Source organism: Pseudomonas sp. NPDC087814 (assembly GCF_044742865.1).
Lineage (GTDB): Bacteria > Pseudomonadota > Gammaproteobacteria > Pseudomonadales > Pseudomonadaceae > Aquipseudomonas.
This window is the reverse complement of the sequence record NZ_JBIUVK010000001.1, coordinates 1-55,844: the sequence shown is the minus strand read 5'-3', so window position 1 is coordinate 55,844 and position 55,844 is coordinate 1. Positions and strand designations below refer to the sequence as shown.

Genomic DNA, 55,844 nt, shown 5'->3' with positions numbered 1-55,844 from the left:
CCGGCAAGGTTTCCTGCAACAGGTGCAGGCTGGCATCGGTATCGCGCAGGGGAAACGCACCCGACACCGTGAGGTCGGCAACCGAGGCATGGCAGCGCAATACGCCGGCGCGATAACGCCCCAGCTCATCCAGCAGGTCCGCCAGGCGCATATGCTGGGCCAGCAGCATGCCGTTCTCCCAGGTCAGGGTGCTGACGTCCAGCGGCTCGACGGCGGCTACCCGGTCAACACTGAAGGCGCCCTGCTCGCCCGCCTTGACGATCACCCCCTGGCCGGCATGCACCGCCAGCAACTCCACTGCGCCTTCGGTCACGGCCACTCGGCTTGCCTGCTCACCCACCCGCACGCTGAACCGCGTGCCCAAAGCCCTGGCGGTACCGTGGCGGGTCTGGACGATGAACGGGCGATGGGCCGAATCCTTGGCGGTGGTGATCAGCACTTCGCCCTTGAGCAGCTCGATACGCCGCACCTGCTCGGAGAACGCGATATTCAGCGAGCTGCCGGTGTTGATCAGCATGCGTGTGCCGTCGGGCAAGGTGAGGTTCCTTTGTTCGCCGATGGCCGTGTGCTGGTCGGCGGTCCACTGCTGCCACGGCACCTGCCGATACGCCAGCCAGGCCGCCGGGCCGGCCGCCAGCAACAACCCGAGCGCCTGGCGTCGGCCGAGGGATTTTTTGCGCCCGATGCGCTTCAAGGTATCGCCGGCAATCGCCGCCGGCACGCTGTTGAAGTCCCCCAGAATCGCCTGCGCCCGTTGCCAGGCCTGGGCATGCTGGGCGCTGCGGCCCTGCCACTGGGCGATGGCGCGGCGGTCCTCATCGGTGGCGCTGCCGGATTGCAGCTGCACCATCCAGTCGGCGGCTTCACCGAGGATCAGCGGATCAATCGACTGGCTCATGCCACGCTCAGGCAGGCCAGGAAGGCATCGCGCATGTAGCGTTTGACCGAAATCAGCGACACACCCAGGGCATCGGCGATCTGCTGATAGGTCAGGCCGTCGATCTGCGACATCAGGAAGGCCTGGCGGGTTTTTTCCGGCAGATCCCGCAGCATCGCCTCAATGCGGTACAGCGCTTCGAGGATCAGCCAGCGGGTTTCCGGCGAAGGAACATGCTGTTCGGGCAGGTGGGCGATGGTTTCCAGGTAGGCGCGTTCCACTTCCTGGCGGCGCCAGCTGTCGATCATCAGGCCCTTGGCGATATGCGTGAGCAATGCCCGTGGCTCGGCGCCCAGGTTGCCGGTGGTTTGCCGGGTGAGCAGGCGCATGAACGTGTCATGGGCCAGGTCGGCGGCATCGCTGGCGTTGCCCAGCTTGCGGTCCAGCCAACGGTGCAACCATCCATGGTGTTCGCAGTACAGGTCCTGGATATGCAGATTGAGGGGAGACGACATGCCGATCACCGGGGCGCGCCGGGCGGTGAGACCCAAGCGTAATTAAGAATTGATCGCATTCTAGTCTGCGCGGGGTAATGCTGGCAATTTCATGATTTTGATAACGCCGGTGACCCAATGTGGGAGCGGGCTTGCTCGCGAATGCGGTGGGTCAGTCGACATCTCCAGCGGCTGATACTCCGTATTCGCGAGCAAGCCCGCTCCCACATTTTTGAGCTTCACCCGGCGTGTGATTCCGGGTGTTGGATCAGGCCAGTTCGGCCCGCAGTTGACGCGCCGCTGTCACCATGTGAATCAGTGCCGCTTCCGTCTCCGGCCAGCCACGGGTTTTCAGGCCGCAATCCGGGTTGACCCACAGGCGTTCGGCCGGGATGCGTTTGGCTGCCTTGCGCAGCAGGTTGGCCATTTCCGAGGCATCCGGCACCCGTGGCGAGTGGATGTCATACACACCTGGGCCAATGTCGTTCGGGTAGGCGAAGGCTTCGAATGCCTCCAGCAGCTCCATGTCCGAGCGCGAGGTTTCGATGGTGATCACGTCGGCATCCATCGCCGCGATAGACTCGATCACATCGTTGAATTCGCTGTAGCACATGTGGGTGTGGATCTGGGTTTCGTCGCGCACACCGGAGGCGCACAGGCGGAAGACTTCGGTGGCCCAGTCCAGGTATTCCTTCCACTGCGCCCGGCGCAACGGCAAGCCTTCGCGGAACGCGGCTTCGTCGATCTGCACGATCTTGATCCCCGCGGCTTCCAGGTCCACCACTTCGTCACGAATCGCCAGGGCGAGTTGCCGCGCCTGTTCTTCGCGGCTCACGTCTTCACGGGGGAACGACCACATCAGCATGGTCACCGGGCCGGTCAGCATGCCCTTCATCACCTTGTTGGTGAGGCCCTGGGCGTAGCGGATCCACTCCACGGTCATGGCTTTCGGACGACTCAGGTCACCGAAAATCACCGCCGGTTTCACACAACGGGAACCGTAGCTCTGCACCCAGCCGAAGCGGGTAAATACATAACCGTCCAACTGTTCGGCGAAGTATTCGACCATGTCGTTACGCTCGGCTTCACCATGCACCAGCACGTCCAGGCCAAGGTTTTCCTGCACTTCGACAGCGTGGCGGATCTCGCTGTGCATGGCTTCGACGTATTCGGCTTCGCTCAACTTGCCGGCCTTGTAGGACTGGCGAGCCAGGCGGATCGAAGCGGTTTGCGGGAACGAACCGATGGTGGTGGTCGGGAACAGCGGCAGGTTCAGGCCGGCACGCTGTTTCTCGATACGTTGGGCAAACAGCGAGTCACGCTGGCTGTCCTTGGCGGTGATCGCCGCCACACGGGCTTGCACCGCCGGCTTGTGGATACGCGGCGAAGCGGCACGGGCCGCCTGCACGGCACGGCTGTCGGCCAGGGCAGCGATCACGTTCGGCGCTTCAGGCTGGTTCACGGCCTGGGCCAGCACCGCCACTTCTTCGCACTTCTGTACGGCAAACGCCAGCCAGCTTTTCAGCTCGGCATCCAGCTTGTCTTCACGGCCCAGGTCTACCGGGCTGTGCAGCAACGAGCAGGATGGCGCCACCCACAGGCGATCGCCCAGGCGCTCATGAGCATGCTGCAAGGTGGCCAGGGCTTTTTCCAGGTCGCAGCGCCATACGTTACGGCCGTTGACCACGCCCAGGGACAGCACCTTATAAGCCGGCAGGCGATCGAGGATGGTCGGGTACTGATCCGGTGCACGCACCAGGTCGATGTGCAGGCCGTCCACCGGCAGGTTGGCTGCCAGGCCGAGGTTCTCTTCCAGGCCGCCAAAATAGGTGGCCACCAGCTTCTTCAGCGGGTCGCGCTGGATCAGGTTATAGGCACGCTCGAAGGCGTTTTTCCAATCCTGCGGCAGGTCCAGCACCAGGATCGGCTCGTCGATCTGCACCCACTCCACGCCCAGGTCCGCCAGGCGCTGGAAGATCTGGCCGTAAAGCGGCAGCAGGCGGTCCAGCAGGTCGAGTTTGTCGAAATCACCACCCTTGGCCTTGCCCAGCCACAGGTAGGTCAGCGGGCCGATGACCACCGGCTTGACGGTGTGGCCGAGGTCGCGGGCTTCCTTGACCTCTTCGAACAGTTGCTCCCAACCCAGCTGGAATTGCTGGTCGGCGCTGAATTCAGGGACCAGGTAGTGATAGTTGGTGTCGAACCACTTGGTCATTTCCTGGGCGTGGGCACCGCCGCAGCAGTTGTCACTGACGCCACGGGCCATGCCGAACAGGGTGTGCAGGGTGGCTTTGCCGTCGGCCGGGCGGAAACGCTCGGGGATCACACCGAACATCAGCGAGTGAGTCAGTACCTGGTCGTACCAGGCGAAGTCACCGGCGGGCAACAGTTCGATGCCGGCTTTCTTTTGCAGGTCCCAGTGCGTCTTGCGCAGTTCACGACCTACGGCGCGCAGGCCGGCTTCGTCGAGTTCGCCCTTCCAAAACGCTTCCTGCGCTTTTTTCAGTTCACGATCGCGACCAATGCGCGGGAATCCAAGGGAATGGGCAACAGCCATGACGTAAAGCTCCAATGTGTTTGTATGGGAGCCATTGTCGGGATCGAGTGATAGTGAGACAAACTCATTTTATTTTAGATGATCACAAGTTCCACTCATGATGAAATGCACCGCCCAGGCCTGAGTGATCGCGCGGCGCTCACGCTCCATGCGCGCGGGAGTGGGTGGGCCTTGGTTTTGCTTATCACTGAAATAGCTGGCGGCGTCTGTTTCGGTGCCCGGCCGCTCAGCATACTTTTGCTTCCCAAGCCCCAAGGAAGCCCCCACATGGAACAGCAGCAGCCACTGACCACCCTCCTCGTTCACTTCGTAGCCCTTGGGCTCACACTCCTCGGCATCGGCAGCCTGGCGCTGCTGATGGCCTGGGCCGGGCGTCTGATTTTCTAGTTCAATCGGCGGGAATATCGGCGCTCAAGGTGCGGATCAACGCTTGCGCCTGAGAGTCCCGCTGCGCCGTATACAGCACCACTTCACGACTGGGCAGCGGCGGCAGGTCGAAACGCTGCTCCACGTCGACGCAGCCACTGGGCGCCATTCGCCCAACCATCGCGCCGATGCCAATTCCCGCCACCACTGCAGCGCCGATCGCCAGGATCCCGCTGCCCACGAACGCCTCTTCCCAGGCACGGTTCTGCTCGGCCAGCGCCGCCATCACCATGCTGCGCATGCCGCAGGGTTCCGGCTGGATCGCCAGGGGCAACGCCCCGCCCTGGCGCAATTCGAAGTAGTGGGAAGCCATCCAGCCAAAGCGTTCGATGCCCACCACTTCGCCGTCCTGGCGACGGTTGTCGTGCCGCAGGATCATCGCCACATCCAGCTTGCCCTGCTCGTAGTTCATCAACATATCCCGCGAGGTGCCGAGGCTGAACGCCACGATCACGTCCGGGTCGGTGGTCGCCAAACGTCGCAGCCACAGGCTGAGATCGGCGCCGACAATGTGGTGGCTGACGCCCACGCGCAAGGTGCGTTTCTGCGGGCCAAAACAGTTCATCGCTTCCTGGTAGTTGTCCAGCAAGCGGCGGGCACTGGCCAAAAACATCTGGCCATGGGCCGACAGCGTGACCCGTCGCGGCGTGCGCTCCAGCAGCTTGCGGCCAAGGCTTTCTTCGAGGCGTTTTATCTTCAGGCTGATAGCCGCCTGGGTGCCGCCGATGGCATCGGCAGCGCGGGTAAAGCTCTTGAGTTCGGCGACCAGGACGAACGCCTGGATGGCGTCGATATCGGGCATTTTCATGGATGGGCTGGCGATAGAGAGTCAAGACGTGACGTTAGCATGCCGCGCCTGCTGACCAAACCACTGCATGATGAGCACGCAGCCTGGGTGTGACGCCGCCGATGACTGCAAGCACAATGCATACACCCCGCCGGTCACCAGCGGCTGACCAAACGGCACCACCAACACACCCCGTTCGATCGACTCGGCCGCCAGCGTCAGATCCGTCATCGCCACCCCAAGCCCGCGCGCGGCGGCATCCAGCGCCAATTCGTCAAGGTTGAACGGGATATGCCGGTAGTCGTCCAGCGACCGCGCGCCATTGGCCGCCAGCCAGGTCATCCAGTCCTGCTTGTCGGCTGAACGATGCAGCAGCGCAAAGTGTTCGAGCTGTTCCACGGAAGCCAGTGGCCCCAAACCCGGCGCGCAGACCGGCACCAATGATTCGTGGAACAAGGTCAGCCGCGCAGGATCGTTGTCGGGCTTGGGCAGGTAAAGGATGTAGGCATCGCTGTCACTCGCCGGCTCGACCACCTCGGTGGCGACGGTCTCGATTGCCAGGGAAATATCGGGATGGTTGCGATAGAAATCGCTGAGCTTGGGCAGCAGCCAGCGCACCGCCAGCGACACATGCAGGCGGATGCGAAACGGACGTTTACGAGGCGAGAGCCGATCCTCCAGCCCCTTCAGTTGCGCCAGGATGCTCCGGGCACTGGCCAGCACCTGCTCACCTTCGGAGGTCAGGCGCAGGCTGCGGCTGGTCCGGGTGAACATCGGCACGCCGAAATGGCTTTCCAGTTGCTGGATTTTGCGGCTCACCGCGCTTTGGGTCAGGCACAGCTTCTGCGCAGCCACGGTGAAGCTCGCGCAGTCGCTGACTTCAACCAACGCCTGAAGGCCCTGCAGCGAAGGCACGTGACGGATGTTATCCATGCGTTTTCCGAATGGCTGGATGATTTTATAACGTTGGTTGTATCACCGCAGGCCCTATAGATTCCAGCTGCAGCCCGAACTTATTTATGCCAGCAACGCATACAGCCGAGGATCTTCATGGAAAACACATGTGGCTGGATTGCCCAGACTGAAAGCCTCCCCGCCCGGGACCGACTCACCGGCCTACAAAAAGCCGACTGGCTGGTGATCGGCGCCGGCATCACCGGTTTGTGTGCGGCGCACAACCTGGCCGAGATGCACCCCGAGGCGCGCATCGTGATCGTCGACCGCCAGCGCGCCGCCCAAGGTGCCTCAGCGCGTAATTCCGGTTTTGTGGTGGCCCATGAGCATCCCGCTGCAAGTGAACTGATGGGCAACGCAGGCTTCGCTGACTTTGAGGTGGACACCGCGATCTCCCGCGCAGCCAGCGATGAAGTGCGCGAGCGCATCGCCCGCCATGCCATCGACTGCGACTTTCGGGACAGCGGCTACTACTTCGCCGTGCACGATCGCGACAAGCTTGCGCATGTGGATGCCAAGTTGGCGACCTTGCGTGCCGCGGGTGCTTCAGCGCAGTTCCTGCAAGGTGCCGCACTCGCGCAGACACTCGGCACCGAGCATTACCAGGCCGCCATCTGGTGCGGCCACGGCAACGCCTTGCTGCAACCGGCGAAGTATGTGAAGGGTTTGCTCGAAGCGCTGCCGGACAACGTGACGCTTTATGAGAACACCGACATCACCGGCCTTGAGCGCATGGCCAATGGCGGCATTCGCGCCAACGGCCTGGACGCCTGCATTGAAGCCGGCCAGGTGCTGGTGTGCCTCAACGCCTTTATTCCACGGGTGGGCCTTGAGGCCAGTGCGACGTTCCCGATGGAACTCAGCGCCAGCCTCACCCGCCCTCTCAGCGATGAGGAATACCGCCGGATCGGCGCAGTGGAACCGTGGGGCGTGCTGTCCACGCGGCCACTGGGTGCCACGGTGCGCCTGACACCGGACCATCGGGTGATGATCCGCAACACAGCGGAGTACCGCACCCGGGACTTGTCCAACGGCGACCTGTTGCACCGGCGCCAACACCATGTAAAGGGCTTGCAGCGACGCTTCCCGTGGCTGACCGAACAAGACATCCACTACACCTGGACCGGCCACTTGAGCGCCTCCCGCAGCGGTCAACCGTATTTCGCGCGGGTCGAAAGCAACCTGTATGCCGTCGCGGGCTGCAACGGTTCAGGCGTGGCCCGCGGCACGCTGTGGGGTCGACTGCTGGCCGAGTGGGCGTCGGGCCAGACTTCCTCGCTCCTGCACTCTGTGATGCACAGGGCACAGCCCGGCTGGCTGCCACCCCGGCCGTTGTTCGACATCGGTGCCATGCTGCGTATGGGCGTGGAAACGGTTCGAGCACGGACAGAAATCTAGAACAAGAAACCTCGATAAAGGTGATTCACATGCACATCAACAGTCTGTCCCTGGCGGTCATCCTCAGCGCGCTCCCGGCGGCTGTGTACGCCGCCGAAGAAGTGAACATTTCCAACTGGAACGGCTACATCGCCGATGACACCTTGACCAGTTTTACCAAAGCGACCGGGATCAAGGCGACCTACGACATTCACGACAGCAATGAAGTGCTGGAATCCAAGCTGATGACCGGCAATACCGGTTATGACGTGGTGAGCCCGTCCAACCACTTCCTCTCGCGGCTGATCAAGGCCGGGGCGATCCAGAAGCTCGACCGAAGCCAACTGCCCAACTGGAAAAACCTCGACCCGTTGCTGATGAAAAAGCTGGAGACCAACGACCCGGGCAACCAGTACGGCTTCCCGTATATGTGGGGCACGGCGGGGATTGGCTACAACGTCGAGAAGATCAAGGCGATCTTCGGCACCACCGACGTCACCCATTCCTGGAGCCTGTTCTTTGATGAAAACAACATCAAGAAACTCAGCGCCTGCGGCGTGGCGATTATCGACAACCCCACGCAGATCCTGCCGATCACCCTCAACTACCTGGGCCTGCCGCACCACAGCCACGAACCGGCCGACTACAAAAAGGCCGAGCAGGCGCTGTTGAAAATCCGCCCCTACATCCAGTACTTCCATGCCTCCAAGTACATCAGCGACCTGGCGAACGGCAATATCTGCGCAGTGATCGGCTTTAACGGCGACGTGGTACAGGCTGCCGCCAGCGCCAGGGAAGCGAAAAACGGTATCAGCATCGCCTACTCGATCCCGGACGAAGGCTCGACATTGTGGCTGGACATGGTGGTGATGCCCAAGGGTGCACCGCACGAGAAAAACGGCTATGCCTATATGAATTACCTGCTGGAGCCCAAGGTGATTGCCAACATTAGCAACAGCATCCACTACGCCAACCCCAACAGCGCGGCGGATGAGCTGGTGACCCCTGAGGTGAAGCAAGACCTGGCGATCTACCCGCCGAAAAGCGTGATGGACAAGCTGTTTATCGTGGAGGACCTGCCGCCAGCGATTGCGCGGCTGGCCACTCGGTTGTGGACCAAGTTGAAGACCAATACGTGATACCGAAAACCGGACTTGCTCAAGGCTCATGGGAGAGCGGTATAGTCACTCCATTGAGCTTGGGATTGAATCAACATGGAAGGACTTCACCAGGGTAGCTGCCTGTGCGGCGCGGTCAGCTACCGAGTATCGACACCGCTGAAAGCTGTGACGCATTGCCACTGCAAAAAATGCCAAAAGAGTCATGGCTCCGCCTTCGCGACATACGCGAGTGCTCCGAAATCGTCGGTGCACATCGAGTCTTCGCTGCAAACGCTCAAGGCTTATGAATCTTCCGAGGGTGTGTTTCGTGAGTTTTGCTCACGCTGCGGCTCGTCGATGTTCTGGTCCGATATCAATGGTGTTTACCCAGACTGGGTCTCGATAGCAATCGCTACACTCGATACGCCGCTCTTGCCTGGCAAGCAGGAGCACTCCTGCGTTGACTCCAAGGCCGCTTGGCTGGATCTGGAGAATCGCAGTGGCTGAATCAGAGGACGGTTTGTCGATACGCACCCTCTCGGCGTTGCCCGAAGAGATCCTGGTATTGGAAGCAGAAGCCGTCGCCGAAGGATTCAGGTTTCTCACGCGACTCGTTGCAGAGTGGTCCAGCGGCGCCAACCGTTTTGACCAGCCAGGCGAATGTCTTTTGGGTGTATTCAGCAACGGGCAGTTGATCGCCGTTGGCGGTTTGTCCCATGACCCTTACGCAGGTCCGGAGGTTGGCAGGCTGCGCCGGGTGTACGTCGCACAGGCATCAAGGGGACGCCAGGTGGGCAAAGCGTTGGTGGGCCAGCTTTTGGCACGCGCTGCGCAATCCTTCCATGTCGTGCGCCTGTCTACCGACACCCACGAGGGCGCAAGCTTTTATCTGCGCTGCGGGTTTGAGCCGGTACAGGACGAACATGCAACTCACGCTAAATCATTAATTGATCAGGAGGCTTCATGCAGGTGATCAACGACAACCGGCCTGAATACGTTCGGGGGGAGATGACGGTTTGATGTCAGTGTGGGTGCGTTTTTGTCATGTGGGAGCTGTCGAGCTTTAGCGAGGCTGCGATAGCGGTGTGTCAGGCAGCTTATTTTATCGGCTGTGCCGCCGCCTTCGCAGCCTCGCTGAGGCTCGACAGCTCCCACAGGGGATAGGGGTTGTTTGGTGGGCTTGTGTTTCAAAGTCAGGCCACCAACCCCGCTTTGGCGGCATTGGCGAGTATGTCTTGGGCGGGTACATTGACCCATGTGGCGGCGTCCACCTCGCCCTGTTTTGCCAGCCAGGCCTCCACCATCTGGTAGCCCAGCGTGTATCCCAGCCATCTTGGCCGCGCGCCGGTACCAAAGAACCATTCACTGTGATCGTAATACGTGGCGTCTAGAAGCTGGCGGTCTACCGGGGCACTCAGCAGTTCCTGGGGGGCAAGCGCCCGCTCCCACAACTCCGGCTCACTGCCCAGCACCTGCCGCACAAACTGCCCGGCCAGGCCCTCACTGACCATCGCCTCCCCCAGCGTCCAGCCATAACCGGGGCCCGCCATGCGCAGGCAATGGTGCACCTCATGCACCACGTGTCGACGCAATGCACCGCTTTGCAGGCTGGTGAGGAAATTCGGGTTATCGGGATCAAGGGTCATGCTGAACATCGTGCTGCGATAAGCACGGCCCACCAGGCCGAGTTCCGGAAGGGTCTCCCCCGGCAACCGCTGGATCAGAATGTCCAGCCGCGGCGGCGGCAGCAGTTGCGCGATTGCCTCGTAGGCAACCTCAAACTCTCGGATCAACTCCGGGCGAAACTGCGCCAGGCTCCCCGAAGCTTCCAGCCAATGCAGCGTCCATGCGTCCATTCTCACCTCTCGTCGCCCAAGCCGTGGTCCGTTATCAAAGCGGCTCATCATACCTACGGCCTGTCATATTCACAGGCCAGCTTATAACCGGGCCAGCAAATTCCGCTGACTAACCTTTCGATCTGTCCCAAGTGCGGGCACAATGCGTGTCCTTTTTTGGCAGGCACCGCCGCAGGCTCTGAAAATGATCAAAACGCCGTACTACCTCATCGACAAACAGAAGCTTCTGGTCAACATGCAGAAGATCGCCTACGTGCGCGAACAGTCCGGCGCCAAGGCTCTTCTGGCCCTCAAATGCTTCGCCACCTGGTCGGTGTTCGACCTGATGCAGGAATACATGGACGGCACCACCTCGTCGTCGCTGTACGAGCTCAAGCTGGGTCGCCAGAAGTTCGAAGGTGAAGCCCACGCCTACAGCGTGGCCTGGGCCGACGATGAAATCGAAGAGATGCTCGACAACTGCGACAAGATCATCTTCAACTCCATCAGCCAACTGCAGCGCTTTGCCGAGCGCAGCGAAGGCAAGACCCGTGGCCTGCGCGTCAACCCGCAAGTGAGCAGCTCCGACTACCTGCTGGCCGACCCGGCGCGCCCGTTCAGCCGTCTGGGCGAGTGGGACCCGGTGAAGATCGAAGGTGTGATCGAGCAAATCTCCGGCTTCATGTTCCACAACAACTGCGAGAACGGTGATTTCAACCTGTTCGACCAGATGCTCAACACCATCGAAGAACGCTTCGGCGCGCTGCTGCACAAGGTCAACTGGGTCAGCCTCGGCGGCGGCATCCACTTCACCGGTGAAGGCTATGCCATCGACGCCTTCTGCCAGCGCCTCAAGGCGTTCTCGCAGAAGTACGACGTGCAGGTGTACCTGGAACCCGGCGAAGCGGCGATCACCAACAGCGCCTCCCTGGAAGTGACCGTGCTCGACACCCTCTACAACGGCAAGAACCTCGCCGTGGTAGACAGCTCCATCGAAGCCCACCTGCTGGACCTGCTGATCTATCGCCTCAACGCCAAGCTGGCGCCGAGCAATGGCGAACACACCTACATGGTGTGCGGCAAGTCGTGCCTGGCCGGGGACATCTTCGGTGAGTACCAATTTGATCAGCCGCTGGCCATCGGCGATCGACTGTCGTTCATCGACACGGCAGGCTACACCATGGTCAAGAAAAACTGGTTCAACGGCCTGAAAATGCCGTCCATCGTAGTGAAACAACTCGACGGTACAGTCGAAGTGGTTCGTGAATTTGGTTACGACGACTACCTGTCCAGCCTTTCGTAAAGCGGACAGATAAAGGAGAGATAAAGCAATTGAAAAAGAACGTTCTTATCATTGGTGCAGGAGGTGTCGCCAAGGTGGTGGCCCACAAGTGCGCGCAGCACAACGACGAACTCGGTCGTATTGCTATCGCGTCGCGCAACATCTCCAAATGCCAGGCCATCATCGACAGCGTCAAGGCCAAGGGTAGCCTCAAGGTACCCGCCGACATCCAGGCCTTCGCGCTGAACGCTTTGGACGTGGAAGCGACCAAGGCACTGATCCGCGAGACTGAATCGCAGATCGTCATCAACGTCGGTTCCGCGTTCCTCAACATGTCGGTATTGCGTGCCTGCATCGACACCGGCGTGGCGTACCTCGACACCGCCATCCACGAAGAGCCGGGCAAGGTCTGCGAGACCCCGCCGTGGTACGGCAACTACGAATGGAACCACCTGGAAGAGTGCAAACAGAAGAACATCACGGCCATCCTTGGCGTGGGCTTCGACCCGGGTGTGGTCAACGCTTATGCAGCGCTGGCGCAACAAAAGCATTTCGACCGCATTGATTCGATCGACATTCTCGACGTCAATGCCGGCTCCCATGGCAAATATTTCGCCACCAATTTCGACCCGGAAATCAACTTCCGCGAATTCACCGGACAGGTGTGGAGCTGGCAGAACAGCCAGTGGACCAGCAACACCATGTTCGAAGTCAAACGCACCGACGACCTGCCTGTGGTCGGTTCGCAGAACCTGTACCTGACCGGCCACGATGAAGTGCACTCGCTGTCGAAAAACCTCGACGTGCCCAATGTGCGTTTCTGGATGAGCTTCGGCGAACACTACATCAACGTGTTCACCGTGCTGAAAAACCTCGGCCTGCTCTCCGAAAAACCGGTCACCACCGCCGAAGGCCTGGAAGTCGTGCCGCTGAAACTGGTCAAGGCCGTGCTGCCCGACCCGTCGTCGCTGGCGCCTGGCTACACCGGCAAGACCTGCATCGGCGACCTGGTCAAGGGCACCAAGGATGGCCAGCCACGCGAGCTGTTCATCTACAACGTGGCCTGCCACGAAGAAGCCTTCGCCGAGACCGACAGCCAGGGCATTTCCTACACCGCCGGCGTACCGCCGGTAGCCGCAGCGCTGCTGGTTGCCCGTGGCGAGTGGGACGTGAAGCACATGGCCAACGTCGAGGAACTGCCGGCTGAGCCGTTCCTGAAGGCGCTGGACGTGATGGGCTTGCCGACTCGGATCAAAGACGAGAACGGTGACCGTGCCTGGGATGCGATTGCCTGATAGGCGATAGTTGACCGAACAAAAAAATGCGCCCTCAGGGGCGCATTTTTTGTTGGGGCTCACACCAATCTCAAAGAATGATGAAGATCAAAATGTGGGAGCGGGCTTGCTCGCGAATGCGGTGTGCCAGTCACTGCATCTGGCGACTGATACACCGCATTCGCGAGCAAGCCCGCTCCCACATTTTGGATTTGCTGTGTTCTTGAGAGCGGGTTACTCCAGGTTACGCGCCGAATTGCTCAACGCCCTTGAGCACTGCAACAACGCCGGCGCCAACTGCTTCTCTGCATCCGCCCGGCTCCAGCGACTGGTCGGCGCCACCACATGCACCGCTGCCACCGGCCGACCATTCGCCCCCAGCACCGGCGCGCCGATGGTCATGTCGCCCAGGAACAGTTCCTGGCCATTCACCGCATAGCCCTGCTCGCGCACCTGCTGCAACGACTCCATGATCCTGTCGACCTCAGTCAACGTCTGGCTGGTGTGCGCCACCCGCTGGCTATGCTCGATCAATGCCAGCGCCTCATCCTGCGGCAACGCACTCAGATACGCGCGCCCCGACGCCGTGCAATACATCGGCACCCGCGAGCCAATCGGCATATGTACCGGCACGAAGCCCGAGCTGACAAACCGCGCGATATACGTCATGTCGTAACCCGCAGGCTCGGTCAGGCACGAGGTTTCTCCCGTCAGGCGGGTCAATTCCGAGAGGAACGGGTTGGCCACTTCAATCAGCGAATGCGCATCCAGATAACTGAAGCCCAACTCCAGCACCCGTGGTGTGAGTTGGTAATGACGGGTGCGCGAGTGTTTCCGAAGGTAACCCAGGCTCTCGAGGGTAAACACCATGCGCTGGGCCGAGCTTTTGGTCATGCCGGCGGCCTCGGCCACCTCTGCAAGGCTCATGCTGCGGCGCTGGGCGCTGAATGCCTTGAGCACCGACAGGCCCTTTTCCAGGGATTGGTTGTGCAAGCTGTTGCGTTCTTCGGACATGGCGAACTCGCGGTCAGGTCGATCAAGCGTGGCGATATTTCTACACGAAATCGCGAAATTCGACCACTAAAAATCGCATACCGATACGAATGGTTCATTTTGTTAAATTTCCATAGCGTAAAACGATTTTGTTTAATCGAAATGGCACAGAGCTTGCGGTTTGCTCGGTAACCGCTCGCGGTACTGACGATCCGTTTTCCTTCTGGAGTAACCCGATGAACAGTCTTTCGCCCTTGTTTCGCCGCCTCGCCTTCGGTCTTTGCGCCACCTTTTGCGTGGCCACCGTGCACGCCGCCGGTGCAGCCTCGTACAAAGTCGGTGCAACGGCCAGCGGTTCGCCGTTCACTTTCCTCGACATCAAGAGCAACAGCATCCAGGGCGTGATGGTCGACGTCGCCAATGCCGTAGGCAAGGCCGGTGGTTTCACCAGCGAAATCGAGCAGACCAACTTTGCCGCGCTGATCCCGTCCCTCACCTCGGGCAAGCTCGACTTCATCGCCGCCGGCATGCTCAAGACCCCGGAGCGTGCCCAGGTGGTGGACTTCAGCGCGCCGGTGTACGCCTACGGTGAAGGCCTGATCGTGAGTGCCGACGACAACGCGACCTATACCGACCTCAGTTCCTTGAAGGACCAGGTAGTGGGTGTACAAGCCGGCACGATCTTCTACGACATGCTCAACAAGCTGGGGATCTTCAAGGAAATCCGCACCTACGACTCCATCGGCGAAATGGTCCGCGACCTGAGCCTGGGCCGCATCAAGGCCGCCGTGGGTGACCAGCCGGTGGTGGCGTACCAGATCCGCCAGAAGCTGTTCAAGGGCGTGAAGCTCGCCGCCGACTACAAGCCGGTCAACGTCGGCGAGGTGTGCCTGGTGGTGCGCAAAGGCGACAGCGAAACCCTCGAACGCCTGAACCAGGCCATCGCCAGCATCAAGGCCGACGGCACCCTGGACGCGATCCTGAAGAAGTGGGGGCTTGATGCCCAGGTGCAGCCATGAACCCGGCTGAATTCCTGCAAAATGCCCGGGACTTCCTGCCGATCCTGCTGCAAGGCGCCTGGGTGACGATCCAGATCACCGTGCTGTCGTTCCTGCTCAGCAGCGCGATCGGCCTGGTGCTGGCGCTGCTCAAACTGTCGCCGATCAAGGCGCTGTCGTGGGCGGCGAGCACCGTGATCAATGTGATTCGCGGCCTGCCGATCATCGTGCAGCTGTTCTACATCTACTTCGTGTTGCCGGACATGGGCGTGCACCTCAGTGCATTCCAGGCGGGTGTGATCGGCATGGGCATCGCCTACTCGGCGTACCAGGCGGAGAACTTCCGTACCGGCATCATCGCCGTCGAACAGGGCCAGCGTGAAGCCGCCGAAGCCCTAGGCATGCGCTCGGTGCTGATGATGCGCCGGGTGATCCTGCCCCAGGCGTTTCGCATCGCCTTGCCGCCCTACGGCAACACCCTGGTGATGATGCTCAAGGACTCATCGCTGGTGTCGACCATCACCGTGGCCGAGATGACGCGCCAGGGCCAACTGATCGCCTCGTCCACCTTCCAGAACATGACCGTCTACACCCTGGTCGCCCTGCTCTACCTGCTGATGAGCCTGCCGCTGGTGTATGGCCTGCGCCGCATGGAACAGCACCTGGGCCGGAGGAAAAAAGCATGATCGAGATTCGCCAACTGCAAAAACACTACGGCACCCATCGCGTGCTGCACGGCGTCGACCTGGACGTGGCCAAGGGCGAAGTGGTGTGCCTGATCGGCCCGTCCGGCTCGGGCAAATCCACCCTGCTGCGCTGCATCAACGCCCTGGAAGCCTACGACGGCGGCACCATCAACGTGTTCGGCGAAACCGTGCAACGTGGCAGCAAGACCGTACACGCCCTGCGCAGCCGCATGGGCATGGTGTTCCAGCGCTTCAACCTGTTCCCCCATCGCACCGTGCTGGAAAACGTGATGGAAGGCCCGGTGTACGTCAAGGGAGAACCGCTGCAACAGGCCCGGGAAGAAGCCTTGGCGCTGCTGGATAAAGTCGGCCTGTCGGCCAAGGCCGATGCCTACCCGGAACAACTCTCCGGCGGCCAGCAACAGCGGGTGGCCATCGCCCGCGCACTGGCGATGAAACCCGACGCCATGCTGTTCGACGAACCCACTTCGGCCCTCGACCCGGAACTGGTGGGCGATGTGCTGGAGGTGATGCGCACCCTCGCCGACGAAGGCATGACCATGATCGTGGTGACCCACGAAATGGGCTTTGCCCGGGAAGTGGCCGACCGCGTGTGCTTCCTGCACGGCGGCTACATCGTGGAGAGCGGGCCGGCCGAGCAGGTGCTGGGCAACCCGCAACAACCGCGCACCCAGGACTTCCTGCGCCGCGTGCTGCACCCGACGGCCAACACCCGGAGCCTGCCATGAAGTCACTCTGGGCCGCGACGGCGCCCGCTGCACCGCAAACACCCGCGTTGGCTGAGTCATTGAAGGTGGACGTGGCCATCGTCGGCGCCGGGTATACCGGTTTGTCCACGGCGCTGCACCTGGCGGAGCGCGGCGTCAGCGTGTGCGTGCTGGAGGCCAACGAACCTGGCTGGGGCGCGTCGGGGCGCAATGGTGGGCAGGTCAACCCGACACTCAAATACGACCCGGATCAACTGGTGCAGATGTACGGTGCCGAGCGCGCCGAGCCACTGATCAACACCGTGTCCAACTCTGCCGACCTGGTGTTCAACCTGATCGAGCGCCATGGCATCGACTGTGCGCCCACACGCAAGGGCTGGATGCAGGTTTCCTATTCCGAAAAAGGCGTGGCGGGCCTGCACGCCCGGGCCGAACAGTGGGCACGTCGCGGGGTGCCGGTGCAGCGCCTGGATGCCGGCGCGGTGTCCGCCCGCATGGGCAGCCAGGCGTTTGCCGGTGGCTGGCTGGACGGTCGCGCGGGCGCCATCCAACCCTTGGCCTATGCTCGGGGCCTGGTGCGTGCAGCCCAGGCGGCGGGCGTGCGCATTCATGGGCAGAGCGCAGTGACCGCGATGCAACAGGCGGGCGCGGGCTGGAAGTTGCAGACCGCGAGCGGCGCGCAGGTGTCGGCCGGCCAGGTGGTACTGGCCACCAACGGCTACAGCGGCGACTTGTGGCCAGGCATGGCCCAGAGTGTGCTGGCGGCCAACAGTTTTATCGTCGCCACCCGGCCCTTGAGCGGGCCTGGGGCCGAGAGCATTTTGCCGGGGCAGGAAACCGTCTCAACCGCACAGCGCCTGTTGCTTTACTTTCGCAAGGATGCCCATGGCCGCCTGCTGATGGGCGGGCGCGGGTTGTTCGAAGATCCCACCGGGCCCGCGGATTTTGCGCACCTGGAGCGCTCGCTGGCACTGTTGTTTCCCCAGCTGGGCAAGCTGGACTTCGAGTACCGCTGGGCGGGCCGGATCGCGATCACCCGGGACTTTATGCCCCACGTCCACGAGCCCGCACCCGGCCTGACCCTGGCATTGGGCTGTAACGGACGCGGGATCGCCTTGTGCACCAGCCTCGGCCAGCAATTGGCCGGACGCCTGTGTGACAGCCGCTCCGACTTCGCTTACCCGGTAACGCCTTTGCAGCGGTTGCCACTGCATGGCTTGCAACGCTTCTACATCGGCGCGGGCGTGGCGTGGTACAGCCTGCTGGATCGCCTCTCCCTGTAGGAGCGAGCTTGCTCGCGAAAAAACCGAAGGCGCCGCGTGTCCTCAGGAGACCGGCGCCTTCGTCAAAGCTCGCAGACCTTTCCCTCATCACTGAAGAAATAGATATTTTCATGCTTGTAGCCCCAGCGACCGCCTCGCTCGCGAGCATGCGGCTCGAAGGTAAAGCACGTCACCTCCTCCAGGCGCCGATGATTGCCCGCCTCGATGTAGAGCCTTTGGTCACGCTGCTCGCAGATGCTGTGGCCGACGTTGCCGGCGAAATCGAGGTTCTCGAAACCCTCGGATGCGATCAGGTCATTGGCGAACGCGTGGAGATCGTTGAACGTGGTTTCAGGCCGGGCGAATGTGCGCATCATCGCGTGTAGCAGGTGCTCGACTTCATAACCCCTGCTGAACTCGGCCCCCACCGGCACCGCCCGGCACACGCCCTCCTCCACATAGAAAGAGCGGGCACAGTCGCCCCACACATTGCCTGCTCTCGGGCTCAAATCCACCGTGATCAGATTGTGTAAACCAACGGCTTCATCACTGGGCCGATAGTCGCGTCCCGACACCGAAAGCGCACTGCGCGAACCCAGCAATACGAAGGCCGGGCAGTCGTAATACCAGGTCTGCGGATAGCCGGAATCCGCGAGCATCTGCGTCGCCATTTCGGCGATGGAGGCTTCGGTGGACTGTGGCGTGATCCGCGTAACGAGCTGCTGCAGCACCGACTTGGCGGCGGCCTGGACCACGCGATTAGGCAACATGGATTGTCTCTGACTGATGAGGGATTGCGTCGATGGTAGCAGCACTCTCCTCGACAGGGAGACGCACTCGGATTTTAAGCTCGTTCCCACGCTCCGCGTGGGAATGCCTACGGTGACGCTCCGCGTCACAAAGGCAGACGCAGAGCGTCCAGGGCTGCGCTCCCACGCAGAGCGTGGGAGCGATCAATAGCCGGAGCACCGACTTGGCGGTGGCCTGGACCACACGATTGTGCAACATGGACCGTCTCTGACTGAGGGAGACATGCTCGGATTTTTCCGACAACTGTTTCAGGTTGTCGGTCGGACCCGGGCTGACTAACCTCCCGCAGTCGCTGCCAATTCAGCGACCGGATTTGACCGTCCGACCAATCGACGACTGCAACGCCCACACCTATTCCAGGCGTTTTTTTTATGCCTGAGGTATCGTGTCGCGGCGGCTGTGCGCGGGATACCTTCGGGTATGCCGGGTTCGTTGATAACCGGTCGGTCAACCCGCGTACAGCTGCCATCCTCCTCGTTTGACCGCGAACGGTGGTGGCTCCACTTATCGACGGAGCTTCACCATGATTAAAGACAGCCCCAATCCCCCACCGCACACCGACCGGCTTCAAGAAGCCGCTTACCGCGCCATTCACCACTATCTGAAACCTGACGCCCAACCCCAACCGCCTGAACCCACCGAGCTACCGTTCGATGGATTATTTACCGTGCGTACGGACCTGGACACGGAAACCTTGCTGGCCAATGCCTCGCAAGACCTGGCGTCGATCAATGTCATCGCCGCTCACCTGGCCTTCGAAGTCGATGGTACCCAGCGCAACGTGGCGCTGGGCATTTGCCGGATGCTGGAAGGTGTGCAGATGCTGGTCGACAAAGCGCTGGATCGATGCGCGCAAACCAGCCCGCGCTGAGCTCGTTCCCACGCTCCGCGTGGGAATGCAGACCGTGACGCTCCGCGTCACAAAGGCAGACGCAGAGCGTCCAGGGCAGCGCTCCCACGCAGAGCGTGGGAGCGATCAAGTCTCTTCAAAAAACCGACCATCCGATCCGCTCGCTCAACAACTCCAACGCCTTCATCCCCGCCAGCGAATTGCCTGCCGCATTCAACTCCGGCGACCACACGCACACCGTAAACTGCCCCGGCACCACCGCGAGAATCCCGCCGCCTACCCCGCTCTTGCCCGGCAACCCGACGCGATACGCAAAATTCCCCGCCTCGTCATACAGCCCGCTGGTGGCCATGATCGAGTTCACTTGCTTGGTCTGGCGCGCCGTCAGAATCTGCTCGCCGCTGTGGGTGCACACCCCCTCATTCGCCAGGAAGCAAAATGCCTTGGCCAGGTCCAGGCAGCTCATCTGCAACGCGCAGTAGTTGAAGTAGCTGTGCAGCACTGCATCCACGTCATTGTGGAAGTTGCCGAAGGACTTCATCAGGTACGCCATGGCCGCATTGCGCGCACCGTGCTGGGCTTCGGATTCGGCCACCACGCTGTTGACCAGGATCTGCGGGTTGCCCGACAGCCGCCGCACAAAATCACGCATGGACAAAATCGGCACGGCAAAGCGCGATTGGTTGATGTCGCAGATCACCAGCGCACCGGCGTTGATAAACGGGTTGCGTGGCCGCCCACGCTCGAACTCCAGCTGCACCATGGAGTTGAACGGCTGCCCCGACGGCTCATGACCCAGGCGTTCCCAGATGCTTTCGCCGCCATGGTCGATGGCCTGCACCAGGCTGAACACCTTGGAGATGCTCTGTACGGAGAACAACGTGTGAGCATCGCCCGCGCAATAGGACGAGCCGTCATTGCCATACACGGCAATGCCCAGTTGCTGGGCCGGCACGTCGGCGAGCGCGGGGATGTAGTCGGCGACCTTGCCGAGGCCGATCAGTGGACGGACTTCGTCGAGGATCGACTCCAACAGGGCCTGCATGTTGTGTTCTGGCATGGTTTGGAAAATAGTGATTGGCGGGCGCGGAGGATACCTGAAACCCAGGGGTTAGAAACGCGCAGGCGCGCACAACGAGGTCTTCGTTTATTCAGACTTTAACTGTTGGTCGATCCATGAAGAGTCGGGCATTCGGTCGCAGCGTTTCTTATGGTCTCTACTGGCAGTGGCGTCAACGTGTCCACACCACATATTCGTGTGCACGATGCGCCGTAATGCCTCGGCATTGCTCAAACGACAGCGGATGGTTACTCGCGATCAGCGTCACCTTTGGCCGGTTAGCCGGGTCAGTCAGGTTCAGCATGGCGGGGAGCCCACATGTTGCAGGCAGACCCGGGATGTCATTGGCAATCGTCACCGAAAACGGTGGTTCGCTTGATTGCTGCGGGTCATCCCAGAGTTCGTAAACCCGCTCAAAATCCAACTGCTCGATCCTGACCCAAATACCGATGTGAAAAACCTCCTCGCGACCCAGCACCGGCAATGGCAGCAACGCACGAATGAAAAATTGCTTACCGCCGATGATGGCCAGGTCATTGTTCTCCTGGACCCCACTCTCTCTGTCGTCTTGCGATAGCGCCATAACGGCATCAGGACGTCGAAACGCCAGCTCCATCTCGTCAATCCGGTGTTCTTCTTCGCACTGGTTGCACAGCAATTAGCGTCTCCTTCAAACGTTCTGGCCGCACAGTCGACTCGCTGCGCCGGGCCATTCTAGCGCGATACCAACGCTGCGCAACGCCGCTTTGCGGGCGCCATGCGTCAATCAGCCGGCTCTGCTGCCACCCGCTCCCGCCCCTTGAACGCCAGCGAAAAACAAAAAAAGATCACCAGCGCAAACCCCGCCGGAAACAACCAGATGCTGCGCCAGTCATGGCTGCCACCCGCCGCCACATAGTGGTCGGTCACCTGCCCTGCCACCCAGAACCCAATCAACATGCCCACACCGTACGTGGCCAGGGTAATCAGCCCCTGCGCCGAACTCCTGAAGCGCTCCGGCGCTTTCGCGTCGGTGTAGATCTGCCCCGAGACAAAGAAGAAGTCATAGCAGATGCCATGCAGCGCAATCCCGGTAAACAGCATGAAGGCCAGCTCGCCATTATTGCCGTAGGCGAACAGTGCATAGCGCAGCGCCCACGCCAGCATGCCCACCAACAGCGCGACCTTGATGCCAAAACGCTGGATGAACAGCGGCAATAGCAGCATGAACAGCACCTCGGACACTTGCCCAATGGCCATTTTTGCCGTGGGGTTGGTCACGCCGATTTCTGCGAGAAACGGGTTGGCGTTCTGGTAGTAGAACGCCAGGGGAATGCAGATCAGGATCGAGGCGATGAAGAACACCAGGTAGCTGCGATCCTTGAGCAACCCCAGCGCATCCAGCCCGAGCAGTTGCTTGATATCACCCTTGCCCGCCTCGGCTTTCAAGGGCGCGGTACGCGGCAAGGTGAAGCTGTAGAAACCCAGCACCACTGACGCGATGGCAGACATCAGGAAGGTGTTGCGCAACGCGCCTGTGGTGATCGACTGCTGCGAATCCCAGGCGAACACAAAGCTGATCACCAGCCCCGCAACAATCCAGCCCAGGGTGCCCCACACACGGATGCGCGAAAACTCCTGGGCCGGGTCGCTCATTTGCCGGAAGGCCACCGAGTTCACCAGTGCCAGGGTCGGCATGTAGATGACCATGTATGCCAGCACGTAGGGATAAAAGCCGACGAAGTCCGGCGCGCGGTACAGCTGGTACAGCAGCACCGCGCCGATCAGGTGCAGCACCGCCAGGATGCGCTCGGCGTTGAAGTAGCGGTCGGCGATCAGGCCGATGATAAACGGGGCGATGATCGCCCCCCACGACTGGGTGGAAAACGCCATGCCGATCTGCCCGCCGCTGGCCCCCAGGTTGCTGGCGAGGAAGGTGCCGAGGGTGACGAACCAGCCGCCCCAGATGAAGAATTGCAGGAACATCATGACGCTCAGTCGCGCTTTCATTGTGGTCACCGTTTTATTGTTATTTTGAGTCAGAAGCGCTGTTCAGGCGTCGGGCAGGCCCAGCAGCCGTCGGTTGGATTGCTCGTCGGATGTCACGCCGGCGAAGTCATCGAATGCCTTGCTGGTCTTGCGGATCATGTGCTGGCGGATGTACTCCGCCCCTTCTGCCGCGCCTTGTTGCGCGTCCTTCAGGCAACACTCCCACTCCAGCACGGCCCAGCCGTGGAAGTCGTACTGGGTGAGCTTGCTGAAGATCGATTTGAAGTCGATCTGGCCATCGCCCAATGAGCGAAAACGGCCAGGGCGGTCGACCCATCCTTGGTAGCCGCCATACACGCCGGAGCGCGCGTCGGGGCGAAACTCGGCGTCCTTGACGTGGAACATGCGGATGCGCGCGTGGTAGCGGTCGATGAAGCCCAGGTAATCCATTTGCTGCAGCAGCAGGTGGCTGGGGTCGTAGAGAATGTTGGCCCGGGGATGGTGGTCGACGGCTTCGAGGAAGCGCTCGAAAGAGGCGCCGTCGTGAAGGTCTTCGCCGGGGTGGATTTCGTAGCACAGGTCGACGCCGGCCGCCTCGAAGCAATCGAGAATCGGCAGCCAGCGCTTGGCCAACTCGGCAAAGCCTTGCTCCACCAGGCCGCTGGGGCGTTGTGGCCAGGGGTAGATGTACGGCCAGAGCAGCGCGCCGGAGAAGGTCGCGTGGGCCGTCAAGCCAAGGCGCTGGCTGGCGCGGGCGGCGAGTTTCAATTGGTCGATGGCCCACTCGGTCCGTGCCTGGGGCTGGCCGCGCAGATGGGCCGGGGCGAAGTCGTCGAACAGCGTGTCGAATGCCGGGTGCACGGCCACAAGTTGGCCCTGCAGGTGGGTCGATAGCTCGCTGATTTCGACGCCGGCATGGGCGCAGGTCGCCTTGAGTTCATCGCAGTAGGCCTGGCTTTCTGCAGCGCGGGCCAGGTCAATGTAGCGGGTGCCGAGTGTGGGCAACTGGATCGCCTTGTAGCCCTGGGACGCCGCCCATTGGGCGATGTTGGCCAGGGTGTCGAAAGGCGCTTCGTCCGAGATGAACTGGGCGAGAAAAATGCCTGGGCCGCGCATGTCTGTAGTCTCCTTCATGGGTGGTTCGCCAAGGTGGTCCACTTCGCCTCGCCGCGATGGTTGGCGATCACGGCTTCGATAAAGGCCATGCCGCGCACGCCGACTTCGATGCCGGGTACGCCAACGGCCTCGGTGCCTTGGCGAATGGCCTTGGCGAAGTCGCGGTAGAGGTTGGCCATGGCTTCCAGGTAACCCTCGGGATGCCCGGCGGGCAGGCGCATGCGCTGCAATGCCGCGTCGCACAGCCAGGGCTGGCCGACGCCGGAACGCAGGATGCGCAGCGGTTGGTCGAGGGAACGATGGATCAGGCTGGCGGGTTCTTCCTGGCGCCATTCCAGGCCGCCCTTGTCGCCATAGAGGCGGATCTTCAGCGGGTTCTCTTCACCGGCACACACTTGGCTGGCGATCAGCACGCCGCTGGCGCCGGAGGCCATCTTGAACAGCATGGCGGCATCGTCATCCAGTTGCCGGCCGGGTACATGGATGCCCAGGCTCGCGCAAAGCTGTTCGATCGGTTGGTCGGCGATGAACTCGGCCAGGGAAAAAGCGTGGGTGCCGATGTCGCCGATGCAGCCGCCCAGTCCCGACAGCTCGGGCCGGCTGCGCCAGTCCGCCTGTTTGTTGCCCTGCCCGGCCACGTCCTGGCTGAGCCAGCCTTGTGGGTACTCGACGATCACTTTGCGCAACGCGCCGATCACGCCATTGCGCACCATGTCGCGGGCCTGCCACACCATCGGGTAACCCAGGTAGGTGTGTGCCAGCCCATAAAGCCCGGAACTGTTTTTGACAACGTCTGCCAGCGCCTGCACTTCAGCAAGATTGAGCGCGGCCGGCTTCTCGCTGAACACGTGGAAGCCCGCCTGCAGCGCCTGGGTCGCAATCGGTGCATGCAGATGATTGGGGGTGACGATCACCAGCAGCTGCATGCGCTGCTCGGCCGGGAGCGCCTGTTCGCCGGCGAGCATCTGCTGCCATTCGCTGTAACAGCGGGACGCGGGCAGGCCCAGCGCATTGCCGGTGCTCCGGTTGTTCTCGGGCTCACGGCTGAAGGCACCGCACACCAGTTCATAACACCCATCCAGCCCCGCCGCCTGGCGGTGAGCCTGGCCGATGAAGGCGCCTTCGCCGCCGCCAACAAAGCCCATTCTTATTTTTTGCACAGCAACCGTCATCGCAAGTCTTCTCTTTATGGGCAATTACCGATCACGATGTAACCGGTTACATCGTGCCGGAAATTTAGGCCTGGTTGCTCGCGGTGTCAAACCCCGACTGCGGTAAACTTGCAGGCTGCTGTTCTGATAACGAGGTGGTCTTGTCCAATATTCGTGAAGTCGCCCGCCTGGCCGGGGTCTCGGTGGCCACCGTGTCCAGGACCCTGGCCAGCCCTGAACGCGTGTTGCCCGAGACCCGCGACAAGGTCAACGCCGCCGTGGAACAGACCGGCTACCGGCCGAACCGCATGGCGGTGCAATTCCGTTCGCGGCGCACCGGCAACCTGGTGATCCTGGTGCCGGCGATTGCCAACACGTTTTTCGCCCGGGTCATCAGCGGTGCGCAGCAAGCGGCGCAGGCATCGGGTTATCGGTTGCTGTTGTGCGACACCCGGGGCCAGGCAGAAATCGAAAAACAGTTCGCCGAACTGGTCCACGCCCATCAGGCCGACGGTGTGATTCAGTTGCGGGCCTCGGACCCATTCAGCGACTGCAGCGACTCACCGCCACTGGTGAACGCCTGCGAGGTGATCCAGGACGGTCGCCACCCCACCATCAGCCTCGACAACCGTGGCGCCGCCCGGGCCATGACCCAGCACTTGATCGACCTCGGCCACCGCCGCATCGGCTTGATCAAAGGCCCGAAAAGCAGCCCACTGACCCGTGACCGCGTGGCCGGTTATGAAGATGCCTTGCTCGCGGCGGGCATCCCCCGCGACCCGGCGCTTATCTGCCACGGCGACTTCACCCTGCACGCCGGTTTCGAGGGCGCAGGCAACATGCTCGCCCTGCCCGAGCGGCCCACTGCGCTGTTCTGCGAGAACGACGAAATGGCCATCGGCGCCTTGAAGCGCATCAAGCAACAGGGCCTGCGCGTGCCCCAGGATATTTCCCTGGTGGGCTTTGATGACATCCCCTTCGCGGCCTACTGCGACCCGCCGCTGACCACCATTGCCCAGCCTGCCGAAATCTTCGGCCGCAAGGCCGTCGAGATGCTCATCGCACTGATCGAGAAAACGCCGCTGTCGGAGCGTCAGGTTATAGTGCCGTTCGAACTCACAATACGCGGCAGCACGGCAGCGCCCCACACTCAATAGTGCGCCACATCCGACACCTGGGTATCCAGCACGTCCCGCGCCAATGCCCAGGCCTGATCCGTGGATTCCACCACCAGCAACGGGTAGCCCCACGCCTTGCCGAACATCACGGCAAACGGCTTGAGCGCCAGGCGCTTGGCTGCGCTGGGCTCCACCTGGATCATGCCTTTGACGAAAGTACGCAGGGCCACCTTGTGCTTCTTCATCCAGATCGAGGCCTGTTTGCGTTCTTCGTGTGAATGCTCGTGAGTGCTTTCCTCCACGGCTTTCTCGTGCAGCAGGACGAAGGGTTCCTCGCGCTGCAACAAGGCCTCGAATGCGCCAAAGGTATCTTGCGGGGGAGTGTCGCTGGGGGCGTCAAACACGATTTTCACCACGGGGAATGTTGAACTGTCGAGTTGCATGGGAAGCTCCTTTAACGAGAATGTTTCTCATGATAGCCATGCCATCACTGGACGCCATTGCACAGAATGGCCAGAATGTTTCGCATTCCAGCCAAGACGCCGCGCCGCCATGTACAACCACCGCCTCGAAACCCGTGACCCCTTGCGCCCGGCCCTCGCCGATGCAATTCCCCGTGCGGTGGTTGCAGTGAGCGCTTCAAGCACCTCTGCGAGTTGGGAGCACGCACCGCACCAGCACCGCAAGGGCCAGTTGATGTACACATTGCGCGGGGTGATTCATTGCGTCATCGAAGAAGGTATCTGGATCGTGCCCCCCCAGTGCGCGTTGTGGATTCCGGGCGGCCTTTCCCATGCCGCGCGCGGGTCGGGGGCAGCGGATATCTACTGTCTGTTGGTCGACCCCGACGCCGCCGGTGCCCTGCCCCGGCAATGCTGCACCCTGGCGGTATCGCCGTTGTTACACGAATTGATCAGCAAGGCCGTCAGCTTCCCGCCGCTGTACGACACCGAGGGCGCCCAGGGCCGGTTGGTGGCCACGCTGCTGGACGAACTGGCACTGGCACCGGTGGAGGCCCTGCACCTGCCCATGCCCCGGGACACTCGGCTGCGGCGCCTGGCCGACAGTTTGCTGGCCAACCCCAGCGACAAGGCCACCCTGGGCGAATGGGCCGTACGCATCGGCATGAGCGAACGCAGCATGACGCGCTTGTTGCTGGAGGAGATCGGCCTGAGTTTCGGCCGCTGGCGCAGGCAACTGCATGTGATCCTGTCACTGCAGCGCCTGGCGAAAGGCGAAAGTGTGCAGACGGTGGCACTGGACCTCGGCTATGAAAACGCCAGCGGCTTTATCACCATGTTCCGCAAGGCCATCGGCCAACCGCCGGCGCGCTACCTGGCCGACCGCGCGAGCATCCCCCAGCACACGACGCCCGCTATCGCCTTGCTGGATTATTATAAATAGTCACGTATAAGCATTTTTAGAGCTAAGGGACTAGAAGGCTTAAATCATTCCAGCCAAAAAAAATCAACCCGCCTAAAATACTTATCGCACACTAAAAAATTTGCACTAGCATATGAGTACTCCGGTCCACAAACCCGCTCTCAACACCCGCCTGAAATCCGCCTTACCCCCCGCAAATAAAGTGCCGAATGTTAAAATTTGTCACGTTTTGGCGTATTCAATTCGATTAACATCTAAACGCCTGCAGCGATTGAATTGACGGCCTCGCATGCCGGAAAAGGGAGCAACGTGATGCATTTTTCCAACGTCCTCGCTATTGCACGGACCCCATCGAAATCCGAGGACTTCAGCGAGCTTATAGTTCGTACTGTACCGAAAAATCTAAAAGTCGATACACGCTCCTACGGCCAACTAATCGGTCCCTATGCAAGCCATGGACATTACCGTGCCATCATCATAGAGATCGACACCCCCTCTGCCAGCACCCAAACGCTGGACATCATTAAAAAAACCAGATCGGAAAATCCTGGCAGCACCATTTTCCTGGTTGTCACCTTCGCCACTACACTAAGCAAAACCAAATATTATCTCGCAGGCGCCGATTACTGCATAAAGGTCGTCGAGAGCTCGCCCGAGAAAAAACTTGCCCTGTTTGCCGCGTTCCTCAGCGAGACATACTGGCTAAGTAATACTGATTTGCTACTCGATCAGGATCGCATGTGCATCTACGGGGGTGGCAAAAAGCTCGAAGTGTCCTTTGTCGAAATGAAAGTACTGGAAGCGCTCATTCATAATCGATTGCTCAGCCATGATGAAATCGCCGTGGTAATGGGGCTGAATCCCCGATTTTATGATTCAAGGGCCCTCGAAAAATCGATTAGCCGGTTACGTGGCAAAATAAAATCACATTACGGAAGCAATATAATTCAGAGCATTCGCGGTTACGGCTACAAACTAAGCAGAGGGCTGGCTTCGGTTAATCATATCCACCCCGTCAGGGAGCGGTCGAACCGTGAATAGCGGAACCTTATTACGTGAGGCGTCAGCCTGCTTCACCTTTTCGCGGCAAGCGATACTTGAACGAAGTTGCACGCTGTGGGGCAGTGAGATCCGCGTCCACGCCGAGCCTGCGCTCGACAGCCCGCGTGATGACGCCTGCCCGTTTTATTCCGAACAACTTAAAGACGCCTACAGCGAAGCCCTGCAACATGCCAGGCCGAGTTCATTTGCCCGCACAAGTAAACGTTTGCGCGCGGATAAAAGCCCGGGCCTCCACAAGTTTTTCCGAGTTGAGCAATCGCTGTTGATGAATGAGGACCTGCTCAAGGAAATTATCGATACTTCACACACGCTGGAAAAAAACAGACAACAACTCATTGTCAGCGTTGAAAACACACTGGACACCCTTCCGGGCCCGCTGGAACGCCGGAGCATGATCCGTCAACTGTATAGCCTGAAAGACCGGAGCAACCTGAAGCTTGCCTATAACAATTACACATTAAATACAAAAGACACCGACCTGCTGATCGACTTGAGTCTTTATGACTATATAAAAATGCCTTTTCCAGACTCGGCCCTCAGGCTCAGTCTGAACACCCGCTCGGGCCTGTTCGACCGGCTTTACGACCAGATGCTGGGGCTGATGAGCACCACCCGGGTCTCCTTCATCGCCGACAACGTCGAGCACGCCGACAGCGCACTTCTCGCCAGACGCTTGCCTTTTGACTATTTTCAGGGCCCCTACTTCTCCCCTGCTGATAGTTTATGAACCCCCGTACTTTCCTGGAATCGGTGAATGCCATGAGTTCTCTCAAGAAACACACATTTACATCGACGTACCCGTCAATCGCACTGCACGATTTCACGCCAAATGTGGCATTTTTACATTACGACGTCGACAGCGGGCCGCTGATCGAAACCGTGGAAAAAACATCGGACGCTTCGACCAGTTCCTACGCCGTTACCAAAGAGCAGAATTTCAATCTGTGGCTCAGTAACTATGTCGCCGCCAAAAGACTTTACGAAGCCAGTAATCGACTGACCCGACAACTTTACGACGCATCAAAAAAACCTAACATCACGGCTCTAAAATCAGACGTCACACACCCGAACCTGAATAACACCACCACGGAAACAGTTAACTCATCCTCTGCATTACGCGGCCCCGATGTCTGGCTACTTACCCAGCAAGATCGTGCGCTGGTGAAAGGTGGGCTACGCATTTCCTTGACCACTATTGAGTCGGCATTGATCAAGAAAATGTTGAACCATGAAGAACGTGTGGTCAGCAAGGAAGAACTTATCCGCAACATCGGACGTGAGCCCGACCTCTATCGCGGGCTTGAAATGTGTCTTAGCCGATTGCAGGACAAGTTCAAGCGCGTGAATGATGGCGAACGCCTGTTCCGCGCGGTGCGTAACCGTGGCTACTGCCTGACACAAAAAATAAAGAGCCCGCTGAGCAGTCGCGCAAACGTCACAGAACAATAATTATTTCATAAAAATTACAATTCACCCTGCCTATTAGAACGCCTTTCTATCTGCCATTTTATAACAACATGACCGCGTTATAAGTCGTCAGCCATTGCTCCCTGCCATTTATTACTATCAATACGCACGCCTACGCGTGCGCCTGCCATTTGATAGTCATTAAAACCACGCCTCGCTTTAACCTGCCAGCACGTGAGTGGATACCACAGGGAGCAGAAGTATGCTTAACAACAGAAGAATGCATCGTAACCTTACACCCAAGGGCCTGACCTTTTGGGGACAGTGGGCAATTGCCCTGAGTGTGGTCGTTGTACTTTTGTTTTCACTGGTACTTTTCAAGACCGGGCAATTGGAATCCCACTACCGGATATTGGCAGCCATTACAATACTGGCCTCTATACCGGCCTACATGTTATGTGACGTCTATAGCAAAAAAGATGACTTTTTTGTTGGGCTGGGACGATTATTCACCGGCTGGTTATTGACCCTGGGCATATTGTTCGCGGTCGGCATAGCCTGTAATGCCAGTTCGCTGTTTCCCTTCGAGATCCTGCTACTCTGGGCTGCTGTCAGCTATCCAATACTAGCCCTTTGCTACATTCCCATTCACAGTCTATCCAGGTACTACCACCGGCAACTACATGAGCGCCAGAAATCGCTGATTATTGGTACGGGAAAACTTGCAACCGACTTGGCCAATACTCTCGCCAGGCAAAAACGCTCCCCTCTGGTCGGTCTCGTAGGTCCCCGCACCACCTCCCCCCAGGCCGGCACCCAGCCTCAGATCCTCGGTGACTTGCCCGATCTTCCCGCGCTGATCCGCCAGCACGGTATCCGCCGCCTGTACATCACTCACTCTCTCCAGGAAGCGACCCACATCGAGGCGCTGTACCTCAACCTGCTGGAGATCAGCGTGGACGTGATCTGGGTGCCTGACCTCAACAACATGCTGCTGCTCAACCACAGCGTGGCCGAGGTGGATGGATTGCCCGCGATCTTCCTCAATGAAAGCCCGCTGACCAGCCGGCCGACCGCAGCACTGAGCAAGTCGCTGCTGGACAAGAGCCTGGCCCTGTTGGCGATCATCCTGCTCAGCCCGTTGCTGCTGCTGTTCGCCCTGCTGATCAAACTTACCTCTCCCGGCCCGGTAATTTTCAAGCAGGATCGTCACGGCTGGAACGGCGAGGTGATCAAGGTCTGGAAGTTCCGCTCGATGCGCGTGCATGACGACCACGAAGTGCGCCAGGCGAGCCGCAACGACTCACGCATTACCCCCGTAGGGCGCTTTATCCGCCGCACCTCCATCGACGAGCTGCCCCAGCTGTTCAACGTGCTGCAAGGGCATATGGCACTGGTCGGCCCACGCCCGCATGCCGTCGCCCACAATGACTACTACTCGGGCAAGATTCGCGCGTACATGGCGCGGCATCGCATCAAGCCCGGCATCACCGGCCTGGCGCAGGTCAATGGCTGCCGGGGTGAAACCGAGACCCTGGAGAAGATGCAGCAACGCGTCGATATCGACCTGCGCTATATCAACAACTGGTCGCTGTGGCTGGACATCAAGATCCTGTTCAAGACGCCGTTTACCCTGCTGTCCAAAGACATCTACTGACCCCGCCCTTCCCCGTGCCGCTGCATCGGCGGCGCGGGGCACCAGGCGCGCTTTGCGCCCTCCCCGCCACCACTCCCCGCAAGGCGCAACGATAGCGCCCACAGCAACGCCCGGCCCGGGCCATTCGCATAGTCATCAAAGAGGAAAGTCAGGCAAGTGTTGCGCGCCGGCATTGCACCTGGCGCTGTAGCGTTCGGCTTGGCGACTGCCCGGCGCATTCAACGCCGGGCAGTCGACAACCTGGTCGGCAGATGCCGCACCGTCACTCAGTGATCTTCTCGAAGTTGTTGTAGAACAACTCGCTGTCACGCCCGTCGGTCATGGTCTGCAGCGAATAGCCGCGGTTCAGGCGTGCGCCGCCGTCACGGGTCAGTGGCGCCCATACGACGTTGGCCCGACGCATCGTCGAGGTGCTCATCAATTCGTCGAAGGGGACGGAAATATAGATACCCTTGTCGAAGCTGCCTTCGCCATATTCTTCCTTCGAGGCGGTGGTCAGCGTCACCCAGCCACCAAACTTCACGCCGTTCTTGAACTGGCGCGAGATGTCGACGGTGGTGCCCCAGTCCCGCGCCAGGTAACGCCCCACACTGACGGCGGCCAGGGTGTCATAGGGCAGCTCGGTATAGCTGGTGACATGGCCGGTGATGGTCTGGTAATCCCGCAGGCCGAAGCCCTGGTTGAAATCACGCTGGCGCACGAAGTTCAGGTCTGCGCCCACTGACCAGTGCTTGCCCGCCGGCCGGAACAACACCTCGCCGCCCACCCCGGCGTACATGGACTCCAGGTAGCCGCCGTAGACCATGCCATACAGGTCGCGGTCCAGGCGCTGCGCATGGTTGACCTGGAAGTTCGGCATCGTCACATCGGACGTGGTCATGTATTGGCGCAGGTCGGTGCGTACTCGCGGCAACCCGCTGGGTGCGTCGTAGGTGAACTTGTCGTAGTTGTTCAGCAGGTTGGCGCTGAGCAAGCCGCTCCACCAGGTATTGCGGGTAAAACGGTACTCCGCGTCGGCGTCGGCAGTGAACTGATAAAGCAAGCCGTCGGGGCCACCGATGTTCTGTTTGTAACCCAGGCCAAGGCCATAGTTGAACGGCTCGGATTGTCTGCTGTAGAGCGTGGTTTCCCGATGGGCAATCGCCGGATTGACCTCGGTATTACGGTGCAGGTCCGTCAACGGTTGCTGGTTGTTCACCACGGCCCGGAAGGTGTCACGGGGCACGCTGGTTTCTTCGATGGGCATGTCATAGCGCTTGTTCACCAGGGTGAACCAGTCGATATCCTGATTGGCGCTGTTGTCGAGAATCCGGCTGGCGCGTCCCACGGCCTTGGCTGAATAGAAGTAGCGTTGCTGCTCGCCATACACCATCAATTCCGAGCCGCGCCGGGCAATGCGCTCCACCTTGTAGCCGGCATTCTGCTGCAGTCTGTCGGCGACGTTGGCCCAGTTGACCTGGTCGGCCGGGGTGGTGGGCATGCGCGCCGGCAACGGTTCGGCGGGCGGGTCATAGGTCTTGACCGGTGCCTTGCGGCTGACAAAGTTGGTGTGCAGGGTGATGCCGAACATCGCGGTATTCCCGCGTTCCCAGGCCGCACTCAGGTCGACGCTGTCAGCCAGCTTATAGACCACGCCAATGTTTACCGGCGAGTCCTGCTTGATCGGGTTGTCCAACGGCTCGTGCTTGTAGTCATTGCCCTCGTATTCGAGTTTCAGGCTCAGGGGTTCCCAGGGCGTTTGATAGGCGATCCCGCCGAACAACGAAGGGCGGCCCCTGAAATAGGCGTTGGAGTTCACGTCCCCTGCCCTGGCGACGACCGCAGTGCTCTTGGGCCGGTCGTTGAACTTGCTGCCGAACACCGACAGCGGGTTGCCGAAGTCGCCTCGGTTTCCCAGGTAGCCCCAGGCGATGCCGAGGCTGAAATCCAGGTTGCCGTGGCGCTTGTTGGCGACAAAATATTCGCTGGAAAACAGCCCGGTACCGCCGATGTCCCGGGCACCGAAAGCCACCTGCGGTGCCCACCGGCTTTCCTCCCAGAGCCGCGCCTTGAAGTCGATGGCCTTGTCCTTGAAGCTCTGGCTTCCGCTCAACGCCTCGGCGCCGTACCTGCGGTTACTGATGGCGGTATAACGAAACGAACCCTCCAGCCAATCAAACGGTTGCAGGGAAAAACTGTAGCGCGAGTAGGGATCGGTGCGGTTGGCGTTGGCGCTCAACTCTCCCGCCGGGGCCATGCGTGCGGTGGGGGTCTGTAGCAGGCCCACGCCGCCGAAATCATTTTGGGTGTAACGGGGGTCACCGTGAGCCAACCCGCAAGGCAACAGCAGTACAGCCGCAAAACGTAAATTCAAGGGTTCACCTCAGCCAACGGTTGAGTGGCGAAAAACTCGGCCAGTTGTTGGTTGAGATCAGGGGTCGGCGTCTCAAGGTCGTCGCTGCGGATCGGCACCAGGATCCTGCTGCCGGGGGCCGCCACCACGCCGTCCTCGCGATTCCACGCCGCCACGCCCACGCGCCGTACCTGGCCGTCGGGCTGGATCAGCCACAGATCATCGCGCTCGGCGTCATCGAGGACCGTGCAGTCGCCAACATAATCCCGCACCTCGCGCATGGCCCGGTACGGCACATCACAGGACTGCGCGACCGCGCCGAGCACGTGCACGGTGGACGGCCTCACGGGGTAGACCAGCCGGTCCCCGTCATCCAGCAATGCGTTGCGCGCGAACCCCGTCTCCACGGCGATCGGGTCCAGCACTTGCACCTGGCGGCCGGTGACCGGCAACTGTTCGACCTGTCGATACAAACGCGCACTCAAGTCCGCCCGGGAGCCACGGTCATCCAGCAAGGCCCCTCGTTGCAGCAGTTTCAGATCGAACAAAACCCCTGCCTTCAAGCGTTCCTGCGTGCTCACCAACGACTGGTGCAGCCATGCGGCGCCCAACCAGTAGCTTTCTGCATTGGGTTGGGCCACACGAATAACGTCCAGCAAACGCGCCCCCGGCTTGACCTCGAAGGCGCCGGGGCTGCCCACATCGCCACTGACTGTAACGGCTGCCTGGCCAGTGCCGGGGCCGATCAGCAACAGGCCCAGCCATAAAAGCTTCGAACACTTCATCGGGCTGCCTCCCGGTCGGGACGCAACTGCAAGATTTTCAGGGCCAACCGGGGCGTCAAATGCTGCTCGCTGCGCCAGATGAAACCATCCTGCGGGTCGACCCAATAATGGTTGGTGGCGCGGAAATTCAAGGTGGGAGCGTCCACCTGCTCGTCGATGCGCAGCAAGGCGTAATCCTTGTCCAGAATGCGGAGGGTCTCGATACCGTGGCTGCTGAAACGGCTGTTGACCGCGATACCGATTCGGTTGCCGTCGTAGAGGTCGATCCAGCGTGTGCCGGTGTAGCCGTCGGGCAGATGCTGGAGGCCGCGCCTGAACGGCGATTCGCCACTGAAACGCGTGCCATCCAGGGAAACACCCAGCCCGACAGTGCGTACCACCAGGCCGTCACGCATCATCACCACTTGCTTGCCGGAAGCGACCCAGAACTGCAGGTCGCCCCGGCGCCGGGCCATGGCCATCACGCCCTCGCTGACGGCGGTGGTGACCAGGATCTGCGGGTATGGCACCACGTCGACCTGGGCGCGGGTCACGTTGATCGGGGCCGGGCCCGTCACAGAAGTTTCGAGGGTGTACCACGACGCCCTCATCAACGGGTTACACCCGCACAACAAGAGCGCCATCGACAGGCAGGCGCTGGTAGGCAACATTTTCACCACGGGATAACGCCTTATCTGCTGTTGACTTCGCTGAGGTCATTGGCCGATCGGGCACCAATTCCAATGGCACTGGCGGTCGGCAGCAACTGGCTGATCAGGCGGTTCCAGCGCGTCACGCCGGCCGGCCCGACGTACACGATGTCCTGGGGTTGCAAGTCGAACCGGGTAGCCAGCACCAGCGCGGACGGTGACTGGGCATCGAGCTGGAACACCTTGGCCGGTTCGGCTTCCAGGTTGTCCACGCCGCGAATCACATAGACCGCATTGCCATTGGAAGTGGTCTGGTTCAAGCCGCCTACGGTACCCAGGGCATCGGTCAGGTTGATCGACTTGCCCTTGAAGCTCAGGGCCCGGGGCTGATTGACTTCGCCCATCAGGTAGACACGTTTCTGGTCGTTATAGGGCAGGTACAACCGGTCGCCGCCCTTGAGGTAGATGCCCTGCAGTTGCGAGCCCTGGCGATTGAGGCTGTCCAGGTCAAGCGTGTACTCACGGCCGTCGCGCGTCAGGGTCAGGCTCGAGAGGTCGGCATTCGTGGGGTCGACACCGGCAGCGCCAATGGCCTCGACGGCGCTCAATGGCGTGGTGGTGATCGGCTGTTGCCCGGCCTTGATCACCGCCCCGGTCACCACCACTGTCTGGCTGGCAAACCGCAGGACGCTGACGTCGACCTGTGGGCTTTCAATAAATTGCGACAAGCGCCCGGCGATAAAGGCCCGCAGCTCTTCGATGGTCTTGCCGGCCACCGGGACGTTGCCGATATACGGATAAAACAACGTGCCATCGGGGCGAACCAGGCGCCCGTTGGCGTCGATCTGCTGTTGCGGCCCGGACGGTGCCGTCAACTCGGGATGGTCCCAAACCGTGATGAACAACAGGTCATTGGCACCGACGCGATAGCCACCGGGCACATAAGACAACAGTTCTGCCGGCACCGATTCACGAACATGCGTGGCGGCATCCATGGCAATCAATTTGGGGGTGATGGGAATCAACTCTACCCGAGTACTTTCGGAAGAACCCTCACTGGACATTTGACTGGTGTCCATATGTTGACCAGGCGAAAACATGCAGCCGTGCAAGCTGAAACTTGCCAGCAAAAGAACAGGTAACCTACGAATCATAATGGCACTACGCTAGTCGAGGGCGAGTCTAAAAAAGATCACCCAGAAGTTCCGGGTGATCTTGAACAACACACATTGCGGGTTATTAGTTGGTACCGGTGGTACCGCCTGTACCGGTGGTGCCGCCGGTGCCGGAAGTACCGCCATTGGAACTGCCGCCCGAGTTGGAAGCCGCCGCCGCAGCGCCGACTACCGCGGTACCGACCCCGACGGTTTCACCGAGCGTCACGCCGCCCACGAGCGGGGTGCTCAACGACAGGGGCTCGCTCGCGCCGGCCGCATCGCTCAAGGCCTCGCTCGCGACTTCACCTGCCGCCAATGCCGCAGTACTGCTAAAGGCCAGCACGCCGGCCAACAGTATTTTCCTCATATCAGACTCCTTCTCGATATTTACCCCTTATCAAATAATGCAATAAGGGCGTAGTGATGGAACGGAGATAAACAGGCTATGCAAACTGCGCAAAGATCCTGTTGGATCACGCACTTAACCTCCTCGAAATCATCTCACTTGTGGATAGCTCAAACCACCAATGTTAATAATCGTCAGGATTAAACAACGGGGCGTACCGATAACCCGCGACCAATACCGTAATACTCGAAACCATTGGCTTTCATACGCTGCGGATCAAATATATTGCGGCCGTCAAAGATCACCGGCGTGCTCAGTTTTTCTTTTATCAAGTCCAGGTCCGGGGCCTTGAACTCCCGCCATTCGGTCACGATCACCAGCGCATCGGCACCTTGCAACGCCGCTTCCTTGGTGCCCATCAGCAACAGGTCTTCGTTCATCCCGTAAATGCGCTGGGTCTCGGCCATCGCTTCGGGGTCGAATGCCTGGACCCTGGCACCCACGCTGCGCAGTTGTTCGATCAACACGCGGCTCGAGGCTTCGCGCATGTCATCCGTATTGGGCTTGAAGGCCAGGCCCCAGATGGCGAAGGTCTTGCCCTCCAGCTGGCCGCCGAAGTGGTGGTGAATATGCCCGAACAGGTGCTGCTTCTGGCGCTTGTTGACTTCCTCGACGGCAGACAACAGCGTTGCCTGATAGCCGATCGACGACGCGGTGCGCTCCAGCGCCTGCACATCTTTCGGGAAGCACGAGCCGCCATAACCGCAGCCTGGGTAGATAAAGTCGTAGCCGATCCGTGGATCGGAGCCAATGCCTTTACGAACCGCCTCAATGTCGGCGCCCAAGCGTTCGGCGAAATTGGCCATTTCATTCATGAAGGAAATCTTGGTGGCCAGCAGGCAGTTGGCCGCGTACTTGGTCAGCTCGGCACTCCTGATGTCCATCGTGATGATCTTTTCGTGGTTGCGGTTGAAGGGTTCATACAGCTCCCGCATGCGGTCCACGGCGTAACTGCTGTCGCTGCCGATGATGATCCGGTCGGGCCGGGTGCAGTCGGCGACCGCCGAACCTTCCTTGAGGAACTCGGGGTTCGAGATCACGTGGAACTCCACCTCAAGCCCCCTCGACGTCAACACCTCGGACACCTTTGCCCGGACCTTGTCCGCCGTCCCCACCGGCACCGTGGACTTGTTAACGATAATCTTCGGCTCGGTCATGTTGAGCGCAATGGTCGCGGCAACGGAGAGCACGTACTTGATGTCGGCGCTGCCATCGTCATCAGGCGGGGTGCCCACGGCGATGAACTGCACCTCTCCATGCCGCACGCCTTGCGCGGCGTCGGTGGTGAAGTGCAAGCGTCCGGCATCATGGTTCTTCTGGACGAGCGCACTCAGCCCGGGCTCAAAGATCGGAATAATGCCGGCCTTGAGGTTCTCGACTTTAGTCGCGTCCACGTCGACACAACACACCTCATGCCCCGCGTCGGCCAGCACCGCTGCCTGCACCAGACCCACATAGCCGATTCCAAATACAGTTACATTCATTTCAATCTTCCTTTAAACAAGCTCGAGGCGGCCATAGCGGTCTTCAAAGCGGATGATGTCGTCCTCGCCCAGGTACGAACCCGATTGGACTTCAATCAGCTCCAGCGGGATTCGCCCCGGATTTTCGAGGGAGTGCACAACGCCAATGGGGATGTAGGTGGACTGGTTCTCGGTCAGCAGCACTTGCTTGTCGGCGATTTGCACATTCGCGGTGCCGGACACCACGATCCAGTGCTCGGCCCGGTGGTGGTGCAGTTGCACCGACAGCTTGTGCCCCGGCTTCACCGTGATCCGCTTCACCTGGTACCGATAGCCCTGGTCCACCGAGTCATATTTGCCCCACGGCCGATAGACTTCGCGGTGGCTGGTGCTCTCGATCCGGTGCTTTTCAGTCAGCTGCGCGACTATTTTCTTGACGTCTTGCGCGTGATCCTTGGTGGTCACCAGGATCGCGTCGGCGGTCTCGACGACCACCACATCATTGATCCCTGCAACCGTGACCAGGCGGTGGCTGGCATGCACATAGCTGTTGGTGACGTCCTGCAGCAGCACGTCGCCCAGGGTGCAGTTCTGGTTCTGATCCTTGAGGCCCGCTTCCCACACTGAGTCCCAGGCACCCAGGTCGCTCCACGGCGAATCGAGGATGACCACCGACGCGATGTGGGTCTTTTCCATCACCGCGTAATCGATCGACACGTTGGGCGCGTTCACAAAATCCACCTGGCTGAGCCGGGTGAAATCCTGGTCATGGGCCGCGTTGGAGAGGGACAGTTCCGCGGCCACCATGATCTCCGGGCTCAGGCGCTCCAGCTCGGCCTTCATCACCGAGGCGCGGAACATGAACATGCCGCTGTTCCAGAAGTAGTTGCCTTGTTCCAGGTAGCCTTGCGCGGTCGCCAGGTCGGGCTTTTCCACGAAGGCATCGACATGCGCGGCGCCGTCCACCGCAGCCGCTTGAGTGCGGATATAGCCGTAGCCGGTCTCCGGCTTGGTGGGCACAACCCCGAAGGTGACGATCTTGCCTTTGTTGACTTCCACCTTGGCCAGCGTCAAGGCCGCATTAAAGGCTTGGGTATCGCCGATCACATGGTCCGCCGCCAGCACCAGCAGGATCGGATCGTCCCCATCCGCCAGCGCCGACAGGGTTGCTGCCGCAATCGCCGGGGCGGTGTTGCGGGCGGTCGGCTCAAGGAGGATTTTCTGCGGGATCACGTCCAGTGATCGACTTTGCTCGGCCACGATGAAACGGTGTTCTTCGTTGCACACAATGATCGGCGGGCTGACGGTCTCGCCCTCTATCGACAGGTTCTTGATGCGATCCAAGGTGGCTTGAAACAAACTCAAGTCACCGTGCAGCGCAATAAACTGCTTTGGTTTAAGCGCTCTTGAAAGCGGCCACAGGCGCGTGCCTGAACCGCCAGACAATATAACTGGGATCATAACGATTACTCGATGATTAAAGGCAATAAGAGCGGATTGACAAACAGCCGAAACTTAAGAAGTGAATGACTTCACATAACTGATCAAGCGGTCCCTTTCGGTAAAGTCCAGTGAACTTTCGGCACTGCTGTAGTTAAGCGCCGAATCAATCGCCGAAAAGAACGCATCTTTATCATGGGCGATAAACACAGAGGGAAGGTCTGAAAAGTTTTCGGCGGTGTCGTACTGGTGATTATTGATGTGTTCACCGCGTCGACTGTCGCGCGGGACAATAACAATCGGTTTACCCAGTTCAAGGGAGCGAATGATATTGCCCATGCCCGCATGGGAAACAATCACCTTTGACGCATTGAAGTTCTTGGAAAACAGCGGCTCGGCGATGGTCTTGTAAGCCGTAATGCGCCCCAGGTCATTTTCGTTAGTGCCCACCTGGGCAACAATCGGGACCTGCGGGTTTGCATGACTCCACTCATGCAAGTAGCCGAGCATTCTTTCAAAGGGTGCTTGAGTGCCAACGCTGCAAAATATCATTTATACAATCCTCCCTTTATATTGGGCCCGGCTGTTTTGCGACAGCGTGGGCCACTGGGTCAGCAACTCATCGACAAAATACACAGCGATCCTGCCGGACAACGAGAGCTTCTTGGGATTGGCAATGCTGTCGATCCACAGGGTCTTTTTGCCCATCAGTTTTCCCGCGACCAGCCCCAGCAACCCCGGTGCCGCCCCGGTGGAGATCACGTACCTGGCCTTGCTGCGGTAAACGATCGCAAAGATCTGGCAAAAGCCCTTGATGATCTTCAACGGTTCACTGCGATTAAAGTCCGGGACTTGCGCGAAGGCATGGGTTGGATACTGCGAGCCAATGCTGATATCAACGGTGGCGATGGTAACTTTTTGACCGTCGAAGGCAGGCAGCAACTTGCTCATTTGTACCCAGTGCCCACCTCCAGAACAAATCAATAAAACATCACTTGATTGACTCATGACGGTTCCCTTCCTGTCAGGTGTAATAGACATCATTAAATAGTGGCGGCAGTTCTTAACAGTTGGGCCTGGCCTTTCCAGCGGGTTATTCGCTTGGCTTTGAGCAAGGCCGATTTCTCTTTATAGGTTTCTTGATTGGCGATGAGCTGCGCGACGCCGGCCTTGATGGACAGCGGGTCCAGGGTGTCGACAAACACCGCCGCCTCGGAAAACAACGAGCGCAGTACCGTGGTATTCGAAAGCGCCATCGGCCTGCCGGCGCTGACCGCTTCGTTGGCCACGCTCAGTTGGACGTTGTCGCGGGTGGTCAGGCCGAGCACCACATTCGCGTGGCACAGCAGCTGTTCAAAGGTCGCCTTGCTGAGGAAGCCGGTCAGCTTGATGTTCTCGGGGAATGACGCCACGAGCTCCTCGGAGAGCTTGCCCTGATGCTTGCCGGTGATCAGGAAGTCGACACCGGGCATTTCGCGGGCGGCGTTGATCACGATCTCGATCGGTTCATCGATATCAAACGAGCACGGAAACAGTACATAGGGTGTCTCGCGCTCACTGGCGGGCGCCGCGTGAAAGTCACACGGCAAGTCTTCCAGGATAAAGATATTGGTGTCCTTGACGCCCAGGCCGGCCAACTCTTCTTTGACTTTAAAATTATGAACGACGACGGCATCGATTCTATTCAACAGCGCTACCGTGCCCGGAAAGCCTATCCATTGCTTGCGCAACAGGCTGTTGTGGGCATCGGCGATAATCTTCAGCCGGCGGTTGAATATAAACTTGTAGGCCAGTGCTATATGCAATACCGGGCTCGGCGGCAACTGCACCCACAGCACGTCAGGCGAACCGGCCAACAGGGTCTTCAGGGTTTTAAACGACTTGATCAAGTAATCCAGCGGCCGCGCGGATTTCTTCTTGAACTGGTTGGGCAGATGCAGAATGTCATACGCCCAGTATTGCTTCATGGTATCGGCGCGTCGTTGATAGCCAATCCATGCAATCATTAATGATTTCACGTCAGAGTCCTGCATAAATAAAGGTGGGGCCAGTGAGATTGCTTACACTGCAAACCAGATCGGAAAGTCGGCGTCGTATCGAATAGTGTTGTTTCTGAAGCGGATATGTTTGGCCGGATTGCCTCCCACGATCGAATACGCTGCAACGTTGCGCGTGACCACACTGCCCGGATAAACAACCGCGCCTGTTCCGATGGTGACGCCTGGCATCACCATCACATTGGGAAAGATCCAGGCATTGTCTTCAATCAACACCGGCTTCCCCACCAGGCAACTCATGGGGTCATCGATATCGTGGCCCAGCGTATAAACCCGGGTGTTATGGGAAATATTGACGTTGTCGCCGATGCGGATGCCCGCCCGATTATCCAGGTAGCAGTCGTAATTGACCGTGCAGTTTTTCCCGACCGAGAAGTTGCCGAAGGAGAAAAACACCACGTTGCGGTGGATCGTGGTCCGGGCGCCCACCCGGCATCCGGTTGCCCGGAGCAACGCGCGTCGCAGATTGAAAAACAACGCCAGGCTGAGCAGCGTATTGAACAGCGCAACAGCGGCCTTCTTGATGTTCAGTTTCAGGTTCTTCATCTACTCGCCCTGCCCTGGAGTATCCGTTACGCGCTGTGAACTCATCACAAAATTCCTGAAGCGGATATTGGTACTCACCGGCGTGGCGAAAGACGGGTTATTGCCACCGAAGAACGTCGAAAACAGCAAGCCGTCGATGGTGATCTCCGGCGTGTCTCTAAACGTCAGCCCGGTTTCCGAGTGCACCAGCTGGTTGTCGTACCAAATGGAAATCACACCGTCGGCCTGCCCCGGCGTATTCAACTTCACCAGTTGCTCCAACCTGTGCCATTGCCCCACCGTAAAGATCCAGGAACCCAACCCGACTGCCGTGCCCCAGGTTTTACTGGTGGGCAAATACGCGTAAATGGCGCCGACGCCCTTTTCTTTCCAGATGTAGCGCGTGGAAAAGCCGTCATGGCCGTTCGGTATCTTGCCGCCCGTATTGCCGGTGCCACCGTAGAGGCCCGGGAGCTTGCCGCCTTTTACAAAGTCGAAATTCCTGTCGAACTTCAACTCATAGGTCAGTACCAGGCATTCCCTGCCCGGTTGCGGCAGTGGGGATTTGAATTCAATGCCGCCGTAGGGCAACCCAAGGCGCACCATCGAACCCGGGTCATAGGAGCCGGCCGGAAAATGCACGGCAATGTCCTTGATCTTTTGGCTGTAGGCCTTGTTCGTCAGATTGGCCCTGCCCTTTATGCTGCTTTGCGCCTGGGGCCCGTCGGCCATCTGCGAAATGTCCGGCAGTGACGGGTAGATGTTCTTGATGCCTGGCTCGCAACGGTCGTTCAACTCAGATGCGCCGCTGGCAGCCACCTGCAGGGCGAACGCCACAATGAGTAGCGTCGAGGCTGTCTTTTTCACGTCGGTTGCCCCTCCACTTTATTTTTCATCGACCCATTTCAAAAAGTCGTCGACCGCTTTTTGCGCAAGGGAAGAACGCTGGGCGATCTCCTGCTTGAGGTGCTCGGCCATTTGCGCCTTGGATTGCCGGAATTCGCTGATGGTGGCCTTGATCACCTCAGGGTCTGGGGTGCTGACCAGCCGGGTGCCCTGCGGCAGCATTTCATGGACTTTTTTCAGCTTGTTTTCGATTTCAACCGCGATGGTGGGAAAGCCCAGGGAAGCCGGCAGCAGTACACCGTGTGCACGGGCGCTGATGATCACGTCGGACTCGACGATCAGTTTCGCCATGAAGGTTTCGGGCGTATCGCCCGCCGCGTCCCAGCACAACCATTCGAACCTGTGGTACTTGTCGATCAGGTGCTGGTCACGTTCCTTGTACAGCGAGACCAGGCGTACCTGCTCGCCACGCTTGGCGAGCTCATCCGCGGCCTGGACCATCGCCTTGATGAACTGTTGCCCGTTCGCGTCATGGGGCCAGTCGCGCAGGATGAAGGACAGGTACTTGCCCTTCTTGAGGCTGCCGACCTCCAGGTCTTTGCTGGAGATCCACAGGTCGGAAAGCAGGCTGGGGTCGGTGTACACCTCGACGTCGGACTTTCCGAAGGCCTTGCAATGCTGCTGGCTGGTACCGTCCCGCACGGAAATGTAGTCACAGCGATTGATCACGCTGACGGCGCGGGTCAGCAGCTTGCCGCCGCCATCGAAGGGGCCCAGGCCAATACAGAACGCTGCCAGGCGCCGGTGGAAATAGATCCTGTCGACACCACCGCGCAACCCGACATACAAACGCAGAAGCGTGGACTTCAGGTCGGTCTGCGCCTTGATGCTCTTGCACAGCTTCGCCACGATGCCTTTGTTGGCAGCCGCCTCTTTGGCCGGTGGGATAAACGAGAAGAACTGGCCCCCACCGCCCAACACCACCAGGTCAGCCTTGACCGGCTCCTTGATGTGCAGCCACTTGATACGCGGGTTGAAGTTCCTGGCGATCTGCGGATGATCGACACCCACCGCTATATCCGATTCCTTAAAGCGTTTTTTCAGAATATTGATCACGCATAGCATTAATACGTCATCACCCAAATTACCAGGACCGTATGCCCCCCGGATATATACTTTGCTGATATTCATGCTGGGCTTCCATTTTCCACGGGGTCATTAAACACGGCATTCAAGGCAAACGTTGTTGCGAGAATGTAGATAAATATCAGCGCCATGATCATCAATCGATACAGCACACTTTCGACATAGGCGCTTGATATGAAACTGATGAAAGGCAATGTCCACAAGATCAGGATCCTGGGAGATACGAGCAACTCCAGAGGCAATATCTTCTTGTAGACGAAATACGGCAGTCCCAGCAGGAAGTGAATAAACTGCGAGCCGATAAATGCCTTGGCAATCCCGATTGCACCTTCTTCCCGAAGCCACAGTGCTCCGGCAATGAATAACACTCCCCATAGAATGTTACTCATCACACTGAACCAGGCCAGGTTCATCACGATCATCTTTCTTGAAATACCGGACTTGAATGCACTGAGCAGCGAACCCAGGATTACCAGGACTAATGTCACTTCAAAATCCCGCCCCAGGAAACTGCTGCCATACAGTTTGGCCAGCAACTCGGGGAACATGATCACCGGCTGTATGATCACCAACACCACCAGCCAGCCCGACAGAAAGTTCAAGGCGTCCAACTTGCGGCTTTTACCGCCCAGCGCGGCGGCCAGCATCGGCACCAGCACAGAGCCCAACACCACGGAAACATGGGAAAAGATCGCGTTCCATTGCATCGCGGCGGCGTACATGCCCAATGCGGCAAGGCCGTTAGTTGTTTCCGCCAGCAACTTGTTGGCGAACCAGTTCATCGGGGCGACCATCAACCCCGTCAGCAATACCGGCAGGCCAACCGACAGCACTGCGTGCTTTTCAGTCATTGCACCTTTGAAACTCAGCGTGGTATTTCGGGCCTTCAATGTCTTCCAGCAGGCCAGTGCGCTGAAGAACACGATCAGCAATTGAGAACCGGCCAAGCCCAGCAGCGCACCATTGAGTCGGAACTGCAGGGTCAGAAAGTACGTCGCCGGAATCGCGACAATCGCAATGATTCCGTTGATGGTCGCGATTGTCCGGTATTGGCCCCAACCGGTCAGGCAGCCCTGGGTCCATCCCGACAGGATAATCAACGTGATGGTGCTCAATACGATCAGCGATGCAGCGCTGAGGCTGTCTGCCCCCAGGATAACGCTGGAGAAAAAGTGCGGGAAAAACAGCGCTGTCCCGATGATCATCCCGCTGAACACAACCGAGAACAGCAGCGTCAGCGCGATGCCCCTGCCGGTCTTCTCGGGACAGATCTCCTTGAACTGCCCGATATGCTTGGCCGTCGCCGTGGTGGTGGCTTGGGCGGCGACGTTGGCAAGCATCACAATCGCGCTCTGGATCAAGCCATACTCGCCAAACGATTGCGCACCCAATACCCGGGCAACCAGGATGCCGGTGATGACCACCGACACTTTGGTGGCCACGGCAGAAACGAAACTCCATGCCGTACTGGACACGAACTTTTTCAACAGTGTGCTGTTCATCCGGCATTCACCTGCAAGGGTGTGGTTATCAGCGGCTGGCCAGGCTTGAGGATCTTTTTGCGTTGCCTGGCGGTGTGTTCGGAACAGACCCGCAGCACAATCGCGCCATACGCGATACCGATGGCGTACGGCTGATAAGGCGTGGCCGAGACAACGAACATCACCCCCAGAAAGATAGCGATCGAAACCGCCACCCGGCTGTTCATGTGCTGGGTAATCGAGGTAATGAACACGTACAACAAGTACACGCCGATCAGCCCGTACTTAACGAAGTAGGTTAGGTAGGCACTGTCGATATTCGAGTTCTTGTCATCGAGGCCACGGTACTCGAACCAGGGAATCTCGAACGGCGTGCCCGCGCCCAGTCCCACAAAGTAATGCAGCGGGTTCATGCCGCGGATCAACTCCAGCGCCGGGCTGAAGCGCGTGGCCAATTGGGCGGCCATGCCTTCGGACGACAAACCATCATTGATTCGATCAGCCCCGATCATATTGCTGATGCCAATGAACGCCATCAGCACCACCGCCCCGGCCAGGGCAACGCCTATCATGCGGGCCGGCCGGGTGTATTGGTGGATGATGATCGCCGCAAACACCGAGACAAAGATGAAGCGAGAGTTGGCAATGAACAAACAGATGAATGAAGTGGCCAGGCAAATGCTTGCGAGCTTTTTCCTGTGTTCGAACAGCCGTGGGTCTATGAAGTAATAAATCAGATAGGCCACGGCGGCGTACGTACCGCCGTCCAGGTAGCGGTAGGCGTTTTCTTCATAGTAGACGTCTTGAAACTTGTACAAGCCCAAGCGTAACCAGGCAATGTCCAGCACATTGAAGGCGGTCATCGCGATCAATAGCAGGAGCACTGTCTGCAACTTCAGCGTTTTTGCGGCAAGGGTCGCGATGTTCGAGAGCACGATAAATGACAGGATCATTATAAAAGGCCGAACATCTTTCAACAGGTACTTGTTCGAGGACTCCAGCAGGCCGCAGGCGAGTAACACCACATACAGCCCGCACCCAAAAAGCAGGCCGCCCGGCACCGTCAATTGTTTCTTCTGTGTAGCCACCTGCCGGATCAGCAGTGCGCCCAGCCCGCCCACGATATAAAAGTCAAAGAAGTAGATACCCTTGAGCGAGATTATTTCGCTGTAGGAGTTACCCGTGGGAATAACAGCCAGCATTATCCCGAACACTACGATTGAGTATTTTGGATTTTTCGCCGCGAGCAAACCCGTTGACAGCGCGATAAGGGATAACAGGTAAAACATGGCTGGGTATTCTTTATGCTGATTTGAATTTGGCACGCTACCGCCCCAGGATTTTTCGTTCACTTCCTGAAAACGTGACCTCTATCCTGCAATTACAGTGGTGAATCAGCTCCGATCAGCCTGGTATTCGTACTGGTAATACCCGTAGTTGCCGTAGCCATATTTGGCCGACGCTTTCTTTTCAACGCCGTTGAAGATCGCGCCCCTGAGCACGATGCCGTTCTGGGCAAATCGGCGCATGGTGTGCTCGATCTCTTTTGCCGGGTTCAAGCCATAGCGGGTGACGATCAGGTTGGTCCCCGATTGCCGTCCCACGATGGCTGCGTCGGTCACGGCCAAGAGCGGTGGCGTATCCAGAATCACCAGGTCATACCGTTCGCTGACCTGCGCCAACAGCTCGGTCAGGTTGCGGTGCATCAGCAGCTCGGAAGGATTCGGCGGTATTTGCCCGCGGCTGATGATGTCGAGGTTTTCAATGCCGGTTTTGTGGAGGGCGGATTCAAGGGTGCATTGATTGGAGAGGATGTCGGAAAGCCCATCCTTGGCCGGCACACCCAGCACTTTGTGCAGGTAGCCCCGTCGCATATCCACGTCAATCAACAACACGCGCTGCCCGGTTTGCGCGATGACCGCCGCCAGGTTCACCGAGACAAAGGTTTTACCCACCTCGGGGCTGGGGCCGGAAATCATGATCCGGTTATTCGGCGCCTCGAGCATCGCGAAGTGCAAACTGGTGCGCAAACTGCGCAAGGCCTCCACTGCCAGGTCCGTGGGGTGACTGATGGCCAGCAATGAAGAACCGGCATCGGCACGCCCACGCCCGCGGGTGATTTTGTCTTCTTCGACCTTTTGCAGCGTGCTGTACGGAATCGACGCGTACACCGGCAAGCCCAGTTGCTCGATGGCTTCGGGGCTTTCCAGGCCACGGTTCAGCGCCTTGCGCAGCAGCACCAGCGTCACCGCCAGGAAGCCGCCCAGCAGCGTCGCGATTAGCACGATGAGGATCTTTTTCGGCTTGATCGGCTTGAAGAAATTGACGTCTGCGGTGTCGATCAGGCGCACGTTGCCCACGGTGCCCGCGCGCATCACATCGAGTTCCTGGGACTTGTTGAGCAACTGGGTGTAAATGGCCGTGCCGACCTCGACATCCCGGGTGAGGCTCAGCAGTTCCTGCTGGGTGGAAGGCAGGCTCTCGACCCGGCTCGCCAGGCTCTGCTGCTTGCTGGTCAGCTCGCCGATCTGGGTCAGCAATGCGCGATACGCGGGATGCTGGCGGGTGAACTTGCGGTCCATCTCGGCCTGTTGCAGCTTCAGCTCGGAGATGCTGGTATCGAGGCCCACGATCTGGTCGAGAATCGCCTTGGTTTCCAGGGTGATGTCCACCGACTTGCTGCGGGTCTGGTATTCATTCAAGGCCTTCCCGGCTTTTTCCAGGTCCTTCTTGACCTCCGGCAGTTGCTCCTTGAGAAACGCCAGGCTTTGCGCCGCCTCAGCCGAGGTGCGCTCCACGTTCTGCCGCACGTAGATCGCCGCGATCTGATTGAGGATTTTGATCGCCTGGTCCGGCTCGGTGCTTTCCAGCGCCAGGCCGATCATGCCCGACTCCTTCCCTCGCTCGACCACATCCAGGTTCTCCTGATAGTCGAGGATGCTGGTCAGTCGCGCATTGCGGATCACCCGGAAACGCGTGCCGGGCTTGGCGCGCAGTTCTTCAATCTGGAATGCCACGCCATTTTGCTCGAACGGCTGCCCGGCCTCGCCGGCCGCCAGCACCTGGTCATCTTCATCCACCAGGGTGTAGTGCGCGTTTTCACCCACGGTCAGGGTCAGCTTCTTGCCCAATTGCCCGTCGGGCAGGTCCAGCTTGAAGATCTTCAGCGACTCGCCGCCCCAGGCGAAGCTGTCCAGGCCCAGCAGCGGCTCGGCGATTGCACCGGGGTTGGCCTTCTGGAAGCGGCGCGCCAGGAACTCACCCACCACCGGGAAGTACATCGGCTGTACGACGATATCGAGTTTCAGGTTGTCGACGGTTTTGCCAATCACGTAGCGGGACTGGATCAGCTCGATCTCGGTGGCCGACGGCGACTCCTTGCCCAGCATCCCGCCGATGTCCGAGAAGCCCAGCAAGTCGTTCTTTTTCGCTTCGACCTGCAGCAGGGCATTCGCCTGGTAGACCGGGGTTGCCAGCACCGCATAGGCGGCGCCAGTGACCATAAAGGCACCGGTCACCGCAGCGATCAGCCATTTATGGTCGATCAGTGTTCCAAACAGACCGAGGAGATCAATCTCCCCGTTATCGTCTTCCTGTACGGTGACTGCTGGCGTTTGCTGCATAAGTCGGATTCTTAGCCTTTATTTCGATTCAAAAAGTAGTGGCGATCAGCGTGCAAGACGCTGCGCCCATGCGTTTACAGCTTCTTCGATCAACGCATAAGCGTGCACAAACGCGGCCTTGCCTTGACGGTACGGGTCGCTGATCTCTCGCTCGTTTTGCCATTTGCCCAGCAGCAAGACCTTGCCTCGTGCCTCGGGCGCCATGCTGAGCACGGCATTGATGTGCTGTCGTTCCATGACCAGGATCAGGTCGGCTTCACTGATCGCCTGTGGCGCCAACTGGGTGGCCTGGTGCTTGTCGGCCGGATGACCGTGGGCTTCGAGTACCGCACGGGCGGTGGTTTCAATCGGCTTGCCGACCAACGCGGCAATACCTGCAGAACTGATCTTGATATCGGAGCACGGGAGTGCGCCACGCAAAAGACTTTCCGCGGTGGGACTACGGCAAATATTGCCAATACAGACAATCAACACTCTTTTAAACAAGGCACTATCCCCGGGCCATCCATTACCCCATGAAGCAACCTCTTCAACTTCATTACTTCACGGCAGTATTTATTAACACGTAACCCTTACTTCCCCCAAAATTATCTCCGGACGAAAAATAACAACCACCGCCTTCAAACCGACAATTTATAACATTCATTACTTCGTCACTCCCATCGGTTTTAAATTACAGCCTTGTCACGTATCGCCCTATATAGGAAGAGGAACGCCCATGAGCGCAAATGCCAACAAAGCCTGGTACCTGGTCCAGTGCAAATCCCGGCAGGACGAGCGCGCCGAGGAGCACCTCCAGCGCCAGGGCTATACCTGCTTCCGGTCTACCTATAAACGCGAACGGCTGTTGAAGGGCCAGCGCAGGACCACCCGTGAATCGTTGTTTCCCGGCTATCTGTTTATTCAAATGAGCCAGCAGGACAGCTGGAGCTCACTGCGCTCGACCCGCGGTGTGTCGCGGGTCGTGGCATTCGGCGCGCACCCGTTGCCCATCAGCGACACGCTGGTGGACGAACTCCAGGAGCGCGACCACCAGGCCGTGGTGAGCGCCCTGTTGCAGCCCGGCGAAAGCGTGCGCATCAATGAAGGGCCGTTTGCCGAACTTGAAGCGGTCTTCCTGGCCATGGACGGTGAGGAACGTGTGGTGTTGCTGATGAACTTCCTGCAACGGGAACAACGCATCAACTTGCCATTGGCAGAAATCAGCCGAGTGCAAAGAAGTGACTGATAGCGGCGCTGAACAGACAAGAAATAACATTCAACTTAATAACAGACTAAAAATAACATCCGCTTACTTTTTCACCTCTTGAGAATAAAGTAATACGTGAATTAACAGCGAGGGACGGCCATGAAAAGTTCAAAGCTATTGGTAGAGCGTATCGGCCTGTTTCCTTCTTCGGGAAACATTCACGTCAAGGTTAATAGTTCAACCACCGTTGTAGAACGCATGCAGGTGTTATACGCCGGCCATTCCCTGGACAGTGACGAATCCTGTACCGGGCTTTCAATGGTGTTTGCCGACTGGCGCTTCAAGTTGCAGGTGAGCAATCCCCTGTCCATCTGCCTGTGCGTGGAGAGCCGCGGCGACAGCCACCTGATGCAAATGAAGACGGCCGAACTATTGGCGAATATTTCCTGCACCGAGGAGCGGCCATGAGCATTTATGAGGATCTGAAACGGGCCTACGCCTTGAAAAGGCTGACGAACACGTTTGAAGGTTTCGTGGGCCTGGCACCGCACGAACAACTGCCGGCGGAGCAATATGCGCGCAACACCCGGATCATGTCTCACTGGCTGGATCAGTTGCGCGGCATCTCACCGCAGGACATAACCGACACGCTGTTCAAGCAGATGAAGCGTTCGCAGCGCCGTGGCGATGCCCGGCGCTTCAATTGCCAGACGGTGCTGCTGGAGCTGCTGGTGGAAAGTAACCTGGCCCTGGACCTGGCCACTTACTCGGCGTTCAACTGCATGGAAGAGGCCCGCCAGGAAGGCTCCTGATGGGCCTGGTCGGCACCTGATACGGCCACTGCCACATGGTTGAGCAGCTTCTCGGCGTTGTACTTGGGTGCCATCGCACTTAACAACAGGATCACCATTCCCCCCCCGATCAACGATGGGGAAACCCGCACTTCAACCACCTCAAGGCGCCATAGAAACGCCAGTGCCGCCATGCCGCCCAAAAAGCCACCGGCCAGTGCTTCGTTGAGTGGGTGAATATAGGGTGCCACGCAATAGGCACTGAACCAGCCGGCGATCAACATCCCGGCGATAGCTGCGGGCCAGCGCCACTCGGGGTTGACCCGGCGCGCCACCAGGCTCATCGCCACGGGCACCATCAACGACGTATTCATGGCGTGACCGCTGAGCACCGCAATATCCAGCTGCTGGAGCGCCACGCCCCAGCCCTTGAACAGCAACTTGCTGAACGCCACGATGGAATAGGTGCAGGCGATGGTCATCAGCCACCACTTGACCGCCTGGGGCCGGGAATACCAGAGCCAGACGGCGATCACCACTGCGGCCGGAATCATGACGGTGATACCGCCATATTGCGCCAGTTCTTCCCGTATCAAGTGCTGTTCCCTACCCGCAAGTTTTTCCCGGACCCATGAGACCTCAGGTCCGGGCAAAACACAACGACTTCAGGGCGCGCCAGCCAGCGATTGCGGCGAAAACACCTCGGTATCCGTCAGTTTCTCTACCTCTACCCGGTGCGGGAAAATCTTCTTTTCCACAAACAAATCATCCACCTGCTGCAACGCCTGCACATCCCGCTCCTCTACCGGCAGCAGCGACTCATCACCCCATGTGCGCAGCAACTGTGAAACCTTGAGCGGGATATCGTTGACCGTGGCAAACACCCGTGCGTATTCCTCGGGGTTCTGCTGCGCCCATTCAAAAGCCTTGGCGAACCGCTGCAAAACGTCACGCAACGCCTGGCGCTTGAGCGGGTCGGTGAGCACTTCATCGGACGCGGTAATAAACGTCAGGCCGGTATTGATGCCCTCCCCGCTGATCAGCACCCGCGCGCCCTGCTGTTCGGCGAACGCCTGGTACACCCCGAAGGTCGCCCAGGCTTCGATCTTGCCGGCGTTGAACGCAGGTAATGCATCGGTGGGCAGCACGAAGCCGACGTTGACGTCCTTTTCATCCACGCCGGCATTCGCCAGGGCGCGGATCAGCAGGTACTGGGAAATGCTCCCACGGGCCGACGACACCACCACATTGCGTCCTTTCAGATCGGCCACGCTGTGGATCGGTGAATCGGGCGGCACCAGGATCGCAATGCTGCGCGCCTGACTGCGGCGCACCGCAACGATACGCAGCGGCGTGCCTCCGGTGGCAGCCGCCAGCACCGGTGTATCCCCGGCCGGGCCGAGGTCCACGGCGCCGGCGCGCAAGGCCTCGAACAGCGGCGCGGCGCCCTGGAAGTTGGCCCACTGGACCTTGTAGTCGATGCCATCCAGGGCGTGGGCGGCCTCCACCACCGTACGCAAGCCCTTGGCCTGGTCACCGAGGATCAAGGTCACACCCGACAGATCCGATGCAGACTTCGGCGCTTCAGCGGCTTTGTCGCAGCCGCCCATCAGCAGTGCAGCCGCCAACAGGCAAAGGGTTCTGAATTCAACCATGGGCAAACCGCCTGACGCTGGCGTTCGCAGGCTGGGCGGCCGGGGCGTCCACTTCAACCCCCAACAGGCTCAGCAAGCGCGCGCGAATCGCCTGGAAACCGTCCTGGCCGGTATCCCGTGCACGGGGCAGGTCGATGCGCAGTTGCTCGGCAATCTTGCCCTCCGCCAGCACGATCACGCGGTCGGCCAGCAGGATCGCTTCGTCGACGTCGTGGGTCACCAGCAACACGGCCGGCGTGTGTTTGCGCCAGAGCTCGATGATCAGGCGATGCATCTTGATGCGGGTCAGCGCATCCAGCGCGGCGAACGGTTCGTCGAGCAACAGCAGCTTGGGCTCGCGCACCAGGCCGCGGGCCAATGCCACGCGCTGGGCCTCGCCGCCGGAGAGGGTCGCCGGGTACGCCTCCAGCCGATGGGCCAGCCCGACTTCCGTCAACGCCTGCACCGCACGGGCCTTGGCGTCGGGAACCCGCAGGCCGAGAATCACGTTTTTCCAGGCGCGCTTCCACGGCATCAGGCGCGGCTCCTGGAACACCGCCGCCCGGGCCTTGGGCACGCGCAACTGGCCGCTGTCGATGCTGTCCAGGCCCGCGAGGCTGCGCAGCAAGGTGGTCTTGCCGGAACCGCTGGCGCCCAGCAACGCAACGAACTCCCCCGGGGCGATATCCAGGTCCAGGCCGTCGATGACCCGCTGCTGGCCGAACTGGCGCACCACATTGCGCAACTGCACCGGTGCTGTTGAAGCTTCGAGAATCGACATGTCAGTTCCTCACAAACGATGGGCGCCAGGCCAGGGCAAAACGTTCCAGGGTGCGGATCAAGCCGTCGATCAGCAGGCCCAGCACGCTATAGATCAACAGGCAGATCACGATCACGTCGGTGCGCATGAAGTCCCGCGCATCACTGGCCAGGTAGCCGATACCGGCGGTGGTGTTGATTTGCTCGACAAACACCAGGGCCAGCCAGGAGATGCCCAGGGAATAGCGCAGGCCGACAAAAAACGAAGGCAACGAGCCCGGCAGGATCACGTGCCAGATCAGCTCGCGACGGTTGAGGCCGAGGGTGTTGGCGGCCTCGATCAGTTTGGGGTCGATGTTGCGGATGCCGGCGAACAGGTTGAGGTACACCGGAAAGGTGGTGCCGGTAACGATAAGTGCGATCTTGGTGAACTCGCCGATGCCAAACCAGAGGATGAACAACGGCACCAGTGCCAGGGAAGGAATGGTGCGCAGCATCTGCATCGGTGAGTCGAGGATTACCTCGCCGCGCTTCGACAGGCCGGTGATCAACGCGGCCACCACCCCGATACTCACGCCGATGCTCAAGCCTAGCAGCGCCCGTTGCAGGGACACCAGCAGGTGCTTGCCCAGCTCTCCGGAGACGATCATTGCCCACAGGGTGCCGCCAATCTGAGACGGCGCGGCGATGATCCGTGCCGGGATCAAGCCCAGCTCGGAGGCCAGTTCCCACAGCAACAGCAACACAATCGGGCTGACCAGCCGCAGCAACACATCGGGGGTGCGCCAGTTGCGCAGCCAGCGCGGAATCAAGCGGGACGCAACGCCGGCTTGACCCTCGGCCTTGTCGACGGAAAACGAACTGGCGTTAAGGGACTTTTCAGTCATCGGGCTTCCTTCCTCATCAAGAACACGGCCAGGAGCGCCGCTGCGGTTTCATGCTATTCGCATAAAAAACCTCAGTGAAATTCTATTTGGGAATAACCTAATGCGATTAAAATGCGCATTACTGATAAAAATCTAAAACTATGATTCTGTATTTTTATAATTAGGATAGAACCAATCGGCATTTTACAGGCTCGGGTACGGCCTCTATTTTCGATAGCAGCTTTATTCCTGCCCTCAACAAGGACTGACCATGAGCATCGAATTTATCGGCTATATCGGCGGCCACCACGCCTCCGAGATCCACCCTCGCAGCGGCCCGACCTTGCAGCCCGACTACGTGGAGACCGTGGCCCGCGCCCACGAAGAGGCCGGCTTCGACCGCGCGCTGGTGGCCTTCCATTCCAACAGCCCGGACAGTACGTTGATCGCTGCCCATGCGGCCAGCGTGACGAAAAAGCTGCAGTTCCTGATTGCCCACCGGCCCGGCTTCGTCCAACCCACCCTCGCTGCGCGGCAGTTCGCCACGCTGGATGTGTTCAACGGCGGGCGCACCGCGGTGCACATCATCACCGGCGGCGACGACCGTGAACTGCGGGCCGATGGCAGTCATATCGACAAGGATGAGCGTTATGCGCGCACCGACGAGTACTTGAGCGTGGTGCGGCAGGAATGGACCAGTGAAAAGCCCTTCGACCATCACGGCACTTACTACCGGTACGAGGGTGCGTTTTCGACGGTGAAGTCGCCGCAGCAGCCGCATATACCGTTGTATTTTGGCGGGTCTTCAGCGGCGGCCATTGCGGTGGCGGGCAAGCATGCGGATGTGTATGCGCTGTGGGGTGAGACCTACGAGCAGGTGAAGGAAGTGGTCACCCAGGTGCGGGCTGAGGCGGCCAGGCATGGGCGTACGGTTCGCTTCAGTTTGTCGTTGCGGCCGATTCTGGCAGAGACTGAAGCGCTGGCTTGGGAGCGTGCGGACAGCATTCTGGAGCAGGCGACGGCGCTGGCGCAGAAGAATGGGTTTGTGAGGCGTGAACCGCCGAATGAGGGGTCGCGGCGGCTGTTGGCGGCGGCGGCCCAGGGGTCGCGGTTGGATAAGCGGTTGTGGACCGGGATTGCGGGGTTGCTGGGGGCCCAGGGTAACTCTACATCGCTGGTGGGTACGGCCGATCAAGTGGCCGAGGCGTTGCTGGATTATTACGACCTGGGTATCACGACGTTTTTGATTCGTGGGTTTGATCCGCTGAATGATGCTATTGATTACGGGAAGAGGCTGATTCCGCTGACTCGGCAGTTGGTGGCTGAGCGGGAGCGCCAGGCGGCTGGAAAAGTGGCCTGAGGGAGGGGGACCGAGTACATATCCGTTTCTTCGGTAACGGCGGCTTATGGTTCCGCTCTTACAGCGGGTCACTTTTGGCAAACGCCCGGAATGCCGGCCCAGCCAAAAGTAACCAAAAGGTCTTTGCCCCACCACTCGGTGCC

At 59.6% G+C, this 55,844-nt stretch carries 56 protein-coding genes (1 of these 56 running past the window's edge); 21 read left to right on the top strand and 35 right to left on the bottom strand.

Annotated features, from left to right (window positions below; translation table 11 throughout):
• The 5 genes from ACIOMR_RS00280 to ACIOMR_RS00260 form a co-directional block, all read right to left on the bottom strand.
• A protein-coding gene (locus ACIOMR_RS00280) for a FecR domain-containing protein (RefSeq protein ID WP_003210215.1) crosses the window boundary here: on the bottom strand, positions 1-898 show its 5' portion. Its footprint begins 50 nt before the window's first position; only the first 898 of its 948 coding nucleotides appear in the window; it begins with the start codon at positions 896-898; its stop codon lies beyond the left edge, outside the window.
• Positions 895-1,392, bottom strand: coding sequence for a sigma-70 family RNA polymerase sigma factor (locus tag ACIOMR_RS00275; RefSeq protein ID WP_102606001.1), 498 nt, complete (start codon positions 1,390-1,392; stop codon positions 895-897). The genes ACIOMR_RS00280 and ACIOMR_RS00275 overlap by 4 nt, the downstream gene beginning before the upstream one ends.
• Positions 1,393-1,639: 247 nt before the next feature.
• Positions 1,640-3,928, bottom strand: coding sequence for a 5-methyltetrahydropteroyltriglutamate--homocysteine S-methyltransferase (gene metE / locus ACIOMR_RS00270; protein ID WP_401191562.1), 2,289 nt, complete (start codon positions 3,926-3,928; stop codon positions 1,640-1,642).
• Between the two features lie 388 nt (positions 3,929-4,316).
• Entirely contained in the window at positions 4,317-5,162 is an 846-nt protein-coding gene (locus tag ACIOMR_RS00265) for a LysR family transcriptional regulator (RefSeq protein ID WP_401191559.1), read from the bottom strand.
• A 21-nt stretch (positions 5,163-5,183) separates the two neighbouring features.
• The gene (locus ACIOMR_RS00260) at positions 5,184-6,074 is read right to left on the bottom strand and encodes a LysR substrate-binding domain-containing protein (protein ID WP_003210225.1); all 891 of its coding nucleotides are present in this window, start codon (positions 6,072-6,074) and stop codon (positions 5,184-5,186) included.
• A gap of 117 nt (positions 6,075-6,191) precedes the next feature.
• Between ACIOMR_RS00260 and ACIOMR_RS00255 the strand changes: the two genes are divergently transcribed.
• From ACIOMR_RS00255 to ACIOMR_RS00240, 4 genes are all read left to right on the top strand, one after another.
• Positions 6,192-7,493, top strand: a complete 1,302-nt coding sequence (locus ACIOMR_RS00255) for an NAD(P)/FAD-dependent oxidoreductase (RefSeq protein WP_401191555.1) — start codon at positions 6,192-6,194, stop codon at positions 7,491-7,493.
• 29 nt (positions 7,494-7,522) lie between these two features.
• Complete coding sequence (locus tag ACIOMR_RS00250; RefSeq protein ID WP_003210229.1) at positions 7,523-8,611, top strand: polyamine ABC transporter substrate-binding protein; 1,089 nt, start codon at positions 7,523-7,525, stop codon at positions 8,609-8,611.
• A 75-nt stretch (positions 8,612-8,686) separates the two neighbouring features.
• Entirely contained in the window at positions 8,687-9,079 is a 393-nt protein-coding gene (locus ACIOMR_RS00245; protein WP_003210231.1) for a GFA family protein, read from the top strand.
• Complete coding sequence (locus ACIOMR_RS00240; protein WP_003210233.1) at positions 9,072-9,545, top strand: GNAT family N-acetyltransferase; 474 nt, start codon at positions 9,072-9,074, stop codon at positions 9,543-9,545. The genes ACIOMR_RS00245 and ACIOMR_RS00240 overlap by 8 nt, the downstream gene beginning before the upstream one ends.
• A 220-nt stretch (positions 9,546-9,765) precedes the next feature.
• Here the strand turns inward: ACIOMR_RS00240 and ACIOMR_RS00235 are convergent, their stop codons facing one another.
• Entirely contained in the window at positions 9,766-10,428 is a 663-nt protein-coding gene (locus ACIOMR_RS00235; RefSeq protein WP_008435410.1) for a DUF2268 domain-containing putative Zn-dependent protease, read from the bottom strand.
• A gap of 184 nt (positions 10,429-10,612) precedes the next feature.
• On the opposite strand from ACIOMR_RS00235, the gene ACIOMR_RS00230 reads away from it, so the two are divergent.
• Positions 10,613-11,710 carry a carboxynorspermidine decarboxylase gene (locus ACIOMR_RS00230; RefSeq protein WP_003211413.1) on the top strand — a complete coding sequence of 366 codons (1,098 nt, stop codon included), beginning with the start codon at positions 10,613-10,615 and terminating at the stop codon, positions 11,708-11,710.
• Positions 11,711-11,739: 29 nt separating this feature from the next.
• Positions 11,740-12,984 (top strand): saccharopine dehydrogenase family protein, encoded by a 1,245-nt coding sequence (locus tag ACIOMR_RS00225; protein WP_003211412.1) that lies wholly within the window; start codon positions 11,740-11,742, stop codon positions 12,982-12,984.
• Positions 12,985-13,197: 213 nt separating this feature from the next.
• On the opposite strand, the gene ACIOMR_RS00220 is transcribed toward ACIOMR_RS00225, so the two are convergent.
• The gene (locus ACIOMR_RS00220) at positions 13,198-13,977 is read right to left on the bottom strand and encodes an IclR family transcriptional regulator (RefSeq protein ID WP_008435411.1); all 780 of its coding nucleotides are present in this window, start codon (positions 13,975-13,977) and stop codon (positions 13,198-13,200) included.
• Between the two features lie 215 nt (positions 13,978-14,192).
• On the opposite strand from ACIOMR_RS00220, the gene ACIOMR_RS00215 reads away from it, so the two are divergent.
• The 4 genes from ACIOMR_RS00215 to ACIOMR_RS00200 are packed head-to-tail and all read left to right on the top strand — an operon-like array spanning position 14,193 to position 17,651.
• Positions 14,193-14,975 carry an ABC transporter substrate-binding protein gene (locus ACIOMR_RS00215; protein ID WP_102605802.1) on the top strand — a complete coding sequence of 261 codons (783 nt, stop codon included), beginning with the start codon at positions 14,193-14,195 and terminating at the stop codon, positions 14,973-14,975.
• Complete coding sequence (gene ehuD, locus ACIOMR_RS00210) at positions 14,972-15,640, top strand: ectoine/hydroxyectoine ABC transporter permease subunit EhuD (protein ID WP_003211406.1); 669 nt, start codon at positions 14,972-14,974, stop codon at positions 15,638-15,640. Before ACIOMR_RS00215 ends, ehuD begins: the two co-directional genes overlap by 4 nt.
• Entirely contained in the window at positions 15,637-16,389 is a 753-nt protein-coding gene (locus ACIOMR_RS00205) for an amino acid ABC transporter ATP-binding protein (RefSeq protein ID WP_087694235.1), read from the top strand. Before ehuD ends, ACIOMR_RS00205 begins: the two co-directional genes overlap by 4 nt.
• Positions 16,386-17,651 carry an FAD-binding oxidoreductase gene (locus ACIOMR_RS00200; RefSeq protein ID WP_177049715.1) on the top strand — a complete coding sequence of 422 codons (1,266 nt, stop codon included), beginning with the start codon at positions 16,386-16,388 and terminating at the stop codon, positions 17,649-17,651. The genes ACIOMR_RS00205 and ACIOMR_RS00200 overlap by 4 nt, the downstream gene beginning before the upstream one ends.
• A gap of 62 nt (positions 17,652-17,713) precedes the next feature.
• Here ACIOMR_RS00200 and ACIOMR_RS00195 read toward each other — a convergent pair whose 3' ends face one another.
• Positions 17,714-18,400, bottom strand: a complete 687-nt coding sequence (locus ACIOMR_RS00195) for a M24 family metallopeptidase (protein ID WP_087694233.1) — start codon at positions 18,398-18,400, stop codon at positions 17,714-17,716.
• A gap of 563 nt (positions 18,401-18,963) precedes the next feature.
• On the opposite strand from ACIOMR_RS00195, the gene ACIOMR_RS00190 reads away from it, so the two are divergent.
• Positions 18,964-19,311, top strand: a complete 348-nt coding sequence (locus tag ACIOMR_RS00190) for a DUF6124 family protein (protein ID WP_003211399.1) — start codon at positions 18,964-18,966, stop codon at positions 19,309-19,311.
• 115 nt (positions 19,312-19,426) lie between these two features.
• Here the strand turns inward: ACIOMR_RS00190 and glsB are convergent, their stop codons facing one another.
• The 5 genes from glsB to ACIOMR_RS00165 all read right to left on the bottom strand — a co-directional run bounded on the left by glsB (position 19,427) and on the right by ACIOMR_RS00165 (position 24,579).
• Positions 19,427-20,335: a glutaminase B gene (gene glsB / locus ACIOMR_RS00185; RefSeq protein ID WP_003211397.1), complete on the bottom strand. Its 909-nt coding sequence runs from the start codon at positions 20,333-20,335 to the stop codon at positions 19,427-19,429.
• Positions 20,336-20,522: 187 nt separating this feature from the next.
• Positions 20,523-21,008 carry a DUF2199 domain-containing protein gene (locus ACIOMR_RS00180; RefSeq protein ID WP_003211394.1) on the bottom strand — a complete coding sequence of 162 codons (486 nt, stop codon included), beginning with the start codon at positions 21,006-21,008 and terminating at the stop codon, positions 20,523-20,525.
• Positions 21,009-21,112: 104 nt separating this feature from the next.
• A complete protein-coding gene (locus ACIOMR_RS00175; protein WP_087694232.1) occupies positions 21,113-22,339 on the bottom strand; it encodes a nucleoside permease in 1,227 nt (408 codons plus the stop codon).
• Positions 22,340-22,381: 42 nt separating this feature from the next.
• On the bottom strand, positions 22,382-23,434 hold the full coding sequence (locus ACIOMR_RS00170; RefSeq protein WP_177081540.1) for a sugar phosphate isomerase/epimerase: 1,053 nt from the start codon (positions 23,432-23,434) through the stop codon (positions 22,382-22,384).
• A gap of 14 nt (positions 23,435-23,448) precedes the next feature.
• Positions 23,449-24,579 carry a Gfo/Idh/MocA family protein gene (locus tag ACIOMR_RS00165; protein WP_307522937.1) on the bottom strand — a complete coding sequence of 377 codons (1,131 nt, stop codon included), beginning with the start codon at positions 24,577-24,579 and terminating at the stop codon, positions 23,449-23,451.
• 167 nt (positions 24,580-24,746) lie between these two features.
• On the opposite strand from ACIOMR_RS00165, the gene ACIOMR_RS00160 reads away from it, so the two are divergent.
• Entirely contained in the window at positions 24,747-25,742 is a 996-nt protein-coding gene (locus tag ACIOMR_RS00160; protein ID WP_401191541.1) for a LacI family DNA-binding transcriptional regulator, read from the top strand.
• Here the strand turns inward: ACIOMR_RS00160 and ACIOMR_RS00155 are convergent.
• Positions 25,736-26,146 (bottom strand): hypothetical protein, encoded by a 411-nt coding sequence (locus ACIOMR_RS00155; RefSeq protein ID WP_401191538.1) that lies wholly within the window; start codon positions 26,144-26,146, stop codon positions 25,736-25,738. The two genes, ACIOMR_RS00160 and ACIOMR_RS00155, sit on opposite strands and share 7 nt — an antisense overlap.
• Before the next feature lie 109 nt (positions 26,147-26,255).
• On the opposite strand from ACIOMR_RS00155, the gene ACIOMR_RS00150 reads away from it, so the two are divergent.
• From ACIOMR_RS00150 to ACIOMR_RS00130, 5 genes are all read left to right on the top strand, one after another.
• Complete coding sequence (locus tag ACIOMR_RS00150; protein WP_003211383.1) at positions 26,256-27,107, top strand: helix-turn-helix domain-containing protein; 852 nt, start codon at positions 26,256-26,258, stop codon at positions 27,105-27,107.
• Between the two features lie 291 nt (positions 27,108-27,398).
• Entirely contained in the window at positions 27,399-28,127 is a 729-nt protein-coding gene (locus tag ACIOMR_RS00145; protein WP_003211381.1) for a winged helix-turn-helix domain-containing protein, read from the top strand.
• Positions 28,120-28,875 carry an EAL domain-containing protein gene (locus ACIOMR_RS00140; RefSeq protein WP_087694228.1) on the top strand — a complete coding sequence of 252 codons (756 nt, stop codon included), beginning with the start codon at positions 28,120-28,122 and terminating at the stop codon, positions 28,873-28,875. The genes ACIOMR_RS00145 and ACIOMR_RS00140 overlap by 8 nt, the downstream gene beginning before the upstream one ends.
• A 32-nt stretch (positions 28,876-28,907) precedes the next feature.
• Positions 28,908-29,597 carry a helix-turn-helix domain-containing protein gene (locus ACIOMR_RS00135; protein ID WP_401191533.1) on the top strand — a complete coding sequence of 230 codons (690 nt, stop codon included), beginning with the start codon at positions 28,908-28,910 and terminating at the stop codon, positions 29,595-29,597.
• 220 nt (positions 29,598-29,817) lie between these two features.
• A complete protein-coding gene (locus ACIOMR_RS00130; protein ID WP_087694227.1) occupies positions 29,818-31,212 on the top strand; it encodes an undecaprenyl-phosphate glucose phosphotransferase in 1,395 nt (464 codons plus the stop codon).
• A gap of 262 nt (positions 31,213-31,474) precedes the next feature.
• On the opposite strand, the gene ACIOMR_RS00125 is transcribed toward ACIOMR_RS00130, so the two are convergent.
• The 17 genes from ACIOMR_RS00125 to ACIOMR_RS00045 form a co-directional block, all read right to left on the bottom strand.
• Complete coding sequence (locus ACIOMR_RS00125; protein WP_401191529.1) at positions 31,475-33,565, bottom strand: YjbH domain-containing protein; 2,091 nt, start codon at positions 33,563-33,565, stop codon at positions 31,475-31,477.
• Entirely contained in the window at positions 33,562-34,329 is a 768-nt protein-coding gene (locus ACIOMR_RS00120; protein ID WP_401191526.1) for a capsule biosynthesis GfcC family protein, read from the bottom strand. The genes ACIOMR_RS00125 and ACIOMR_RS00120 overlap by 4 nt, the downstream gene beginning before the upstream one ends.
• On the bottom strand, positions 34,326-34,985 hold the full coding sequence (locus ACIOMR_RS00115) for a YjbF family lipoprotein (protein ID WP_401191523.1): 660 nt from the start codon (positions 34,983-34,985) through the stop codon (positions 34,326-34,328). Before ACIOMR_RS00115 ends, ACIOMR_RS00120 begins: the two co-directional genes overlap by 4 nt.
• 14 nt (positions 34,986-34,999) lie before the next feature.
• Positions 35,000-36,112: a polysaccharide export protein gene (locus tag ACIOMR_RS00110; protein ID WP_143495494.1), complete on the bottom strand. Its 1,113-nt coding sequence runs from the start codon at positions 36,110-36,112 to the stop codon at positions 35,000-35,002.
• Between the two features lie 85 nt (positions 36,113-36,197).
• On the bottom strand, positions 36,198-36,482 hold the full coding sequence (locus tag ACIOMR_RS00105) for a hypothetical protein (protein ID WP_003211359.1): 285 nt from the start codon (positions 36,480-36,482) through the stop codon (positions 36,198-36,200).
• 179 nt (positions 36,483-36,661) lie between these two features.
• On the bottom strand, positions 36,662-38,005 hold the full coding sequence (locus ACIOMR_RS00100; RefSeq protein WP_003211357.1) for a UDP-glucose/GDP-mannose dehydrogenase family protein: 1,344 nt from the start codon (positions 38,003-38,005) through the stop codon (positions 36,662-36,664).
• A 12-nt stretch (positions 38,006-38,017) separates the two neighbouring features.
• Complete coding sequence (locus tag ACIOMR_RS00095) at positions 38,018-39,445, bottom strand: mannose-1-phosphate guanylyltransferase/mannose-6-phosphate isomerase (protein ID WP_401191519.1); 1,428 nt, start codon at positions 39,443-39,445, stop codon at positions 38,018-38,020.
• A gap of 54 nt (positions 39,446-39,499) precedes the next feature.
• Positions 39,500-39,976 (bottom strand): glycosyltransferase, encoded by a 477-nt coding sequence (locus ACIOMR_RS00090; RefSeq protein WP_401191517.1) that lies wholly within the window; start codon positions 39,974-39,976, stop codon positions 39,500-39,502.
• Positions 39,977-40,432 (bottom strand): hypothetical protein, encoded by a 456-nt coding sequence (locus ACIOMR_RS00085; protein ID WP_023658755.1) that lies wholly within the window; start codon positions 40,430-40,432, stop codon positions 39,977-39,979.
• A 35-nt stretch (positions 40,433-40,467) separates the two neighbouring features.
• Entirely contained in the window at positions 40,468-41,430 is a 963-nt protein-coding gene (locus tag ACIOMR_RS00080; protein WP_178965616.1) for a glycosyltransferase family 1 protein, read from the bottom strand.
• Between the two features lie 54 nt (positions 41,431-41,484).
• A complete protein-coding gene (locus ACIOMR_RS00075) occupies positions 41,485-42,027 on the bottom strand; it encodes an acyltransferase (protein WP_401191514.1) in 543 nt (180 codons plus the stop codon).
• Complete coding sequence (locus ACIOMR_RS00070) at positions 42,028-42,873, bottom strand: polysaccharide lyase (RefSeq protein WP_401191511.1); 846 nt, start codon at positions 42,871-42,873, stop codon at positions 42,028-42,030.
• Positions 42,874-42,891: 18 nt separating this feature from the next.
• A complete protein-coding gene (locus ACIOMR_RS00065) occupies positions 42,892-44,043 on the bottom strand; it encodes a polysaccharide pyruvyl transferase family protein (RefSeq protein WP_401191508.1) in 1,152 nt (383 codons plus the stop codon).
• Positions 44,040-45,500, bottom strand: a complete 1,461-nt coding sequence (locus ACIOMR_RS00060) for an oligosaccharide flippase family protein (RefSeq protein WP_177049724.1) — start codon at positions 45,498-45,500, stop codon at positions 44,040-44,042. The genes ACIOMR_RS00065 and ACIOMR_RS00060 overlap by 4 nt, the downstream gene beginning before the upstream one ends.
• The gene (locus ACIOMR_RS00055) at positions 45,497-46,768 is read right to left on the bottom strand and encodes a DUF6369 family protein (protein ID WP_401191505.1); all 1,272 of its coding nucleotides are present in this window, start codon (positions 46,766-46,768) and stop codon (positions 45,497-45,499) included. The genes ACIOMR_RS00060 and ACIOMR_RS00055 overlap by 4 nt, the downstream gene beginning before the upstream one ends.
• 105 nt (positions 46,769-46,873) lie before the next feature.
• On the bottom strand, positions 46,874-49,102 hold the full coding sequence (locus tag ACIOMR_RS00050; RefSeq protein WP_401191502.1) for a polysaccharide biosynthesis tyrosine autokinase: 2,229 nt from the start codon (positions 49,100-49,102) through the stop codon (positions 46,874-46,876).
• A 45-nt stretch (positions 49,103-49,147) separates the two neighbouring features.
• Positions 49,148-49,588: a low molecular weight protein-tyrosine-phosphatase gene (locus ACIOMR_RS00045; protein ID WP_032899408.1), complete on the bottom strand. Its 441-nt coding sequence runs from the start codon at positions 49,586-49,588 to the stop codon at positions 49,148-49,150.
• 232 nt (positions 49,589-49,820) lie between these two features.
• Between ACIOMR_RS00045 and rfaH the strand changes: the two genes are divergently transcribed.
• From rfaH to ACIOMR_RS00030, 3 genes are all read left to right on the top strand, one after another.
• Positions 49,821-50,330: a transcription/translation regulatory transformer protein RfaH gene (gene rfaH / locus ACIOMR_RS00040; protein ID WP_003211330.1), complete on the top strand. Its 510-nt coding sequence runs from the start codon at positions 49,821-49,823 to the stop codon at positions 50,328-50,330.
• 120 nt (positions 50,331-50,450) lie between these two features.
• Positions 50,451-50,759 (top strand): hypothetical protein, encoded by a 309-nt coding sequence (locus tag ACIOMR_RS00035; RefSeq protein ID WP_023658750.1) that lies wholly within the window; start codon positions 50,451-50,453, stop codon positions 50,757-50,759.
• A complete protein-coding gene (locus ACIOMR_RS00030) occupies positions 50,756-51,103 on the top strand; it encodes a hypothetical protein (protein ID WP_087694217.1) in 348 nt (115 codons plus the stop codon). Before ACIOMR_RS00035 ends, ACIOMR_RS00030 begins: the two co-directional genes overlap by 4 nt.
• On the opposite strand, the gene ACIOMR_RS00025 is transcribed toward ACIOMR_RS00030, so the two are convergent.
• The 4 genes from ACIOMR_RS00025 to ACIOMR_RS00010 all read right to left on the bottom strand — a co-directional run bounded on the left by ACIOMR_RS00025 (position 51,055) and on the right by ACIOMR_RS00010 (position 54,362).
• A complete protein-coding gene (locus tag ACIOMR_RS00025; RefSeq protein WP_087694216.1) occupies positions 51,055-51,678 on the bottom strand; it encodes a hypothetical protein in 624 nt (207 codons plus the stop codon). The genes ACIOMR_RS00030 and ACIOMR_RS00025 overlap by 49 nt on opposite strands.
• A gap of 69 nt (positions 51,679-51,747) precedes the next feature.
• A complete protein-coding gene (locus ACIOMR_RS00020; protein ID WP_401191497.1) occupies positions 51,748-52,737 on the bottom strand; it encodes an ABC transporter substrate-binding protein in 990 nt (329 codons plus the stop codon).
• Positions 52,730-53,497: an ABC transporter ATP-binding protein gene (locus ACIOMR_RS00015; protein ID WP_008435484.1), complete on the bottom strand. Its 768-nt coding sequence runs from the start codon at positions 53,495-53,497 to the stop codon at positions 52,730-52,732. Before ACIOMR_RS00015 ends, ACIOMR_RS00020 begins: the two co-directional genes overlap by 8 nt.
• Before the next feature lies 1 nt (position 53,498).
• Complete coding sequence (locus tag ACIOMR_RS00010; RefSeq protein WP_003211316.1) at positions 53,499-54,362, bottom strand: ABC transporter permease; 864 nt, start codon at positions 54,360-54,362, stop codon at positions 53,499-53,501.
• Positions 54,363-54,612: 250 nt separating this feature from the next.
• Here ACIOMR_RS00010 and ACIOMR_RS00005 point away from each other — a divergent pair, with 250 nt between their 5' ends.
• Entirely contained in the window at positions 54,613-55,701 is a 1,089-nt protein-coding gene (locus ACIOMR_RS00005; protein ID WP_177049730.1) for an LLM class flavin-dependent oxidoreductase, read from the top strand.
• Positions 55,702-55,844 lie beyond the last annotated feature (143 nt).

Excerpts from the sequence above, each read along its gene's own strand:
- ACIOMR_RS00275 (WP_102606001.1), bottom strand. The coding sequence starts at position 1,392 with ATGTCGTCTCCCCTCAATCTGCATATCCAGGACCTGTACTGCGAACAC.
- metE (WP_401191562.1), bottom strand. The coding sequence starts at position 3,928 with ATGGCTGTTGCCCATTCCCTTGGATTCCCGCGCATTGGTCGCGATCGT.
- ACIOMR_RS00265 (WP_401191559.1), bottom strand. The coding sequence starts at position 5,162 with ATGAAAATGCCCGATATCGACGCCATCCAGGCGTTCGTCCTGGTCGCC.
- ACIOMR_RS00260 (WP_003210225.1), bottom strand. The coding sequence starts at position 6,074 with ATGGATAACATCCGTCACGTGCCTTCGCTGCAGGGCCTTCAGGCGTTG.
- ACIOMR_RS00255 (WP_401191555.1), top strand. The coding sequence starts at position 6,192 with ATGGAAAACACATGTGGCTGGATTGCCCAGACTGAAAGCCTCCCCGCC.
- ACIOMR_RS00250 (WP_003210229.1), top strand. The coding sequence starts at position 7,523 with ATGCACATCAACAGTCTGTCCCTGGCGGTCATCCTCAGCGCGCTCCCG.
- ACIOMR_RS00245 (WP_003210231.1), top strand. The coding sequence starts at position 8,687 with ATGGAAGGACTTCACCAGGGTAGCTGCCTGTGCGGCGCGGTCAGCTAC.
- ACIOMR_RS00235 (WP_008435410.1), bottom strand. The coding sequence starts at position 10,428 with ATGGACGCATGGACGCTGCATTGGCTGGAAGCTTCGGGGAGCCTGGCG.
- ACIOMR_RS00230 (WP_003211413.1), top strand. The coding sequence starts at position 10,613 with ATGATCAAAACGCCGTACTACCTCATCGACAAACAGAAGCTTCTGGTC.
- ACIOMR_RS00220 (WP_008435411.1), bottom strand. The coding sequence starts at position 13,977 with ATGTCCGAAGAACGCAACAGCTTGCACAACCAATCCCTGGAAAAGGGC.
- ACIOMR_RS00215 (WP_102605802.1), top strand. The coding sequence starts at position 14,193 with ATGAACAGTCTTTCGCCCTTGTTTCGCCGCCTCGCCTTCGGTCTTTGC.
- ehuD (WP_003211406.1), top strand. The coding sequence starts at position 14,972 with ATGAACCCGGCTGAATTCCTGCAAAATGCCCGGGACTTCCTGCCGATC.
- ACIOMR_RS00205 (WP_087694235.1), top strand. The coding sequence starts at position 15,637 with ATGATCGAGATTCGCCAACTGCAAAAACACTACGGCACCCATCGCGTG.
- ACIOMR_RS00200 (WP_177049715.1), top strand. The coding sequence starts at position 16,386 with ATGAAGTCACTCTGGGCCGCGACGGCGCCCGCTGCACCGCAAACACCC.
- ACIOMR_RS00195 (WP_087694233.1), bottom strand. The coding sequence starts at position 18,400 with ATGTTGCCTAATCGCGTGGTCCAGGCCGCCGCCAAGTCGGTGCTGCAG.
- ACIOMR_RS00190 (WP_003211399.1), top strand. The coding sequence starts at position 18,964 with ATGATTAAAGACAGCCCCAATCCCCCACCGCACACCGACCGGCTTCAA.
- glsB (WP_003211397.1), bottom strand. The coding sequence starts at position 20,335 with ATGCAGGCCCTGTTGGAGTCGATCCTCGACGAAGTCCGTCCACTGATC.
- ACIOMR_RS00175 (WP_087694232.1), bottom strand. The coding sequence starts at position 22,339 with ATGAAAGCGCGACTGAGCGTCATGATGTTCCTGCAATTCTTCATCTGG.
- ACIOMR_RS00170 (WP_177081540.1), bottom strand. The coding sequence starts at position 23,434 with ATGCGCGGCCCAGGCATTTTTCTCGCCCAGTTCATCTCGGACGAAGCG.
- ACIOMR_RS00165 (WP_307522937.1), bottom strand. The coding sequence starts at position 24,579 with ATGGGCTTTGTTGGCGGCGGCGAAGGCGCCTTCATCGGCCAGGCTCAC.
- ACIOMR_RS00155 (WP_401191538.1), bottom strand. The coding sequence starts at position 26,146 with ATGCAACTCGACAGTTCAACATTCCCCGTGGTGAAAATCGTGTTTGAC.
- ACIOMR_RS00150 (WP_003211383.1), top strand. The coding sequence starts at position 26,256 with ATGTACAACCACCGCCTCGAAACCCGTGACCCCTTGCGCCCGGCCCTC.
- ACIOMR_RS00145 (WP_003211381.1), top strand. The coding sequence starts at position 27,399 with ATGCATTTTTCCAACGTCCTCGCTATTGCACGGACCCCATCGAAATCC.
- ACIOMR_RS00135 (WP_401191533.1), top strand. The coding sequence starts at position 28,908 with ATGAGTTCTCTCAAGAAACACACATTTACATCGACGTACCCGTCAATC.
- ACIOMR_RS00130 (WP_087694227.1), top strand. The coding sequence starts at position 29,818 with ATGCTTAACAACAGAAGAATGCATCGTAACCTTACACCCAAGGGCCTG.
- ACIOMR_RS00120 (WP_401191526.1), bottom strand. The coding sequence starts at position 34,329 with ATGAAGTGTTCGAAGCTTTTATGGCTGGGCCTGTTGCTGATCGGCCCC.
- ACIOMR_RS00110 (WP_143495494.1), bottom strand. The coding sequence starts at position 36,112 with ATGATTCGTAGGTTACCTGTTCTTTTGCTGGCAAGTTTCAGCTTGCAC.
- ACIOMR_RS00105 (WP_003211359.1), bottom strand. The coding sequence starts at position 36,482 with ATGAGGAAAATACTGTTGGCCGGCGTGCTGGCCTTTAGCAGTACTGCG.
- ACIOMR_RS00100 (WP_003211357.1), bottom strand. The coding sequence starts at position 38,005 with ATGAATGTAACTGTATTTGGAATCGGCTATGTGGGTCTGGTGCAGGCA.
- ACIOMR_RS00095 (WP_401191519.1), bottom strand. The coding sequence starts at position 39,445 with ATGATCCCAGTTATATTGTCTGGCGGTTCAGGCACGCGCCTGTGGCCG.
- ACIOMR_RS00090 (WP_401191517.1), bottom strand. The coding sequence starts at position 39,976 with ATGATATTTTGCAGCGTTGGCACTCAAGCACCCTTTGAAAGAATGCTC.
- ACIOMR_RS00085 (WP_023658755.1), bottom strand. The coding sequence starts at position 40,432 with ATGAGTCAATCAAGTGATGTTTTATTGATTTGTTCTGGAGGTGGGCAC.
- ACIOMR_RS00080 (WP_178965616.1), bottom strand. The coding sequence starts at position 41,430 with ATGATTGCATGGATTGGCTATCAACGACGCGCCGATACCATGAAGCAA.
- ACIOMR_RS00075 (WP_401191514.1), bottom strand. The coding sequence starts at position 42,027 with ATGAAGAACCTGAAACTGAACATCAAGAAGGCCGCTGTTGCGCTGTTC.
- ACIOMR_RS00065 (WP_401191508.1), bottom strand. The coding sequence starts at position 44,043 with ATGAATATCAGCAAAGTATATATCCGGGGGGCATACGGTCCTGGTAAT.
- ACIOMR_RS00060 (WP_177049724.1), bottom strand. The coding sequence starts at position 45,500 with ATGAACAGCACACTGTTGAAAAAGTTCGTGTCCAGTACGGCATGGAGT.
- ACIOMR_RS00055 (WP_401191505.1), bottom strand. The coding sequence starts at position 46,768 with ATGTTTTACCTGTTATCCCTTATCGCGCTGTCAACGGGTTTGCTCGCG.
- ACIOMR_RS00050 (WP_401191502.1), bottom strand. The coding sequence starts at position 49,102 with ATGCAGCAAACGCCAGCAGTCACCGTACAGGAAGACGATAACGGGGAG.
- rfaH (WP_003211330.1), top strand. The coding sequence starts at position 49,821 with ATGAGCGCAAATGCCAACAAAGCCTGGTACCTGGTCCAGTGCAAATCC.
- ACIOMR_RS00035 (WP_023658750.1), top strand. The coding sequence starts at position 50,451 with ATGAAAAGTTCAAAGCTATTGGTAGAGCGTATCGGCCTGTTTCCTTCT.
- ACIOMR_RS00030 (WP_087694217.1), top strand. The coding sequence starts at position 50,756 with ATGAGCATTTATGAGGATCTGAAACGGGCCTACGCCTTGAAAAGGCTG.
- ACIOMR_RS00020 (WP_401191497.1), bottom strand. The coding sequence starts at position 52,737 with ATGGTTGAATTCAGAACCCTTTGCCTGTTGGCGGCTGCACTGCTGATG.
- ACIOMR_RS00015 (WP_008435484.1), bottom strand. The coding sequence starts at position 53,497 with ATGTCGATTCTCGAAGCTTCAACAGCACCGGTGCAGTTGCGCAATGTG.
- ACIOMR_RS00010 (WP_003211316.1), bottom strand. The coding sequence starts at position 54,362 with ATGACTGAAAAGTCCCTTAACGCCAGTTCGTTTTCCGTCGACAAGGCC.
- ACIOMR_RS00005 (WP_177049730.1), top strand. The coding sequence starts at position 54,613 with ATGAGCATCGAATTTATCGGCTATATCGGCGGCCACCACGCCTCCGAG.